The following is a 56562-nucleotide window of genomic DNA, read 5'->3' as shown; positions in this document are numbered from 1 at the left end:
CAGGTTCGACGCGAGAAGTTCCGCGTAGTGCCCGATGGCGATGTCTAGATCCTGCTCTGTTTCGCTCATGTCTGTCCCGATCCGTGGGCGCGTTTTTTATGTGAACGCGCGTTATTTTTCGAGACTATTGCCCGACCAACCAGATTCGTGCAAGCACTTTCTAGATTTAGTGGCAATCGGTTAGGCCAACACAAGCGCCGTCTTCAAAGGAGCCCCAGCTTTTCAGCCCGCTCCAGCAACATTCTGACTGAGGAAGGCTGCCAGCTGGTGCGACCGCGAGGGGTGCGCTCACGCATGGATTCCAGTCGGTCACAGATTGCCTGCAAGGTGATCTCGGGGTCAGCACCTTTGATTGCTGCGACAATCGCAGGCAGGCGATCTTCTGTTTCGCGACGTCCAGCGCGTCCAAGCACTTCAGCGGGCAGGAACCCGTCCCGCACATATGCTTTCACCGCGCGGAGTAAACGGCTTTGGGTCCAGTGGCGGTCGTGGGGCAGGGGGGCATTGATGATCCGCAGCACGTCTTCCCAAGCCATATCGGGGCGCAGGCGGCGCACATGGGGGACCCAATCCTGCGCGGTCTCATTGAGGCGCTCCATGTAGCCATCCTGCCGGGCAAGCCTTACCTTTCGAAGCGCGGCGGGGTCCTTGGTGCGAAGCCCAGGATTGCCACCAACGCGCCCTTTGGCGCGTGCAGAGGCAAGACCCGCCTTGGTACGCTCGCGGATCAGAGCGCGTTCAAACTCGGCCGCGGCGCCCAGAACCTGCAGAGTGAACTTGCCCTGCGGCGAGGACGTGTCGATCGGGTCCTGCAGCGAGCGGAAGAAGGCACCCTTGGCCTCCAGCCGCTCTATCACCTCGAGCAAGTGCGACAGGGACCGCGCAAGCCGATCGATCCGAACGACAACCAGCGTGTCGCCCTTGCTGATGCGCTCCAACACGCGCGCAAGCACCGGCCGCGCACGATTGCCGCCTGAGGCGTGCTCTTCAAAGATCTCTACGCAACCCGCAGATTGAAGGGCTTCCGATTGGGGCAGGGGGGTCTGATCCTCTGTGGATACGCGCGCATAGCCTATCAGGGGCATGGAAAAGGGCCGTTTGCAATTTCATGTAATACTAATAAACGACCGTTTGAAAACGAATGCAAGCAAGTGCTCTCTCGTCGTGTTCGTCCAAAATCCCTTGGTTTCTTAGCGCTGAGCGCGATCTGAGAGGTTCCACCGGCAGTCGCGCGCGCATACTATATAAAGAGCGTCTGCTCCCTCCACAAAATCACTTGGGTAATGTGCAAAAGATTAGTATTTTGCACATATGAAGCTCCAAGTATCCGCTTTGACTGATGATTTCGACGACCCCCTCATCACAATCGAGGAGGATGAAGAGGCTCACGAAGAGGATCTCTGGTTTCTGCCTGGGCCACTCGAGGAAGAATCGGATGATTTGCCTCCAGGGCCGCGGGCGGAACCGCCCGACACCGCTGTCGTCGACGACTGGGCAAAGGCAGAGGGGGTTCACGCTGCGCAACTGGCAAGAGTGGCTGGACGCCTGGGAGCTCTGGATGACCGGCTGCTGCGTGGCCCCGAAGGCTGGCGGCACCGCCTCGCTTTGATCGAGGCAGCGAACCTCAGCTGGTTCGCAGGGGATCGAGTGAGTTCTGATCGTCTGGCGCTTTGGGTATCGATGCGGCTCTCGGGCGCACAAGATGACACAAATGCCCTAGCAAGAGTTGGATGGGCTGTTCGGCGCCTGACAGGCGGCCCCGGACCAAAAGCTGATTTGGCCGCCTTCCTAGATCGCCGCGATCCCGAAAACATTGAAGACAGCGCTGAGCGTTTCGAGGATCGCGCGGGCGGATGGCTGGATGTCATGGCAGCCGCCGGCGACTTGCATCCAATCACGCGGGCTTGCATGGGCTTTCATCTTTGGAACTTGGCGGGTCTCGGACAGCACGGCCAGCAGATAGAAGCCGCCGTCACCGCGTCCAGGATCGCGGCCAGCGACGGAAGCGGCGCCATCTTCGCACCGCTCGCCATGGGCGGGGCAGGGGGGCTGCGTGTTTCGGGCTTGCCACCCGAACGCTTGGACCGCTGGTTGGATGGAATGAACAGCGCAATTCTAACGGCGATGCGTCATCTAGATGATACCCAGACATGGAGTGCTCGGGCGGAAAGAGCCATGTCTCAGCTTTCGGGGCGAACTCCGGCCGCTCTTCGCTCGGCATTGACAGAGTGGCCTTTGGTGTCGGCCCCGATGGTCGAGGTCATAACAGGCGCAAGTCGCGCGGCTGTTCAAAGGAACCTCGCCTGGATGGAAGAGAGAGGCCTGATCCGAGAAGTGACGCAACAAGGACGCTTCAGGATGTGGCGGATCAAGGACTAGACCGTTGTGACCAGATCCAGCGACAAGGGCCTTATCAGTTCATTGAGGGTGGGGCGCTTGGCGTCGATGCCTACGCTCATCGATGCCGCCAAAGTATCCTGGTTTGAATATCGATCTGAATGTTTCGGTCAGAATCGCTTTGTGTGATCCCGCAACGAGCTATGGCAGCATTTCGAAAAGATCCGGCGTGTCTTCGTCCCGCCGCCTGCCCATGCCGTCGCCGAGATGCAAACATGGGTGTTTAATGCGTGTCAGACCTTTTCCGCCCTCGAAATGGACCCATCCACCTCTGGGCATCCCTACACTTACAATCAGCGCCCCGCATATTGGACAAGTCCGCCGGAAGGATGCGCTCTTCTTGCTTTCACGATCTCCCCGAACTGCCCAACCGCCGCGGACGGATACCGTGCGCCCCGTCGACAGGTGGCGGGTGTGCGCCTTGCGGTAATACCAACGGTTCGTCATCCCAGCCCCCTCCTTTCCTCGACCCGGCTGCCGCTTGGGGTCGATCGCACGTAGAAGCCTTGTGGAATAGCCTCCTGCACCAGCCCGACATGCGAGATCAGACCCACAGCTCGGCTGCCCTCTGTCAGCGCAGCAAGAACCTGGATCACTTGATCCAGCGTGCCCGCCCCATTCTCGGTATCGAGGCTGCCAAAACCCTCGTCGATAAAGATCGTGTCCATCCGGATTTTACCCGACAGGCTTTCGACTACATCGGCGAGGCCAAGTGCCAGTGCCAGTGCCGCGATGAAGGTCTCGCCCCCGGACAGCGTGACTGTCGGACGCGCCTTGCCGGTGTTGATGTCGAAGACCTCGATTTCGAGCCCACGTTTGCCGCGACCGCCAGATGCCTCTAGCCCACGCGTCAGCCGGTAGCGACCACGTGTCATAGGTTCGAGCCGCATATTCGCCGCCTCGAGAACCTGGTCGAACATTGCACCGATCGCGAAGGTCTCGAGTGTCATCTTGAAATCGTTCTTGCCGTTGGCCAGATCGGCCAGCCCCCGGAGCGGCCCGGTTTCGGACTCAAGCCTCTCGGTTTTGGCCAAGGCCTCAGCCAGCGATTCCGTGAACTTGGTTAGGGACGATACATCCGTTCTTGCCGTTGAAAGCGCATCGTTGGCGGCGTTCAACTCTTGGGTAGCGTTGTCGAGTGCCAACTGAAGCGGGGCAAGGTCCGGGCGTTCACGATCTGCGCAAGCGGCTGTGGCGTTCTGCAATGTCGTGCGAGCAGCGATCAAGCCATCGCGGTGATCGGTCACCTTCTTGCGGTCGGCGTCGAGCGTCGGGAAATGCGCCTTGCAAGCATCATATCCAGCTTTGTCCAGCCCGACCTCGGCAAGCCGAGCGCCAAAATCACCTTGCGCCTTTAGCACGCGCTGCTGCTGCGCGTCGCGTGCCCGCTTCGCTGCTTCAAGCTGCTCTTGCGCACGGGTGAGCGCTTCGCTGGCGGCTCGGTCCTGTTGCGTCGCCACTGCCACCGCCTCGGAGAGTTGCCTCTGCTCTCTCTGCAAAGCCTCCCGCCGAGCGACAACCGCCTCGGGCGTGCGCAGACCTTCCGGCAGGGCCTCGATCACTGTGTCCAGCTTGGCGCGCGCGCCGGCAAGAGCGGTCTCGGCCTTTCCCGCAGCGGTTCGCGCCGTAGCCTCGGCAGTTTCTGCCTCGGTCACCTTCCGCTTGAGTTTGGCCAACTGCTCCGCCATCGCGTCTAGATCGACCGCTTTTCCAAGCGTGGCGACGTCGCCTTCAAGCCGTGCGATTTCAGCCTCGAGTTCCGCCAATGTGCGCTCAGGGCGTTCCTGTTCCTCCAGCGCCCGCTTCATTTCGTCGAGCCGCGTTCGGAAATTGCCGAGTTCACTTTCGGCCCGAACCTTGGCTTCGGCTGTATTTCTCGCCTGAACCTGCGCGATCCGAAACGCTTCGGTCAAACCAGATTGTTCGGGTGTACCATGGGCCGGCGTAGGATGATCTTGAGAACCACAGACAGGGCACGGCGTCCCTTCGATCAACTTCTCCGCCAGAATAATCGCTTGCGTGCGAGAAAGCCGTGCCTCCGCATCAACCAGGGCCGCGTCGGCGACTTTCGCCGCTTCGGCTTTTGTCGCCAGTTCGTCAGATGCCGCTTCGACTTTTCGTTCGGCCTCCGCGACAGCCTTTTGCGCCTTAGCATGCGCCACTGCCTTGATCCGCTCCCGACTAACATCGGCCAGTTCTCCAGTCAGCTTGCCTCGCGACGCCTCGGTCTTTCGCGCCTGCTCTAGCGCTAGATCGGTCGCATCGCGCTGAGACTTGAGGTTTTCGCGGGTATCTGCGGCCTCGGCCAGAGCCTTCTTCGCCGAAGCTTCGTCCTTCGCAGCGTCGTCGAACGCGCTTCGAAGATCGGCTGCCTGCCCGACCTGGTTCTCGATCGCCTCCAATCTTGTCAGGTCAGCCTGAACTTGCTGCCGCCGCTCCTCGCCCAACTGTGCCTCGACCAGTTTTTGCGCCGTTTGCTTCTTTGCCCCATTGGCGATGTTGAGTTCCGCCTCGGCCATCGTGACAGCCTCTACCCCATTCCGGCTTTCCTGCTCCGCATCGCGCCAAGCCGCCTCAAGATCACGGGCCTGCAAGGCATTCCCGACGGCCTCAATCCGCTTGGCCAGTTCTTCGAGCTCGCCCGTTTTCGCTTCTAGATTGTCAAGTGCCTTCCGCGCCGTATCAACGGCAACAAAGGCCCTTTCGATCTGCTCTCCTTCGGTCAGAGCTATGCGCGCAGTTTCGGCTTTCGTCTCCGCCCCCTGCTGAATGCCCTGCTTTTCTTCGACTTTGGCTTCGGCTGCGGCAATTCCGAGTTCCAGCGCCTCGGCGCTCTCGAAGCCACGTTCCTCGAGTCGAGCCACGTAGAGAGCGCGCTGGTCGCGCAACGCTCGTTCTGCCTCTGAGGCTTCTTCCTTCAGCCGTGCGGCGAGATCGCGATAGATCTTCACGTCGAAGAGATCCCGCAATATCTCGACACGCGCATCCGTTTTTGCAGCCAGGAACGTCTCGAACTTGCCTTGTGGCAAGAGCACGATCTGTCGAAACTGATCTGCCCCATATCCCAACAGCTGCTCGATATGTTGCCCGACTAGCGAGACCTTCTTTTCAGCAATGACACGGCCAGACTGGCTCGGACCAAGTGTGTCCACCGGAATCCCGGTGACATCGAACAGCGAGGCTTCCGCCGCGTCCTCAGTGGTCCCTTCACCGCGCGCCTTCGGACGCTCCTGCGCCGGACGACGACGGATCAAGTAGGTCTTGGCACCCAGCTCAAAAACAAATTCGACTTCGGTGGGCAGATCCGGCGCCGAGTGATCCGAACGGAGCGAACGTGGTTCCTGATCGGTCTTGGTTGGTGCCCCGAAAAGCGCGAAAGACATCGCCGAAAACAACCTCGACTTCCCAGCTCCTGTCTGGCCGTAGATTCCGAACAGCCCTGTTTCCAGCGCAGAGCGGAAATCCACTATTTCAGTTGTTGCGAACGGCCCAAAGGCCTGAAGCGATAGGCGAATGGGTCTCATGACTGCTCCTCCCCGGAGGCTGCTGCGTGGAGCTTGTCCGCTACGATCGCGACTTCGTGGGATTTCAGTTCCCGGCCGCTCACAACCTTCATGAAGTCGCCGACCATCTCGATCGGCGTGACCGCGGCCCGCCCGGCACCAAGCGCCTCGGCTTCCGTCGCGCGCGCCTGCCGGGCGTAGGCCAGATGGCAAGCATTGGGATAGGTCGCGCGTAACCGCTTCATCGGATCGATAAGAGGGTTCTCATCTGTCAGGATAGCCTGGATGAAATCGTCAGACGGCGTTCCTTCCAGAAGATCCGAGAATGCCCCGGTAAGCGAGCGAACCTGCCGGATCGGTCGGAACGGTACGGTGCGGATCTCGGCCCCTTCGGCGTGCAGATCGACGACAGTCATGGATTTTTCGTTTCCTGCCTCGTCGAAACCGAAAGCGAGCGGTGCGCCGGAGTAACGAATATGGCTCGCGCCCACTTCCTGCGGCTTGTGCAAATGCCCCAGTGCCACATAATCCGCTCCGTCGAAGACATCGGAGGGAACAGTTTCAATACCCCCGACTCGCGTCAGGGCGCGCTCGGTCTCGCCGACCGCACCCCCCGCGACGAAAGCATGGGCCACGACGACCCAACGCGCCCCATCAGGCACCTGCCCCCTCGCAGCAGCGATCTGGGCGGCCACTACCTCCGCCGGCGCACTAATGCTTTCATCTCTGAACACCTCGCGTGCGGCATATTCATAGGAAAAGGGCAGTGCGGAAAAAGCGACCTCGCCATGCGCGTCACGTAGCACCAGCGGCGCTTCCACCGCATCGGAAATCCCGCGCACCAGCACACGAGACGCGGTGGAAAAGACAGACATTGCCTCGATCCGGTCGCCAGAATCGTGGTTCCCAGAGATCATCACCACAGCGGCTTCGGTCTCCTCTGCCACGCGCTTGAGGAAGCGATTGAACTGCCGGATCGACGAATTGGGCGGCGAGGCACGGTCAAAAACGTCCCCGGCGATAACAAGAACATCGGCCCGTTCGACCACAAGCGTTTCAAGAATCTGACCGAGGATGACCTCATGATCCTCCTCGAGGCTCAACCCCATGAACTGCCGCCCCAGGTGCAGATCTGCCGTATGAAGTATTCGCATCCGAGCAATCCATTTTCTATACGTATAGTAAATGTATGGACTTTGAGAGCGGAGTCAAGTATTGCTCGGCGTATGAGCCTGAAAGCCCTCAAGCACGCGCAACGTGAGCGAATTTTGTTCCTCGACCAATGTCTGACCTGGAGAGGTCAGGCGAACCGCCGCGACTTGATAGAACGCTTCAATATCTCGATGGCACAGGCTGCCGTTGACTTTCGAACCTATCTTTCTCTGACGAATACGCCGCCAGTCTACGATGCCGCAGAGAAGGCCTATTTTTCGACCGGCGACCACTGCACATTGACTGAGGTTGGCCCGGAACAAGTTTTCGAATTGCTTGATGGCAAGGCGACATCGCTTGGCGCGAGCATCCCGCTTCCCACTCGCGTGATGGATTCGACCGTCGTCGCACAGCTCTACCGCGCCATGAAGGGCGAACGAGACATCCAGATTACCTACACCTCGATGAGAAGCGGCCTCTCCGACCCGCAGTGGATCAGCCCAGTTCAGTTTCATTTTGACGGAGAGGCAATTTATCTCCGCGCCTGGAGCTATAATCACGAGGCGTACCGCGATTATCTCCCAATACGAATAACGAAACAAACCGAGATGAAAACGCGGAAGAGGCCTGCTCCCCTGCCTTTTGACACGGACTGGAACAGCTTGGTGCGCTTGTGGATACGCCCGCGTTCAGATCTATCCGATGCACAAGCGCGAGCCGTCCGGCTGGAGTACGGCTTTGACGACAAGACGCATTTACTAATCGAAACGCGCAAGGCGCTCGTGTTTTATGTCGTTAGACGATGGCGACTGAGTCAGGAAACTGCGCGGCTCGAGTTGGAAATGACGGAACAGTTGGATACCTGAACCAGCGTTTAAGAACCAACTCAGAAAGCCCCCCGGGAACGGCCCGCAAGCTGTTCACGCAGTCCCCTACATTTTTTAGCCCGGGCCCGAATTTGCCTACATGCGGGTTCGCAAGCGCATTGAGGTTTCCTTGATACAATCGCGCACTGCCGCCTGCGGGTCATCTGGAAATTTCTCCCGCCAACACCGCTCGTCCGTGCACCGCCAACGTCGCTGAAAACCTCTGGCACCCAAACTTGCGGATTACATCGAGCACACGCGCTTCGTAGGCAGCGTGTCCGATCAAACGACATAGGTCGGACGCGTGGAAGTGGCGGTTCGCAGTTGGCGCGGCTTGCATCTGTCTCAGCAATTCGCGCTCTTTGGGGTCCGTTATTGGTCTCGCTGGTCGCTTGGCCGCGGGACGAGGTGGAGTTCCCGACGAATTCCGCCATCGGCGCATGAAGCCAAGCAGGAAGCCGGCCGGCACCTTACCGTTGCCTCGGGACCGGTTGAAGGCGAGGAAGCGATCCCAGATAACTTGGGTGTCGATGTTCCAGCAGGGCAGCGTGGCCTTCGCTGCTTTGATGAGCTCCGCCCAATTGGTCTGAAAAACGTTCGAACTCGCTGTGATGTCGATCAGTCCTGAGAAGATAGTTTTGTTATTATTATCTCTAGATAGTGATGTGTCGCCTTCACCTGACACGAGATCATGAGTTTCACTCTCCTCGTCGAAGGCTGAGAACCGAAAGACCCAGGGCGCGAATTTGCCATTTGGCTTCGCCCGCTCGAGCCGCAACTCCGACGTCTCAAGTTCGCTCAGAAGAACCGAAAGATATTGTCGTGAGACACCCATCTTTTCCGCCAGGGCCGAGAGGGTGAAGGCTGCCGTTCCGCGCGACAAACCGTTGTAGCCATCCTTCCAGGCGATGGCATCGAGGATCAGGGTGGCAAGCTTGTGCGCTGCAACAGAGAGACTTGTCTGAGTGATCCGTCGCAGTATCAGGCCGGTCGTAGGTTCCATGGTCGGGGTCTCCTTGGAGATCCGACGCCATGTTGTGAGGCAACAACATTCTTGCCAGCAAAACAACTTTGCTGGTTGCAGGTGTTTTAGCCGTGCGCTAGGAAACTCTTGTTCACGGAGTTTTCTTGCACGGCGTCAGGCTTCACGGTCTGGCGTCGTCTCCTTTTCGGGGGGGGGAGTGTACAGCCTCCCGTGCGGGGTTGTGAGGACGCGCGCGGCGGAACCGCGCACAGATTTTGTCAGTAGCGAACTTCTTCAGACCCGTAGTTCCCAGTGTGATCACGCCAGTCGACGAAGACGGAGCGGTAGAAGTAGCTGCCACATCCATTCGGGATGCTCAGGCCGGATGCGGCTGGCACCTGGCCCACGGTGGATCTTGTCCATCGGTAGTCGCCCTGCACGCCGTAGGACCCCAATCGCGTCGAGTCGCTGCGATTGCAGTCGCCATCTCGGTTTTCGTGCTGGCGGTACTGGATGTGATAAACGCGAATGCTGCGCACGAAATCAAAGGCGTCGCCCGAGATGTCGATGTCGGCTTGTTCATCCACCTGGACGCGAACAAGGGGTATCGGAGTCGATACCTGCGGTTCGGGCGGATCGCGGAACGTGATGTCATAAAGGCGTTCCATAGGCGACAACGGACTTGGTTCGTTGAACGACACCCCCATCGGACACCGCCAGATTTGTAAGGGCGGCTCGATCGGCCATGGCGTGATCCGCCGAATGAAGACCGCTCTGGCATGGGCGCAGGGCGCGGAGGCTGGCCAGCCGCCCGCAAGGCAGAGGAGGATCGCGCAGTCCACCTGGTAGGCCTGAGCCGGTGCTGACGAGGCCATTAGTCCGGATATGCTTATTGCCGTGGCTGTGGCCACGCCGTGGATCACGTGCTTCATGATGCCGACTCCATCTATAATAGTGCAGCGATACGAAACCACATTAATGATAGCAAGACGATTTGATTGATGGTGGCCTGCGATTGTTCGCTTGTGTCGCGTGACGGCTTCCAAGATCTGATGACGGTTTGGGCTCTTGTGGCGTCTTGAAAGCGGCCGCAATTGCGGCGTCCTTTCAAGTCCACTGCCAAACAAACGCTTGTTACCAAATGCAAATGTAGCGTTCTAATGCGGCCACGAAAGCGGTCACGGAAGAACAGACCGCATGAACCCGTCAAACGGCGTGTCGCAGCGCTCATGGTCCCGGGAAGGGCAGGGTCGGAAAACTGTCGGGCCCGGTTCTCCGGCTGGAATCCGGGGCAGAAGGACGGGGAGGGGGCAGCGAACCTATTTTGGGGACTAAGTTGGGATCAAGCATGAGCTTGAATATCTATGTCAGTATCTGATACGATTGAACATGGATAGGAGAGTCTGATGCCAAACGTCCACCTGACCGAACCGATGCAGAAATATGTGCAGGCGCAGATCGAGTCCGGCGCCTACGCCAATCTGAGCGAAGTCGTTCGCGCCGGCGTAAGGATGCTGATGGAGAAGGATGGCGCACGGCAGTTCTACGCCCTCAAGGCCGATCTCGAGATGGCAGCCACCCTGGCCGAAAATGGGGACTTCGCCGAGTTCGATGCCCAAGCCTTCGAACCGGATGCGTTTGATCGCTGACCCGCATGACTATTCGGCTTTCCGGACAGGCCAAGTCCGACCTCGAAGAGATACGCACCTACACCGTCGAGACATGGGGCAGGGACCAATGGCTCGTCTATTACCGCCAGTTGGTCACCGCCTTCGAGCGGATCACTGGGGATCCCGACGCGGGCCGGGACAGGAGTCTCTTTGTCCCGGGGATGCGGTCCGTCAATTGCCAGCGTCACGTGATCTTCTACAAGCGGCTCGATGCGGCGGATGGCGCGGCCGTCATCCTGCGCATCGTGCATCAGCGCCGCAACATGCCCGCGCTCGTCTACTACGAGGATCTCGACGGCGGTTAAGCCCATGCGTTTGCTCAGTCCAATAGCTCGACCAGTCTTCCATAGTCTTCACTGACCTCGCGCGCCTCCTGAAACGCGCGGGCGCGCTCGGCATCAAGACAGCGGAAGTACTCCTGGATGTCGGCGATGTAGCCCTCGAAATCAGAACGCAGCAGATCGGCGTAGGCACGCATGTCTTCTTGCGACTGAGGCAAGAACGGTCGTTCGGGAGGTACGCAATCCGCAGCCGCAGCTACCGGCATGCTTCCAAGCAGGAGCGCGAACAGCAACGGTGCGTTGCGCGCAATAAACAACCGCAGGGCAAAACTCCTTTGCCGCCTTTAAGATTATCATTCTGTCGGCTATCACCGTTATCGGAGCAAGGCGAACTTCGTCAACACGTTATTATTGTCTTGCTATCATTAATGTTGTTTTGTATCGCTCACGGTGTTGCGACCCCGTGGGCCTGATACTGCACCCAGGCAGAACAAGGACCCAAGGGAAGGCCATGATAGAAGAAGCCCCGAATGTGGTTACAGAAGACGGACTGCGCGGCTTGCTCGCAGAGGGCTACCTCATTGAGGTGGTCTGCAAGGAGAGAGCGGAGAAGCGCCATAACAGCTGGTACGGCTCGTGGGTCATCCGCGCCGTCGCCACTGATGGGCGTGACGACAAAATGCTCGTCACCAGCCGAAGCGTCCTCAAGCTGCGTGACTTCAAAACCATCGTTGGTCTTGTCAGCTTCCTGGCTGACATGGGCTGTACGACCGCTAGCATCCCACTTGAAGAAGGTGGCCGCGAGCGCCACGCCGCGCCTCTGGTCGAAGGCAGCTGACCGCGCAACTGCGCTCGTCGTTGCTTTGGGTACAGGCGTTTGTTCCGCGCCCCCGGCCCTGGCCGACGGTTTCATCTTCCAGGTCCGCCCCGACGGCCGATTGATTTCCACTTCTCAAGAGGCAAACGGGCGTCTTTTTCTCTTCGCAGAACCTCGCGTTCCTGACGCAACGAGCGAGACAGCGATCCCGGCTCGATCTGCCGCCCGCGCCACCCCAGAAATCCTCCAGGCGATCGAGACCACGGCTCTACGGTATGCCGGGCATGGTGCGCTGCGTCGCGCAGGGATTTCCGTCACGGATTGGGCGCTCCTTTACCGAGCCAACATCGAAGTCGAGAGCGCGTACAATCCCGCAGCGCGTAGCCCTGTTGGCGCCATTGGCCTTGGGCAGCTCATGCCGGACACGGCCCGCGACCTCGGTGTGGACCCACACGACATTGCGCAGAACCTCGACGGATCAGCCCGCTACCTGCTGATGATGCTCGACCAGTTCGGCGAGGGCTCTCTGGCCCTTGCGGCCTACAACGCTGGTCCGGAGGCGGTCACACGTCACGGCGGCATCCCCCCTTTTCGCGAAACCCAAGGGCATGTGGCCCGTGTGACCGCCGTATTTGAGCGGCTCAGAGGAGATCTTTCATGACACCGAGACCTTCGACCGTTGCGCTCGGCGCGATGGCCCTTATCGTGCTGGCGGGTCCAGCGCTCGCGCAGAGCATCGACCTCTCGCCCGTGCAGACCCTGCTTCAAGGCATTGTCGATGCAATTACCGGTCCCTTGGGGATCGTGATTGGCACGCTCGCACTGATCGGGGTGTTCCTTTCCTGGCTCTTCGGCATCCTCGACTTCCGTCAGGCGCTCTGGGTCGTGGTTGCAATCGCGGGCATCGCCGCAGCACCCACCATCGTCGCCGCCATCTGGACCACCTGAGCAAGAGATCTCGGAGTTCTTGGCCATGTCCGACCAGTCCCGCGTGTTCATCGGCCTTCTCAGGCCACCCAAGCTGATGGGCTTGCCGATCATGTACGCCATGGTCTGGCTCTTCGGCTCGACGCTTCTGTTCCTCTGGGTGCAGAGCTGGGTGGTGGCCGTCTTCGCGGGGCTGGCCTGGCCAGCGCTTTGGAAGGCCGCGGACTGGGATCCGAACTTTCTCGATGTCCTTGTGATCACCTTGCAGGAAACCCCGCCCACGGCGAACCGCAAGCTGCACTGGGGCGACAGCTATGCCCCGTGATGGAATTGCCGATGACGTGCCAGAAGTGACAGACGCGCTCGATCCGCTGACCGCGCTGCCCGCATGGGTCAAGGGCGAGAAGCGGCTCTCGTCCATGCTGCCCTATGTGAGCCTTGTCACCGACCGGACGATCCGGACCCGTGGCAATGAGCTGATGCAATGCATCCGGCTCGAAGGGGTGAACAGCACCACGAGCGAGGATGCCCATCTCGACCGGATCGGCGGGCTTCTCGCGGGCATCGTCGCGCAGGTCGGAACCGAGTTCTCCTTCTACCTGCACAAGGTCTCGAAAGCGGTCGACGCAACCCTGCCGCCCATCCCGGGCGAGGGCTTCGCGGCGGCCGTCGACCAGCGCTGGCGTGCGCATCTGGGCCGGTCGGGCCTGCGCGACAAGACGCTGACCCTGACGGTCCTGAAGCGCCCCGAGGCGAGCAGCCGCCTGCCCTTCGGTCTGGGGGCGTCCCGCGCGCGACACGCGGCGGACACCACCCGCCGCTTGCGCAAGCTCGATGAGGTCGTGGGATTTCTGCTGTCGTCCTTCGATGAGTTGAAGCCCCGCCTGCTTGCCGCCAGCACTGGAGAGCTTCTGGGCTTCCTCGGCTCCCTCAACACTGGCGAGGAGCACCCGCTCTTCCCCCGGTCGCGCTTCGGTGTGATCGCCGAGGACGTGGCCAATACCCGCGTCACCTTCCGCGGCACGACCATCGCGCTCTCGGACGGTGCCGTTGGCGACAAGCTCGGGGCGATCTTCGCGGTGAAGAACTACCCCGCCAAGACCGATAGCCTGATGCTCGACGAGTTGAATCTGCCCGTCGACATGGTCGTCACGCACTCTTTTGTGCCGATCAACGCCAACATCATGGCGGGCCGGATCAAGCGGCAGCTGCGCCTGATGCAGGCCGCCAATGACGGAGCCGTCAGCCTCGCACAGGAGCTAGAACTCGCGCAGGACGATCTGGAATCCAAGCGCCTGATCTTCGGCGAGCATCACATGACTGTGGCCGTCTATGCGCTCAGCCAGGCTGCCCTTGACGATATCGCGGCAGAGATTCGCAACATCTCCGCCACCTCCGGCATTAACCTGATCTCGGAAGCCTTCGGGGCGCGGGCGCATTTCATGGCGCAGCATCCAGGGAATACCGGGGCGCGAAGCCGCAAGGCCGCCATCACGAACCACAACTTCGCCGATCTCGCTACCTTCCACCGCACGCCGCTTGGCAAGACCGGCAGGGAAGTCCCCTGGGGCGTGCCAATCACGCTTTTCCCAACGCCCGAGCGCAGCGGGTTCCGCTTCAACTTCCACGAACAGGGCGCGCCGGATCGTGAGCCGACAGGTGGCCACACGCTGATCCTGGGCCGTCCCGGCTCCGGCAAATCCGTACTGGCGGCCTTCCTGATGACCATGGCACGGCGGGCAGGTGCGCGGGTCTTCGTATTCGACTATCGCGCGGGCATAGAGATGGCCGTCCGCGCGCTCGGCGGCAGCTATTCGACCGTGCGGGCGGGACGCCCCACGGGCCTCAATCCGCTCCAGACCGAGATCGACGTGCGGGGCCAGGCATGGCTTGCTGATTGGCTCGCGAGCCTCTTGGAGCGGCGCGATCGACCGCTAACCCCGGTTCAGACCAACCGATTGCAGGAAGTCGTGCGCCAGAACGCGAGCGCAGGACATGCGGGCCTACGGAACTGGTCCGACTTCGCCTCGCTCCTCGTCTCAACCGATGACGAGGGCGATCTCTTCGAGCGGATGCAGGAATGGACGGTCGACGGTCGCTACGGCTGGATCTTCGGGGCGAATGCAGACGATACGTTCCAAATCGGGGGCAGCACCGACGCTGATGTCGCGGGCTTTGACCTCACCGGCATCCTCGATTCCGAGAGTGAGCGGGAACGCATGGCGGTCCTCTCCTACCTCTTCCGCCGAATCGAGCGGGTGATCGAGGACCGCAAGCCCACCATCATCGTCATCGACGAGGCATGGAAAGCCCTCGACAACGCCTACTTCGCGGAGCGGCTCTCGAACTGGCTGGTGACCGCCCGCAAGCAGAACGCCGTCGTCGTGATGATGACGCAATATGCCAGCCAGCTCGAGCGCACGCGCACCGGCAAGACCATCGTGGAAGCGGTGCCGACCCAGGTGCTTCTGCCCAACATCCGCGCCTCGGCTGCGGATTACGCGATACTCGGTCTCAGCGAGAAAGAACTCGACGTGCTTTTGGGCGTCGGCTCGACCTCGCGGCTCGCGCTCGTGCGCGATGACCGAGGTTCGGTGGTGATCGATGCCGATCTCAGCGCCCTCGGCCCCCTCGTGACCATCCTTGGCGGCATGGAGAAAGGCGAGGCCCTTGTCGGCCCCGACTACCGTGACCGCCCCGATTTCTGGAGAGTGACATGACCCGTACCATCATCCGCAGCGCCGTGCTGCTCGGGCTCGGCCTGACCCTGACAGCCTGTGCACAGCATACCCCCCCGCAAGCCAACTGCTTCAATTTTCGCGAGGCTCCTGCGCAGGCAGGAACCGCCACCGCCACGATCTCGACCATGGGGGCGGAAGTCACGCGCCGCGACACGGCCTGCGATTTCGTCCTCTTGGGGGCGGGCGGCTGAGCCAATGCGGACCTGGCTTCCTCTCTCGATGATCGGCTTTGCACTGGCGGGTCCCACGGCGGGGCCAGCGGTCGCCCAGGGCGTGCCGACCTTCGACCTGCGCCTCTTCGCAGAGCGGCAGGCCATCCTTGAGCAGACCGATCGGGACCTGGCACTGCAACAGGACAGGCTAAGCCGCGAGGAGGAACTGGCCGAGATCGAGCGTCAGCAACTCGCCTCCTTTGAGTCGCTGATGGATGCCATGTCCCTCGGCTCCGGCGATGTCGCAGGCACCGTGGCCGGGCTCGAGGCGGGGCAGGGGGCGGTTGACGACGTCGAAAGCGCAGCCGCAAGCCTTTATGCACCCGAGGACAACAACCCAGCGGCCGCGCGGATGTTCGGCGATGCCCGGGAGGGGATCGAGGAGCTGATCATCCGCGCAGCACGCGACACCCATAGTCTGTCCGGGGTCGGCCGTGCAGGTCTTTCGCTCGTGCAATGGCGCTGTCTCTTGCAGGCGCTGATCTGGCAGGAAAGTCGTTTCCAGATTGGGGCACGCTCACCCGTGGGGGCCTTCGGACTTACCCAGATCATGCCCGGCACCGCGGGCGATCTCGGGATCTACCCGGCGTATTACGACGATCCCTATCTGCAGGTCACCGGTGGCGCGCGTTACCTCGCCCAGATGCTGAACATGTTCGATGGCAACATTATCCATGCGCTCGCCGCCTATAACGCCGGTCCGGGCAATGTGCAGGATTATGGCGGTGTGCCGCCCTTCGCGGAAACCCAAGCCTATGTCGTGGTGATCCCGCAGCAGTACAACAGCTACCTCGCCGCCGTGGGCGGCATCGACGCGCTCGGCACCATCGACCCCGTGCTCCTTGCGAACGCGAGTTTCAGCCTCTCGGCCCATGGCGCAGGGGTCTATGGCGACTATTCGCTGGTCTCGGTCCGTGCCGCCGCCCTGCGGGTTCAGGACATCATCACCCGCATTGGTGAGACCGAGGATCTCCACGAGGCCATCGCGCTCAACACCTATGCCCGGGCCGAACTGGCCCGGCTGGTCGCAATCCGGACCCGGATCAAGGCCGCCCGAACCGAGCCACTCAGTGCCGAGCAGATCGCCTTGGCGGCGGCCCAGGCTGCCGAGCGGCAATTCATGGATTTCAGTCAGGAGGATTTGCGTTGAACCTGCGCCTGCCCCGTTCCCTTTTCGCCGGTAGCATCGCTCTCGCGCTTGCCCTCAATGTCACCGGACCTGCCGGGGCACAGGGTGTGCCCACGGTGGACACCCAGAACATTGCCCAGGAAATCCGCCAGCTTCAGCAGATGCTGCAGGATTTCGGGATCCAGACGGATCTTCTGGACAATGCGTTGGAGCAACTGGACATGCTGCAAAGCCAACTCGATCAGCTGAACGAGATGTATGCCTCGCTCACCGGGCCGCGCAGCATCCTCGGGCTTGCCATGGGCGGGGACCTCGACTCCTTGCTTGAGGCCAACTTCGAAGACATCCCCGGCCTAATCCGCGGCATCCAGGCGGGCGATTGGAGCGCTCTCATCGGGCCCAATGCTGGTCCCATGCGCACGCAGATGGAACAGGCGCTGGCAAGTGCAGGGTTCGACGAGGATTCACTCCGCGAAATCGCCACCAGCGGCAATCCGGGAGCTGAAGGCGTGGCCACCCGGGCAACCACAGGTGCTGTGATGTCGGCGGCGGCGCAGAACAGCCACGCAGAGGCGGAACAGTCTCTCGAACGAGTGGAACGTCTGGTCGAGATGATCCCGGACATGGAGGATGTCAAAGCCTCGATGGACCACAACACCCGCGTCACGGCGGAACTCGCCATCGCCATGACCCGGATGTGGGAGCTGGAAGCGATCCAAACCCTCGGCGCAGGCAATGCAGGCGTGGTTGACGCCGCCACCGTTGCCGAAGAGCGCCGCTACATGGACTTCACCTTGCCGGATCTTGAGCCGTGAGTGGGGCAGGGGTGATGAGCGCGCGCGAACTCGTGGAAGAGGAACTTGTCTACGGTGCCCTGCGCCGGGAACAGCTTTGGCGGGTGATCGGCCTTTCCGGGGCAGGTTTTGGCGTATTCGGCTGTTTGACGGCTGCGGCTGTCGCGCTGATGGTCGAAACACCGCCTCCCGTGGTTGTCCCCTACGATCCCGCGACCGGGATGGCGCTCCCCAATGCCACGGTTGAAACCGTTTCGCTTGCCGAACGACCTGCCGTGATCGAAGCGCAAATCTACCGCTACATTCTCGACCGCGAGACTTACAACCAGCTCGACAACGATCTTCGTGTTCGCCGTGTCCTGTCACAGTCTTCCGGGGCAGCCGAGGCCAGCATGCGCGCGATGTGGACCTCAGGGCAGGAGAGCTATCCGCCGACGCGTTACGGGGCTGCGGCCGAGATGGCCGTTGAGATCGCATCGATCACCCTTATTGGCGAAAACCGCGCCCAGGTCCGGCTCAGAAAGCGCCTGACAAGCCCGCAAGGGGTACAGGATGGATCGTTCACTGCCACGTTGATGTTCGATTTCCGGCCCGAACGAACCCGCGCGATCGACGAGGTCTGGCAAAACCCTTTCGGTTTCACCGTCACCCAATATGCCATCCGATCGGACCGTTCTGAATGACTCGCACTGCAATCTCTACGCTGTTGGCCGCCAGCATTCTCGCGCTCGCGGGAACGACCGCCATGGCCGAAACCACGCCCCGCCCAGGTTCTCATGACAATCGCGTGCGCGTGGCGACCTGGACTGAAGGCCAGGTTTACCGTGTCGTCACGACTCTGACCCGCGTCACCACAGTCGAATTCGGTGAGGGTGAAACCATCCGCTCGATCATCGCCGGTGACACGGTCGGTTTTCAATTCGACGGTGTCCCGGGTGGCCGTGCCTTCGCCATCAAGCCGACAGCATCTGGCGTCGCCACCAACATCACCGTCTACACCAACCGCCGCTCCTACTACTTCCATGTCGTCGAAGCCCGGGAGACGCCGCATTATGTCGTGCAGTTCCGCTATCCTGAAAACCGCGTGCAACCCACCAGGGCGGTTGCGGCCGATGCGCCGAATGCGAACTATGCGGTAAGTGCCCGAGAGGAGTTCACGCCGACGGCCATCTGGGATGATGGTACCTTCACGTATTTCCGGTTTGCACGGAACGCGCCGGTGCCCGCCATCTTCCGATATTCGAACGGCAGGGAACGCGCGGTGAACAGCCAGGCACTGAGTGACGGCGTCATCCGCGTGTCTGGCGTCAACCGACAATGGGTTCTTCGCCTTGGCGAAGAGGTGGTTTGCGTCCAGGACGCGAGGCAGGCCACATCATGACCGAAGGAACGGAAGACCTCGCCGCGCGCCTCGCGGCTCTCGAAGGGTCAACAGGCAAAGCGAAGGCAAACAAGCGGCCTGCACCGCTTGCCGCGATCCTTGGGGTCGTCGGCATCGCGGCAGCAGGTGGACTGGCGTGGGCTGCCCTACAGCCGTCGGCAGAAGCACCAATGGCGACCGCCGCGCCGGAGGAGTTCCAGAGCAGCGGACCCGGCTTCGGAGATCTGGCGCCGATTTCTGCCCCGGAGCCCAGCCAAGGCCCGCCTGCGGACACAGGTCCGAGCGAGTCGGAACTCGCGCTGATGGAAAGCCTTGCGACATTGAGAGCGGAACTCGAGGACCTGCGCGCAAGGCCGACCGAGGTCGCGGACAGTGGTGCGGAGCAGGCGATTGCGGACCTGACGGCGCAGATTGCCACCCTACAGGAAGCATCCGCCGAAGCGCAGCGTGCCCTCGAGCGGCAGCTGACCGAGCGGGATCGCGAATTGGATCAGCTCCGCATGGACCTGGAACTTGCACGGCTTGCACCACCAGAGCCGACCTCATTGGGACCAACTGAAGAAGAATTGCGGCTGGCCGAACTCGAAAGGCGGCGCGCTGCTGAAGCTGAGGCCCGCGCAGAGCGTATCGCGTCTCCAATGATCGCCTTCTCCGGGATGGGCGCGGGTGCGGATGGGGAGAATACGCTGGAAGCCGCGCGTCTGAATGTAGATGAAGCCTTTGTTCGTTCGGGTGCACAGCCAGCACAGGTGACACGTGCCGAAGTGATCGCGAACCCATCGAACACGGTTGTTCAGGGCACCATGATTCAGGCTGTGACAGAGACGGCTCTCGACAGCACACTGCCCGGCGCGATCCGCGCCATCGTCTCGGAAGACGTTCATTCTTTCGATGGAACGCGCATCCTGATTCCGCGCGGCGCGCGGTTGATCGGGCGCTACCGCTCCGATGTCGCACTTGCCCAATCGCGCGTCATGGTGGCATGGGACCGGATCATCTTGCCCGACAATCAGACCGTGCAGATCAGCGCCTTCGGTGGAGACGAACTCGGCCGCACTGGCACCACCGGGTTTGTCGACACCCGTTTCGCGCAACGCTTCGGTTCCGCCGCGCTGATCTCCTTGATCGGCGCCCTGCCTGCGGCTGCAGCGGGTCAAATCGACAGCGAGGCGGCGGCCGATGTTGCGAGCGATGTCGGCACGGACCTGCGCGATAGTACGCAAAGCGTGATGCAGGACTATCTGGCGATCCGGCCCGTGATCCATGTCGATCAGGGCACCCGGATCACGGTCATGGTCGACCGCGACCTGGAGATCTTTTGACATGGCTGCAAGTTACCTGGAAGCGTCGCTCGACCGTTTCGGCTCCGAGGTCCTGCGCGACAACACGATCGAGATCTGCATCAATCCAGACGGACAAGTCTGGGGAGAGTTTCAGGGCGATCACTTCATGCGTGCCTTGGGCAGCCCGCTGAGCCAGACCGAGATCAAGGACCTCGGCAACCAGATCGCCTCGGCCGCCTCGACGACGCTCAGCACGAAGAAGCCCATCGTCTCGGTCTCGATCCTATATCGTGATCGCCCGATCCGCGCGCAGGTGATCCAGCCGCCGGCAGTCGAGGGCGGTTTCTCAATTTCTCTTAGGTTCTTCTCCTCCCTGCCGCTGGAGGCGATCAAGCTTGGCTTCCTCTATGGCAAGGAGCGCAGCCTCGAAAGCCTGCGCCGGGAACGCAACGCCGCGCTGCGCAACGTGGTGGCCTCTGGCGACATCGGCGCCGCGCTGCAGTTTTGCGTCGAGAACAAGCTCAACATGATCGTCTCGGGCGGCACATCGACCGGCAAGACAGTCGCAGCGCGCAAGATCCTTTCGCTGATCCCGCCCGAAGAGCGGATCATCACCATCGAGGAGGCGGCCGAGCTGCGCCCCGAGCAGCCCAATGTCGTGACGTTGATCGCGGACCGGGACACGGATGCCCGCAGTGCCGATGTGCTCTTGGCCTCAACGCTTCGCATGCGACCTGACCGGATCGTCCTGGGCGAAGTCCGCGGTCGCGAGGCGATGACGTTTCTCGAGGCAATCAACACCGGCCACGGTGGATCGCTGACCACGCTGCATGCCGAGACCCCACAACTTGCTGTTCGTCGTCTCGCCATCGCCGCCCTGAAAACGGATGTGCCGATGACCTATGCCGACATGATCGATTATATTGAGGGCTCGATCGACGTGATCATTCAGGCAGGCCGCCATGAAGGCGCGCGCGGAATCACCGAGTTCTTCCTCCCGGGGCAAACCACAGATTTGAACCTCGACACGGTCGACGGCAGAGGCAACAAGAGCCCCTCCGTTGCCGCTGAGTAAAAAAAGGACCCCCCAGATGCGAAAACTAATTCTCGCACTCATGCTTGCCGCCTTGGCGGGCCCCCTTGTGGCGCAGACTTCGCCGCAGGTCTCAAACGATCTCACAGTCGATATGTCGCCACAACAATACCGGATCTGCAACGAACGTCCGGCGCGCCCGACCTGGATGGACGAAATCAATCCGCGTGAAGCTTACAAGGCAGCAGCTTTGATGGAGTTGTACGAAATTCGTGCCTGGGAGGAGATTGCAGAATCTGGCGACTGCGGTTGTGAAACCCGCTTTCCTGCTTGGGAAAGCGCCGATGGCGAATACCATGAAAAGTATGCGGGCCTTAGCCAAGCCGAGCATTCTTCGCTTCGCCGCGACTGGATTGAAGTAAGGAAGCAACTCGAGCCGAGAGTGCGTGCAATCTGCGAAGCCCAAGGCAACTGGTAATGGGCGTCGTCAGCTGGATGGTCGGAACGGCAGACGCGTTCCTTGTCGACGCGGCCGAGTCCCAGTTTGGGGCTGTGGCAAATAATACCGGCACGATCGTCTTGCTGATGGTCACGCTTTCGCTAATCGGCGTCTGCATCAACATGGCATTCCAGTTCCGCAGCATGGATGGGGCCAGCTTCTTCTGGTACCTGATCAAGCTGACCCTTATCGGTCTGTTCGCCTTCAACTGGGCAAACTTCAATGCAGTAGCAAACGCAGTCATTGGAGGCTTGGACTACGTCGCTGGCGCACTGGTGTCTTCGGTTGGCGGCGGAGGAGCCGGAGCCACACACTTTGCCGGCGAATTCGACATCCTGATCGAAAAATTCAGCCAGTACCTGAATGCCATCGGCAGCAACCTGAACTGGATGACGGGCGCGATCCTGGGCGGCATCGGGCTTGTTCTTTTGAGCCTCCTTGGCTTCATGACCGGCATCGTCCTCATCTTCGCCAAGATGATGCTGACCCTGATGCTCGGCCTCGCTCCGATCATGATCGCCCTGTCGCTCTTCGACGCGACCAAGGATTTCTTCCACAGATGGGTCTCGACGACGATCAGCTACGCCTTCTACCCGATCGTCATCGCCGCCATGTTCTCGACTGTTGTCGGCATGGCGAATTCGCTTCTCGCGCAGCTCGGTGATCCGAACTCGGCAGCTAACATCGGCTCGCTCGTACCGTTCTTCGTGATGGTCTTCCTGGCCAAGGGCTTCGTCGCGGCAACGCCCCTGATCGTGCGAGGCATCTCGGGGAACCTCATGGTAGCGGCGGCGCCCGCGGTTGTTGCAGGATCGACCGGGGTCATGCGCGGGCTCTTCAACACCGCGGGCGTCAAGAACAGATCCCGGATCGGCGCTCTGACCACTGGAGAGACGATCGGGCGTGGTGTGGTTCTGGCGCCGGCCGCTGTTCGTATGGCCGCGACTACTGCCAGTGCAAAGGTGGTCAGGATGGCGGAGCGGGCGAAACGGTTGGGAGAATAGGACGCGTAGGCTGCTCTACTAATACCCCAAGCTAAGGGTCGCGATGCGCCGGAAGCGCGCTCTGCAAAGTCGCGGAGCATCGTAGACACTGAAGGTTTTGCTCGGCCGAGGCTCTCATCTAATCGCATGTCATACTGCAAGACCTTTCTGCTTGGTGGGGGACATCGTGTGCCGGGAGCACTGTCATCTTCGCGGTCAGCATGTGCCGCCGCATGGTGGGGCTTCGCGGCTACAAGCCTCGCTTGGGCGACATGCATCCGGCCAAACCCGTAAGACTATCTTACATGTAAAATAAGAATTAGTTCCTTTTTGTTAGCCATATCATCGACTAGCCTGACCAGACGCAAACGTCCAAGACAGGTGAGCCGTGAGTAATTCAGAGAAGACCCTTCACGTATCGGTCTGGCGCGGAGAGGGGCCCCAGGGGAGGTTTCAAACCTTCGAGGTGCCGCGGCAGGACAACCAGACCGTGCTGGATGTCGTCAGCTGGATCCAGCAGAATTCCGACCCTTCGCTCAGCTATCGCTACGCCTGCCGGGTCGGTATGTGCGGGTCCTGCGCGATGATGGTGAATGGCCAGCCGCGCTGGACCTGCCGCACCCATGTCAGCCGTGTCACCGAGGGGAACCGGCTGCAGATCGGCCCATTGCGCAATCTGCCGGTGATCAAGGATCTCGCGGTCGACATGGATCCGTTCTTTGAGAAATGGGTCAAGGCTGGCGGTGCCCACCGCCCCAGCCGCTCGCGCGCCGAGCCGATCATGCCGGTTTCCCCGCAGGATCCGGGTCGGGTCGAAGCGAACAAGGCCATCGAATGCATCAACTGTGCGGTCTGCTATGCCGCCTGCGACACGGTGGCCGGGAACCCCGAGTACCTCGGGCCCGCCGCGCTGCAACGCGCCTGGACGCTCTACAACGACGTCAAGATCGACGACCGGCAAGGCGTGCTCGGTCGCGCGACCGCGGCTGGCGGATGCCAGAACTGCCATTCGCAGGGCAGCTGCACCCGGTTCTGTCCGAACGAGCTCGACCCGCTTTCGGCCATCGCCGGGCTCAAGCGCGCCGCCGCCACATCCTATTTCAAACGGAGGGCCGAATGATGCAGGGCATGGGGTTCTACATGGCGCAGCGGCTCAGCGCGTTGGTAATGGCGCCGCTGGTTCTGGGCCATATCGCGGTGATGATCTATGCGATCCAGGGCGGGCTGAGCACGGCCGAGATTCTGGAGCGCACCCGTGACAGCCTCGCGTGGTTCGCCTTCTACGGCAGCTTCGTGATCGCGGTTTCGATCCACGCCGCGGTCGGGCTGCGGGTGATTGTGACCGAAACGCTGAAGCTGCGCGGCGTGCTGCTTGATCTGTTCACATGGGGCGTGATGATCGTCCTTCTGGTCATGGGGGCGCGCGCCGTTTCGGCCGTGACGATGCTATGATCCGCCCGCACCGCAAACACCCGCTCTGGCTCGCTTATGCCGCGCATCGCGTCTCGGGGCTTGGCCTCGCGCTGTTCCTGCCCGCGCATTTCCATGTGCTATCGCTGGCGATCACCCGCCCGAAGGATCTCGACACCTTCTTGAGTTTCGCCGAGGCGCCGCTGGTGAAGCTGGCGGAATTCGGGCTGGTCTTCCTGCTGGCGATCCATTTCTTCGGCGGGCTGCGCCTGTTGGCCCTCGAATTTCTCCCGTGGTCGGGACGCCAGAAGAACCTGGCCGCCGCCACCGTTGCCGGCGCCTTTCTGGTGTCAGGCCTGTTTTTCCTGAGGGCGATCTGACCATGCCGTCGAAATTCGACATCGAGAGAGAAGACACGGACATCCTGATCCTGGGCTCGGGCGGCGCGGGGCTGTTCGCGGCGCTGCACGCCCAGCAAAGTGCCCCCGCAGGCACCCGGATCACCCTTGCGGTAAAGGGGCTGATCGGGAAATGCGGCTGCACGCGCATGGTGCAGGGCGGCTATAACGTCGCGCTTGGCGGCGGCGACACGGTCGAGCGGCATTTCATGGACACGATCAAGGGCGGCAAGTGGCTGCCCAATCAGGACATGGCCTGGCGGCTGTGCGAACAGGCGGTGGTGCGCATCCGCGAACTGGAGAACGAGATCGGCTGCTTCTTCGACCGCAATCTCGACGGCAGCCTGCATCAGAAGGCCTTCGCCGGCCAGACCGCGGACCGGACCGTCCACAAGGGTGATCTGACCGGGATCGAGATCATCAGCCGGCTGATGGAACAGGTGCTGAGCCGCCCGATCCAGAAGCTGCAGGAACATCGCGCCATTGGCCTGATCCCGACGCCCGACGGCGCGGCGCTCTCGGGGGTGCTGTTCATCGACATGCGCACCGGGCGCTTCCGCTTCGTGCGGGCGAAATGCGTGATGATGGGCACCGGCGGCGGGCCGACGATGTACAAGTATCACACCCCCTCGGGAGACAAGACGATGGACGGGCTCGCGATGGCGCTCCGCCGCGGCCTCGCATTGCGCGATATGGAGATGGTGCAGTTCCATCCCACCGGCCTGCTGGCGGGCAACCACACGCGAATGACCGGCACGGTTCTCGAGGAAGGGCTGCGCGGTGCGGGCGGGCAGCTGCTCAATGCCCGCGGCGAGCGGTTCATGTTCGACTACGATACCCGCGGCGAACGGGCGACCCGCGACGTGGTCAGCCGCGGCATCTATGCCGAGATGCGCAAGAACAACGACCCGGAGCAGGTCGGGATGTTCATTTCGATGGGCCATCTCGGCTCCGACAATGTGCGGGCCAAGTTCGCGGGCATGGTTAAACGCTGCGCCGATTCCGGCTTCGATCTCGCCGCGGGTAAGGTCGAGGTGGTGCCGACCGCGCATTATTTCATGGGCGGCGTCGTGGTCGATCCCGATACCCGCACCGCCCTGCCAGGCCTTTACGTCGCGGGCGAGGACGCCGGCGGTGCGCATGGATCGAACCGGCTCGGCGGCAATGGCGTTGCCAATTCGACTGTCTATGGCGGGGTTGCGGGCGATACGATGGGCATGGACATCCGCACGATGCGCAGCCTGCGCGACCCCGACGAGGAGATCCTTGCACAGGAGGTCGAGCGCGCGGTGCATCCGCTCTCGAAACGCCCGGGCAACATCCAGGCGCTGCGCGCCAAGTTGCAGGAAATCATGTGGGAAGACGTCGGCGTCATGCGCACGGGCGCCGGGATGGAACGCGGGTTGCGGCGCATTGCCGAGATCCGCGCCGAGTTGTGGGAAACCGGGGTCGATCCCGCGAACCTCGCCTTCAACCTGACCTGGCATGACTGGCTCAATATGGCCTCTCTGGTCGAGATTTCCGAGGTGATCGCACGCGCGGGACTTCTGCGCGAGAACTCGCGCGGAGCGCATTACCGCGAGGATTTCCCCGAGGAGGGCGATCTCGACACTTCCTATTTCACCGTCGCGCGCGCGGATACGGACGCGGCGCTCGGTCTGCATCGCGAGCCGGTGAGCTTCACCATCGTGCGCCCGGGCGAAACCATCCTGCCCGAAGGCGAACCCGAAACACTGGTCGCATCCGAGTGACGCACAGAACCGAAGGACGACACCGATGATCCCCGTATCGCTGATCGAAAGCACCGCCGATGCCCTGATGGCCAAGGCCGCAATCGAGATCCCCGACGACTATCTGATCGGGCTGAAGCAGGCGGCCAGCACCGAGGACGGCGACCTGTCGAGCTTCGTGCTGCAGGCGATGCTCGAGAATTACGAAGCTGCCAAACAGGACCGCCGCGCGATGTGCGGCGATACCGGTGTGCCGCGCTGGTTCGTCAAGATGGGCAACGAGGCCCGGATCGAGGGGGGGCCTGTCGCGCTCGAGGCCGCGCTGCGACGCGCGACGGCCTCGGCCACATCGGCGGTGCCCTTGCGCCCGAACCGGGTGCATCCGCTCTGGCGCACCGATCACAACAACAATGTCGGCATCGGCGCCCCCGAGATCGAATACGGCTTTGAGCCCGATGGCGACTGGATCGACCTGATCACCGTCCACAAGGGCGGCCTCTTCGGGACGGATTATCGGATGCTGTTCCCCTCGGACGGGATTCAGGGGATCAAGCGGTTCTATCTCGACAGCCTGATGGCCTTCGGCAAGCGTGGGCTCGCCTGTCAGCCCGCAATCATCGGCATTGGCCTCGGCGGCAGCAAGGATACCTGCATGGTGCTGGGCAAGCGCGCCGCCTGTCTGCGCACCGTCGGCAGCCGCAACCCCGATCCGAAGATCGCCGCGCTCGAGGAGGAATTCAAGGACCTGGGCAATTCGATCGGCATGGGCGCAATGGGCTTCGTCGGCAAGAACATGGTGATCGATACCCATATCGAGGTCGGCTATTGCCACACCGGCGGCATGCAGATGTCGGTCCATGCCTTCTGTCTGTCCTCACGGCGCGCTGTGGCTCGCATCCATTCCGACGGCCGTGTCGACCATCGCACCGATCCGGACTGGTTCACCCCCTATCAGCGCCGCGAGACGGTCGAATGGGAACCCCTGCGGGAGGCTACGGAATGAAACTGCGTGAAGTGATGCTGAGCACCACCCCCAGCCCCGAGGAGATCGCCGATCTGCAACTGGGCGATGTCGTCTACCTCAACGGGCTGATGTACACCGCGCGCGAGGGCGTCTATATGCGCGCGCTCGAGGAAAAGGCGAATATCCCGATGGAACTGCCCCGGGACAGCGCTGCGAATTTCCATTGCTCTCCCGCCGCGACGATCCGCTCGGATGGCAGCTTCGACATGGGCGCGGTTACCGCCACAGCGAGTTTTCGCTTTGCCAAATGGTTGCCCGAATGGATGGCCAAGACCGGCGCCAAGCTGATCATCGGCAAGGGCGGAATGACCTCAAAGGACTACAAGAGTTATTTCGTTCCCAATGGCGCGATCTATCTCTCGACCGTGGGCTATGGCACGGGCGCGCTGCTCGGTCGCGGCGTCGAGAATGTCGAAGCCGTGCATTGGAGCGACGAGCTGGGCCTGGCCCAGGCGATGTGGGTGATCCGCTGTAACCGCATGGGGCCCTTCCTCGTCGCCTCGGACCTCGAGGGGAACTGTCTCTTCGAGCGCGAGAACGCCAAGATCGTCCAGAACCTCGACCATATCTACGAAGGCACGAAGCCCGCCGTCCTGAAGCGTTTCGGCGAAACCGACGACCGCAGCCAAGAGTTGATCGGATGAGCGCCGGTAACGGAATGATGCAGAAGCGCGGGGCATCAGTCGGGCTCGATCGCGTTCGGCCGCTGATGCCGGGGCTGATCGCCGCCATGACGGTCGGGCTGGCGGCGCGCTTTCTGTCGGAGCATTACGGCGCACCGGTCATGCTGATGGCGCTCCTGCTGGGTATGGCATTGGCGTTCCTGTCCGACGCAGGCAGCCGGACCGCGCCGGGGATCGAGTTCACCGCCAAGTCGGTGCTGCGCTTCGGGGTCGGGTTGCTTGGGCTCGGGATCACCGCGCAGCAAATCGCGGGCGCGGGCCTCGGGGTTCTGGCACTGACCTTTTCCGGGGTCGCGCTCACCTTGGGGCTCGGCATTCTGGGTGCGCGGCTGCTGGGCAAGTCGGTGGCCTTCGGGGTTCTGACCGGTGGCGCGGTGGCGATCTGCGGGGCATCCGCGGCGCTCGCGATTGCCTCGGTGCTGCCCAAGGACAACAAGGATCTAGAGCGCGACACCGTCTTTACCGTGATCGCTGTGACGGCACTCTCGACGCTCGCGATGATCCTCTATCCGATCGTCGGCTCGGCGCTTGGCCTGTCGGATTACAGGATGGGGGTGTTCTTCGGCGCGACCATCCATGATGTCGCGCAGGTCGTCGGGGCGGGCTATTCCGTCTCGGATCTCGCGGGCTCGACGGCGACCTTCGTCAAGCTGCTGAGGGTGGCGCTACTGGTGCCGCTGGTGGTCGTGCTCTCGCTCGTCTTCGCCCGCCCGGGGCGCACCGATGGCGGGCCCGCCCCGCGCCTGCCGATCCCGTTCTTCGTGCTGGGCTTTGCCGCGCTCGTGCTGATCGGCAGCACGGACGTCCTGCCCCCCGAACTGGTCGCCGCGCTGCTCGATCTGTCGCGTTGGTGTCTCGTCACGGCCATCGCCGCTCTGGGGATGAAGACGTCGTTGCGCAAGCTCGGCGACGTCGGTCCGCGCTCGATCATCCTTGTCTGCGCGCTGACCCTGACGCTGGCGGCCTTTGCGCTCGCCGGCATCCAGCTGCTCCTGCCCTGAACCGACCCAATTCACACCCGAGCCGAGCCGAGGAGGGCTCCGATGTTTGTCGACATGAGAACCTACACGCTGAAGAACGGTAACGTCTCCAAGTTCCTCGCCCTCTACGAAGCCGAAGGACTTGCGGTGCAGACCCGCATCCTCGGGCGCATGGTCGGCTATTACTTCACCGACATTGGACCGCTGAACCAGATCGTGCACATGTGGGGTTATGACAGCATGGATGACCGATGGGAGCGTCGCAAGGCCTTGCAGGCCTCCCCCGAATGGCAGGCCTATGCCGTGCAGATGCGACCGCTCGTCGATCACATCGAGAACAAGATCCTGATTCCCGCCCCATTCTTTTCGCCCCGCTAGGGCGGTGCCGCACCATGGCTTTCAACGCCCCCGGCCGCGGTGACGGGTCCGTCCCCGGCGTGCGACCCGGTGCCGTGCCCCGTCCCGCGCCGCGCGCGCAAGGGCGCGTCCACCCGCGCCGCCGCTCCGGGGGAGGCAATCCCGCAGCGCGCCCCGAACCGAAAGTATTGATTTACATATCGGCGAATGAAATATTTCATCTGAAATATTTTGTTTCGAAAGAGATGCAAATGTCTATCAGAATGCTTCGAACCCTAATCGCGGTTGCGGACCGCGGTACATTCAGCGCGGCGGCAGAGACCGTTTTTGTTACCCATGCCGCCGTAAGCCAGCAGATGAAGACGCTGGAAGAAACCTGGCAAATCCAGTTGTTCGACCGCTCGACCCGAACCCCCGAGCTGACGCCAATCGGGCGGGCCGTTCTTGCCAAAGCGCGCGAGGTGGTACGCGCCTATGATGATATCGTGCCCTCGGTTCTCGGCGATGACGGGTTGCGCGGCGAATTCATTCTGGGCGCCGTGCCGACCACATTGACCGGACTTGTCCCGCTGAGCATGGCGCTGCTGAAGGCGCGCTATGCCGATCTGCATGTCGGCCTGTCGCCGGCGCTGTCGGCCTCGCTGGTGTTGCAGGTCGAGCGCGGCACGCAGGATGCCGCGATCATTTCCAAGCCCGATGTGCTGGCCAGCGGCCTTGAATGGCATCCCATTGTCGAGGAGCCCCTCGTCCTGATCACCTCGCCCCAGGTGACCGGCGAAGACCCGATCACGATCCTGCGCGCCAATCCGTTCATCCGCTTTTCCCGTGACGCCGTAGTCGGGCGCATCGTGGAAAGCTGGCTTCAGGCCAACCGGATCACCGTCAACGACTCGATGGAGCTTCTGGGCCTGGATGCCATTTCAAGCATGGTGATGGCGAACCTTGGCGTCTCGATTGTCCCGGCCGCGAGCGTCCAATCGGCCAGCGCGCTGCCGTTGCGGCAGGTGGCCCTGGCCGACGCGCCGCCAACCCGCGCCCTGGGCCTGGTCCATCGCCGCAACACCGCCAAGATCCGCGTCATTCAGGAGATCGTCCGCGCCCTGCTCAATGCCGTCGAGATCGGCGAGTTTTCTCCCGATGCGATCCGCGAGGCGATCTGATGCTGGACTGGCTGCCGGATCCGGGCGCGGGGCCCTTTCTGGCGCTGCTGGCGGGCGGGGCCCTTGTGGGGGGCTTTGTCAACGGGCTGGCGGGCTTCGGGACGGCGCTGTTTGCCTTGGGCATCTGGCTGGAGATCATGCCGGCGCAACAGGCGGTGGCGATCGCGATCGTCATGTCGGTGTCCAGCGGGTCACAGGCCGCCTGGGTGATCCGCCGGTCCATTCGCGCGCAGACCCGGCGGCTGATGGTCTTTCTGCTGCCCGCGCTGATCGGGGTGCCGATCGGGGTGCAGCTGCTGTCGCTTGTCTCGGCGGATCAGCTGAAGTTCGGGATTGCCAGCTTCATGCTCCTGTTCGGGGGGTTCTTCCTGCTGCGGCGTTCGCTGCCCAGGATCACACGCCCGCTGCCCTTGATCGATGCCCTTGTGGGGTTCCTCGGCGGGGTTCTCGGGGGGGCGGCCTCGCTGTCGGGGGCCCTACCCACCATGTGGTGCGCGATGCGCCCCTGGACCAAGCAAGAGACCCGGGCGGTGCTGCAACCGTTCAACCTGATCATCCTTGGCCTAACGCTGGTGGTGCTGGCACTGCGCGGCGTTCTGGATCGCGAGACCCTGATCCTCATCGTGCTCTGTCTGCCGATGACCTTCGTGGCGACGCGGGTCGGGCTTGCGGTCTTTCACCGGTTGAACGACGACATCTTCCGACGGTTGCTGATCGGGCTGATGTTCCTGTCGGGCGCCCTCATGCTGTTGCGCGAATTGCTGTGACAGAGCCGGGCGCGCCGCCCCGCGGGGCTGCGTGCGTCCCTGCGTTGACGCCCGAAACATTCCCCCGAAATCCCCATCCGGACGCCTCCTTGGCGGGTCGCGTCCGGATGGGGATTTCGGGGGCCTGCCCCAACCCGTTATTGTAACTTTATCTAACAGATTTATTCACAATTATCATATTGGCGTTTGACCAAGTTAACGATAGCGTGCCCAAGGAGGTCATTCACACGCGGAAGGAGCGATAAATACCAAACGGATTTATCCGCGGAATGATCCTGTTCGATCAAAACCTGGGAGGAGGTTTGTGGTGCAAAAACAAGTGAACTCAGGGCTTAAACTGAGCCGCAGAGAAATTCTCCGCGCCGGTCTGGGCGGCTGCACGGTGGCAAGCATCGGCTTCGGCTTCACGCTGGCCGGTGGCCAGAAGGCCCTGGCCGAAGTCCTCGCCGACGAGGCCGCCAAGAAAGCCGCGGCGAAACATATCCTGACGATGGGGCTTGATGCCACCCTCAACCAGTTTCCCGGCCGCGTTGGCACGCCGCATGTCGTCTGGGTTCATGGCGCGCCCGAGTTCAAGGCCGCGGTCGAGCGCCAGAGCCAGGGACAGATCTATGTCGAGGTTCATGACGGCGGCGCCCTAGGCGGGCAGGCCGAGCTGCTAAAAAAGGTTCAGCAGGGCGCGGTGCAGGCGGGCAGTTGCAGCATGCAGAACGCCGCGCAGCTGGTCCCGGTGCTCAATGTGCTGGATGTCCCCTATGCGATCGGTCGCGACGACAATTTCTGGCGCCTGCTGTTCAGCAAGGAATTCAACGACATCTTCCGCAAGGGCACCGAGGATCGCCGGCTGGTGGTCGCCTTTGCACATCCCTGGCGGCGCAAGGTCATGCTGTCGCACAACGTGACCACCCAAGTCCGCCGCCCTGAAGATCTGGCCGGCATGAAGATCCGGGTGACCGCTTCAAAACTGGAACAGATGGCGTTCCAGATTCTGCCGGCCAGCGCCACGCCCATTGCCTGGGCCGAGACCTTCTCGGCGCTGAAGGATGGCGTGATGGAGGGCCTGCATCTGGCGCCGGGATCGGGTTATGATGTCGGAATGGCGCCGGTGATCGGGCAGATCATCGACACCGACTGGATGTATAACACAGACTCGATCTGGCTGAACAAGACCTGGCTCGACGCGCTCGACCCCGATCTGAAAGAGGCCGTGATGGAAGGCGCCTTCGAGGCCCAGACCCATGTCTTCGACACCTACAAGGAGATCCTGCGCGACACGTTCGGCATCATGCCAGATTCCCCTGCGGATGCAGGCTTCCGCGCGGCGGGCACCGAGATGACGTTCCTGACCGAGAGCGAGCGCGCGATCTGGGAAAAGACGTTGTCGGTGGCGGACAACCCGTCTCTCCAAGAGGCGATCGACACCTACGGACGCGAGGCCTACGACACCGCCGTCAAGGTCGCCCGGTCCGATGCTGATACCGCGCCCGTGCGCTGGTGGAAGCTGTAACAACAGCAGCATGTGAAGCAAACACTGGCGGCCTGCCACGGCGTGGCAGGCCTTTACGGGAGGAACAAGATTTGCGGCACTATCTCAGGCTGTTGGACCAGTATCTCGAAGACGCTTTCAGCGCGATCCTCTACATCTACATCATTGCGATCATCTTCGCGGAGGTCGTCGGTCGGTATGTGTTCAAGTCATCGATGCTGTTCGCCTATGAAACGGCGATCTACGCCTTCATCTGGCTGAGCTATCTGTCGATGGCCGCCATGGCGCGAAATCGCGCACATCTTGCGGTGACATTCCTGCGGGATATGATGCCGCGCAGTATCCAGCTGGTCCTGTTGCTGCTGTCGGATGTCCTGCTGATCGTGCTGGCCAGCGTGGTGGTGGTGTTCATCCGCCAGCCCTTAGCCGATGCGATCGACTTCGAACAGATGATGGTGGGGATCGACCTGCCGTTCTGGATTGCGCTGCTGTCCGTCCCGGTGGGCTGGAGCCTTGTGGTCCTGCGCACGATCCAGCGGTCCATCGCGACGATCTCTGACTATCGAAACGGGCGGGCTCTGGCGCTTACGACCGCCGCAGCGGCTGCAAACTGAGCCTTCGGGAGGGGAGGAACTCAAGATGGAATCCACTACACTGGTATTCGGCGCGCTCGTGGTGCTGCTGCTGCTCGGGGTCGAGATCCTGACCGTTATCGGGCTGGGCGCCGTTCTTCTGACGCTGATCACGGACCAGTTCCCTCTGCTCAACGTCAGCCTGACGATGTTCGATTCACTCAACCTGTTCCCGCTGCTCGCGCTGCCGCTGTTCGTGGTGACCGGCGATCTGATCGCCGCCGGCGGGATCGCGGCCCAGATCATGCGGTTTTCGCAAAGCCTGGTGGGATGGGTGCGTGGCGGGCTGGCGCTGACGACCATCGTCGCCTCGGGCATCTTTGCGGCGATCAGCGGCTCGAACGCCGCGACTGTGGCGACCGTGGGCAAGGTCGTACTGCCCGAGATGTCCAAACAAGCCTATGACCGCAATTTCGCCGCCGCGACTGTGGCCGCAGGGGGCGTGGTCGGGATCATCATTCCGCCCAGCGTGGCCTTCGTCCTCTATGGCGTTGCGACCGGGCTGAGCGTCACCGACCTGTTCATCGCGGGCATCATCCCGGGGCTGCTAATGGTGGGCGTCATGTGTGTGGTGGCGTATGTCATCTCGCGCAAGCGCAAGTTCGGGGACCGGACCCAGTTCAGCGTGAAGGGGGTGCTCTCTTCGGCCATCGAGACGCGCTATGCGCTGGGGGCCATCGCGATCATTCTGGTCGGCATCTATTCGGGCATGTTCACCCCAACCGAGGCCGGGGCGGTCGCGGCGGTCTATTGCCTATTCGTCGCGGTGGCCGTCACTCGCAAGCTGAAGCTGCGCGACGTGCCCGCCGTGCTGGTCAGCAGTTCGCGGATCTGCGGGCTGGTGGTTCCGATCATCGCCGTCGCGATGGTGCTGTCGCAGAACCTGACCATGCTGCGGATCCCCGATGCGGTGGTTTCCGGGATGCTCGGGTGGTCGGACGACCCGACTGTCGTGCTGATCATGATCGTGGCCCTGCTGCTTGTTGCGGGCAGCGTGATGGAGGCTGCGCCCAACATCCTGATCTTCGCGCCGATGCTGGCGCCGATCGCGCGGCAGCTGGGGATTGATCCGGTGCATTTCGGCGTGATCGTGGTCTCGACGCTTGCGGTGGGCTTCATCACACCGCCGGTCGGGCTCAACCTGTTCGTCGCCAGTGCGACCTCGGGCGCCGGATTTGCCAGCGTGACACGCGCCGCCATCCCCTATGTCGTGGCGCTTCTGCTGTGCTGCCTCGTCATCGCCTTCATCCCCTGGCTGTCGCTCGCCTTCGTCTAGACCCACACTCCCCCTCAGCATCATACCTATCCAAGAACGGAGTAAGAAAATGGCTCAAATCGGCTTCATTGGCCTTGGGCGCATGGGCTTCGCCATGTCGCGAAACCTGATCGAAGCATCGCATTCGGTTTGGGTCTATGACATCAACCCTAGCGCGGTGGAGCGCATCGTGGCTCTGGGCGGACATGCCGCCGCAAGCGCCGCCGAGGCGGCCGCCAACCGCGACTTCGTTGTGACGATGCTGCCCAACGGCCCCGACGTGGAAGAGACCCTCTTCGGTGCGGGCGGTGTCGCCACGGCCCTGGCGAAAGACACGCTGTTCATCGACATGAGCACGATCGCCCCCGACATGACGGACAAGATCGCGCGGGGCCTGTCGGCGATGAACATCCGCATGGTCGACGCGCCGGTAGGTGGCACCTCCGAGGTGGCCGAACGTGGGGATCTGCTGATCCTCGCCGGTGGCGACGCCAGCGACGTGGCGCGCGCGCACGCGGTCTTTGACGCGGTCGGGCGCCAGACAATCCATTGCGGCGAGAACGGCACCGGCACGCGCACCAAGATCGTCAACAACTTCATGTCCACGGCGCTCAACATCCTGACTGCCGAAACTCTGGCCTTTGCCGAAGGGGCCGGGCTAGATGTGGCACGCACGGTCGATGTGCTGGCCGGGACGACGGCGGGGCGGGGCTTCGTGTCGGGGGCCTATCAGCGCAAGGTGCTGAACCACGACATCTCGCCCGAATTCGGCCTGGCGCTGGCCGCCAAGGATCTGAATCTGGCCCTGAACTATGCGGCGGGGCTGAGTATCCCGCTACCGGTCGGGGCCGCGGCCTCTCAGATCTATGCCATCGCGAAGGCCGAGGGTTTCGGCGTCAACGACTGGTCGGCCGCGCTGGAAACCATGCGCCGGACCGCGGCGCTGCCGCGCATGTCCTTTGATGGCCAATAAGCACCGCTGACCGGCGCCGCCACGGCCGCGGCGCCGGCACCAGACCCGGACACCGGCGCTCCTTGCCCTCCGGTGTCCCCCCGATCAACCGCATCCCGCTGTCGCCGATGGCGCCCCCGTCCCGCAGGACGGGAGGACCCGGTGCACGCCCTACACGAAAAGAGAACGACCATGCTGTCACTGCGAGACAAGAGCCTACTCACCGCCAATGCCTATCTCGACGGGACCTGGATTTGCGCGGACGATCAGGGGATCGACGTCACCAATCCCGCCGATGGCTCGCTTGTCGGGCGGGTTCCGTCGCTGTCCCGCGAGATGGTCCAGCGCGCGATTGATGCGGCCGAGGCCGCACGCGAGGACTGGGCCGCGCGTCCTGCCCGGCAACGCGCTGTGTTGCTGCGGCGATGGTATGATCTGATCATCGAGAACGCCGATGATCTGGCGCAGATCCTGACCGCCGAACAGGGCAAGCCGCTGAGCGAGGCCAAGGCGGAAATCGTGTCCAATGCCGCCTATCTGGAATGGTTCGGCGAAGAGGCCAAGCGCGTTTATGGCGAGGTCATTCCTGCCCCCGCCGCCGACCGCCGCTTCATTGTGCTGAAACAACCGATCGGGGTCTGCGCGGCGGTCACGCCCTGGAATTTCCCGAACGGGATGATCACCCGCAAGGCCGGCCCGGCGCTGGCCGCCGGGTGCCCGATCATCGTCAAGCCCGCCTCGCAGACGCCGCTCTCGGCGCTGGCGCTGGCGGTCCTGGCCGAACGCGCGGGCATTCCGAAGGGCGTCTTTCAGGTCGTCACCGGCAAGGCGCAGATGATCGGCACCCTCTTCTGCAAAAATCCGACGGTCGCCAAGATCAGCTTCACCGGCTCGACCGAGGTCGGCCGCTGGCTGATTGCGGAAAGCGCGGATGGCATCAAACGCCTATCGTTGGAACTTGGCGGCAACGCGCCCTTCATCGTCTTCGAGGATGCCGATCTTGATGCCGCGGTGCAGGGCGCGATGATGGCCAAGTTCCGCAACTCGGGGCAGACCTGCGTCTGCGCCAACCGCATCTATGTGCATGAGAGCGTCGCCGACAAATTCGCCTACAGGCTGGCTCAGGCGGCCGAAAAGCTGGTCGTCGGTGTCGGCAGCGATCCGGCAACCGAACAGGGGCCACTCATCGACCGGGCCGCGGTCGAGAAGGTCACCCGGCATCTGCAAGACGCCCTTGATCGCGGCGCCAGAGTGGTCACCGGCGGGGGCCCCCATGCGCTTGGCGGAACTTGGTTCCAACCGACCGTCATCACCGGCGTCAGCCCCGATGCGCTCGTTGCCCGCGAAGAGACCTTTGCGCCACTGGCCGCGATCATCTCCTTCTCAAGCGATGACGAGGCCATCGCGCTGGCGAATGCAACTGAGTTTGGCTTGGCTGCCTATTTCTACAGCCGCGATCTGGCGCGCGTCTTCCGTGTTGCCGAGAAGCTCGAGGCCGGGATGGTCGGCGTCAACACCGGCGCGCTGGCCAGCGAGGCGGCACCGTTCGGGGGCGTCAAGCAATCCGGCATCGGCCGCGAAGGATCGCGCCACGGGATCGATGAATATCTCGAGATGAAATATCTCTGTCTGGCGGGGCTTTGATAGCGATCCGGTCCTGACACCGGTCCGGGCGCTCGCAGCGGCCCCGATCGCCGCAAGCGCCCCGATCGTCGCAAAGGCCGATACCCTCTTTTACGAGGGCGGATTCGAGGCGACCTCTTTTGCCGATATCGCCGCCGCGGTCGGTATCTCGCGGGGCGGTTGTGTCGCAAACTTTGCATTTAGCCGAGTCAGGCTGACCGGCGGACACACTTATGCTGCCAGCGCCGCGAAGGTCTCGAAAGCGTTGGCGCCATTGGCGGGGATTTGACCCTTGCGGATCATGTGAGCCGCCTCAATGCCAGCGATAGTCGCTTCAGCCGAATGGAAAGCCTTGAAGCCCATCATCGGGCCTGTGATCCGTTTGACGAAACGGTGGTCCTGTTCAAGGATGTTGTTCAAATATTTGACCTGCCGGACCTCGATCGTTCGTCCGCTGCCGGTGAATTTCAGGATCGCATTCACCGCCTGAAGCCCGGCCAGATTGGCACCACTCTTGTCTATTACGACGCGCTCGGGCACGCCATTTCCGCTGATCGCCCGCCTGAAGAAGCGCCGCGCGACGGCCAGATCGCGCCGCTCGGAGAGCATGAAGTCAAGGGTTTGGCCATCGCGATCTACAGCGCGGTAGAGATAGGTCCAACGGCCTTTGACCTTGATGTAAGTCTCATCCATCCGCCACGAACTGGCCGTCGGTTGCTTTTTCGCCTGGGCTCGCACTGCTATCTGCGGAGCGAACTTCACGACCCAGCGGTTCAGGGTAGCGTGGTCGACCGTAACCCCGCGCTCGGCCAGGATCTCCTCCAAGTCACGATAGGAGACGGCGTAGCGCAGGTAGAAGAACACCGCGTGCAAGATCACCGACTTCGGAAAGTGCGCACCCTTGAACTCGATCACGCCGCATATCCCCTGCCAACCGACTGGCATGACTGGCAGATCAAGCCCCGCAGGTGAACCAAAAAGTTTGCGACACATCCACTTCCGGGGATTGCGGTGGAACTGCATGAAGCGCTTCATCTCGTCGCGTCCACATGTGATCCCGAAGAAGAACCGCAGCGAGATGATGCGCACGTTGAAGGTGCTGGCGGTCACCCCCTCTACGGTCATCCTGAGTTGATATGACCGCAGATCTTCCGGCGTGGCGGTGTCTGGCGGCCGCCCCAGAAATGATGCGAAATGCTTCAGATTCCGGGTGTGCGCCTTCTGGGTCTTCTCGCACAACCCGCGGATGTTCATGTCCTCGATCATCCGCTGGCGCAGCGGGGTGGTGTTCTTCTCCTCCATGGGAACCTCCTGTCTGACGGTGGGAAGACCCCAATCGTCAGCCCAGAAAGCCCGGCCACATAGAAAAACGGTGAAATGACGAACCAACGCCAGCCACGGGCTCCTTTGCCGCGGAGCGGCTTAGTCCTTCAGCCCGAACCAGTCATTCGTCGCTCGAACAGCCAGCCCCGCTTCGCACATTTCCGGGACAGCGACGCCACTTCATCGTAGCCGAGCGTTCCCGAGGAAGCGGACAGTGAACAAGCCAAGATCTGCTGCCTGCCGGCCTCCAAGCACGAGGACACCGAAACGCCTTACCGATCAGACGCACGGAGTACGGCCATCGGCCCCACTGCATCCAAACCTCTGCTGTCGCAAACCTCACCCATGCTCGGCAATTATCGCTCGCGTCGTCTGAACGGCCGAGGCCAACGCCATCCGGTCTGCGCTCTTGATCCCGAGCCCTTCGATATCGAGCGACAACTGGCCTTGGCCGCCACCATTGGCGGCAGCGCGCGCCGCGCGACCACGTGCGCGTGCCGAGGCAACCACTTCGGTCCTGGACCTGTCGCCTGACGACACCGGGACACTCGGGCTGCCCCCTTGTGCTGTGTTTGCCGCCCGAACCTCCTGCAACTCCAACCTGAGCTTCTCCACCGTCTCCCGCGTTTCCGACATCTGCCGATCTCTCCGCAAGCGATCCTCGTCCGGATAGGGGAAGCTGCCTCCCTGCCCCGCGTGCAGCACCTTGAGCGCCGGATCCTCGAAGTACTTGATCCGTCGCGCCCGGATCGGCATCTGCGCGTCGATCACAAGGATGACCTCGTCGAGGTCCATGCGGCGGGCCTCATCCTCGGTCAGGAGCGGCGTGTCCTCGGTGCGCTCCGAGATGCTGCGCCCTTCGAAGGGGTTGCGCGCAACGGCGCGAGAGCGGGTCACCACCCGCTTCGTGGTCTTGCCCGCGGCTTGGCTCAGCTCCTCGATGGTCTTTTGCTCGGACGGGGTGAGGTAAAGTTTCACGCCCGCGCCGCCCTGGAGCGACCGGCGCGTGTTCTCACCATAGATCTCGTCGAGCGCGGGGATCGTCTGGGTCACGATGGCGAGGTTGCCGCCGAAGGAGCGCAGTGTCTTGATGCTCTCGGCGACGATCGGCATCTTCCCGAGCCGGTCGAACTCGTCGAGCATGATCATGACCGGCCAAGGCTCGTCATCAGCGGGTTCCTGTGCTTGCAACGAGGCAATCAGGTCCGAAAAGAAGAGACGGATCAGCGGAGCCAGCGGTCGGATCATCTCGGATTCAACCACAAGATAGATCGCATGTGGGCGGCGGCGGATATCCCGGAATGAGAAGTCAGAGGTCGCGGTGGCCGCGTCGATCGCGCGGTTGTCCCAGGTATCGAGACCCGATGTCATCAGGAGGGAGAGGTAGGAAGTGAGGGTGTCGTTGTTGGTCGATGCCATGCGCTCGAAGATCAACCTGGCCGACCTGTTCTTCACCTCCTGCGAACGCTTCAAATATTCTTTCTGCTTGTCGCCCCCCGAGGCTGTGATGCGATAGACCTCGCCGATGGTCGGCACGCCGCGCTCGAAGGCCAGAAGTCCGGCCGCCACGAAGAGGTCGATACCCCCGGCCAAAAGCCCGCTCAGCTTTTCGTTGTCGGTCTGCAGGAAAAGTTTGGCGGTGAGTTTCAGCTCCATTTGCTGTCGGTCGGGGTTGGTCATGGCCGCGATGCGCGCGAGCGGGTTGTAGCGATGCGTCGGTCGGTCCCAGTCGGTCGGCGCGAAGCGGAAGACCTTGTCCCCCATGCTGGCGCGGAAGCGCGAGGTCTCGCGGAAGTTCTCGCCTTTCACGTCGAGCACCACGGCGGAGCCCTTGTAGGTCAGCAGGTTCGGGATCACGAACCCCACGCCCTTGCCCCGGCCTGTAGGCGCCACAATCAGCGCGTGGGGGAAGGTTTTTGAGACAAGGAACGGGCGCCTGGATTTCGGGGAGCCGAGCTTGCCCAGAAGGAAGCCACCGCCGGGCTTGGCAAAGAAACCGTTCTTCTTCATCTCGCCACGGGTCTGCCAATGCGTCGTCCCGAAGCGGGTCAATGCATCCCCCAGAAGCGTGACGCTCAGCATCAGCGATGCCAGGCCGAAGCCGCCAAGGATGAGGTTCACCCAAAGGAAGTCCTTCGGCGCAGACTGAGACAGACTCCGATATTCGCGGGCAAGCAGTGTGACGTCGAAATGCGTGGGTGAAAGCCCATAGCGGAACATGACAAACCCAGTCGCCACGACATAACCCATGGCGAGACCGACCAGCACGAGGCTCAGCACACCGAGGGCGATCTTGGTTTTATCCATGGGTGATCCCCTTCTCGCCATCTGACGCAGCGTGGCGTGCGCGCTGCGCCTCGATCTGTTCTTCCGCCAATGCATCGAGAACGCGCTCCATCGCCGGGCCATGCGCAGTGACCTCGCTGCTTTGGAGATAGGTCTTGGCGAGCTCCAGCTGCCGAAGCGGATCCTCGGTGAACTTGTCCAGGACTTCTGCGTTGCCGGCCCGGAGCCCGTCGATTGCGTCGGGGCTTAGTCGCTCGTTTATCTGCCGGACGATGTCCTGCTGCTCTGCATCGGAGACCGGGGTCCCGACGTCGGCGTTTCGCACAAAGGCCATGACGGTTGGCGCTGTCTCTTCCAGATACCGGCGCTCGGCGTAGTCTTGTCGCGCTTGGTCCTCAATCTCGAAACTGCGCTCGCTGATATAGGCACGCGACGCACCGAGCGAACGAAGGTGGTTGATCTCGTCCTGGACGGCCCGCCCGAATTCGTCATCCGGCATCTCCGTGCGATAGCGGGCGAGGGTGCGGAGCTCTTCGGTGATCGGACCGAGATGATCCGAGGGATCCCGTAAGGCGAGGTCCATGTCGCCGGCATGAAGCGTGCGGTCCTGCTCCGATACCGCGTATTGCGGCGGCTTTCGACTGTCAGTCCTCTGGTCCCAGGCCATCGAGGCCAATTCGGCATGTTGCGGCGATTTCTGCGCGTAGGCGTCGAACGCGGCGCGCGCCTCTTCAACCTCCACGGCGCCCGCCCGCCACACCGAGGGGTCGTCGGAGAAAGGATGATCGAAATCCGTCCGGCGGAACTGCGCCACCAGCGCCCTGAACGCCTGCCGCTCCGATGGGGCAAAAATGTCGGACCCGTCTTGCGCAAGATCACTCCCAGGTGTCGTCAGCCGCTCGCCGAGCACTGCCTCAGCGTCATCCACCTCGTCGACCTCGGTTGGCGCGCGCAGGACGCGTACATCGATCAGAACATCGCCCAACCGAAGATGCACGGCTTCCAGCCGGTCGAGCGCTTCTTCCCGGTCCTGAGGTTTCTCAAGATCGAGGTCACCCTCTTTGGCAATCGCCTGCAGATCCTGTGCCAGCCACTGGCGTTCCAGCGCGGCATTGCCTGCCCCTTCCCGCAGGCGCGCAGCCACAGCCTCGGCATCGATGCCCGTGCCTTGCAACGCCTCGGCCAGCTTTGGTGCCACCTCTCCATCGTCAAGACGCGCGAGGTGATCTTCACTTAAGTTCGGTCTTGCATAGATGCCGTCCCGGGACGGGGCATCGACCAGGGCGCCGGAGCGATCCCCGAGCGGGTTCAAATGCGCGACCGAGGCCAGCACGTCGGTCAGCTTGCGCTCGATCACCGGCCTCTCGGCCGCCGGCGCCCTGTCAATCGCCGCCTCGATCTGGCGAATGTTCTGAGAAAACTCGGTGATCAGCGTGTCGAACGCTGGCTCAACTTGGGACATGTAGATGGCTCCGTCAGATTGAATCTGACCGCCATTGGCAAGGATGGTGCTGGCCCTCTCGAGCGCCTCGGCCACGTCGTCGAAATTCGAACGTGACGCCTCCGCCGCGAGCCCGCGGTAGATCAACGCGTTGTGCCGGACGGTTTCCAGAGCGGCCGCCAGGTCAGCGCCGGTTCTCTGGCGCTCGACAGGGGGACGGCCCTCGTCGCGAGCCTTGTAGATTTCATCGATCTCGGCGCGGTAGGTCGTGACGCCGCGATCCAGACGACGCGTCGCCTCAAGGCGGATCCCATGAACTTGGGCCGCCTCGACCATCGCCTCGCGAAAGGCGTCGTAGTTGAAGTGATGATCCTTCCCGAGAAAGAACATTTCGCCATCCTTGCTGCGGCGGTTCAGAACGATATGCGCATGTGGATGCGCGCGATCTTGGTGTATTGCAGCAATATAGTCGAATTGCGACCCCTCACCTTGAAAGAACCTCTCGCAGACCGCCTGGGTGATATCGCGCACTTCCTCACCTCTGGTCCCAACCGGGAATGCCATCAGCAGATGCGACGTATGGCCAAGCTTGGGGCTGTAGCGCTCGTTCCACTGGTTCTCGAACCGCCGCGCCACTCGGTTGATCTCGGCTTCCGAGAGCTGCTTCTTCCCGTCATGGGTGCCGCGACTGTCGAGGATATGGGTCGACTTTGTCGTGAGATATGTGAGCTGCGCCCGTAGCTGCGCCCCGGTGTGGCAGCCCCCTTTCGAGATAGCCTTGAAGATCGCTGGCGAATAGCCGCGCGCGGCCCGAACCATCTGCGCGCCCTTGGAAAGCCCCTGCCAGGATCCCGAAACTCGGCTCCAGCCGCGGTCAAATAGCGCCGGGTCGATGCCACGGACCCGGTCACTCCGCGCCATTCTCATCCCTCTCGGCGAGGCCCGCCAGGGTAGAGCTGATCTCAAGGTCCAGCACGCTGCGCCGCGCACGCGACATCTCCTGGACCCGGTCGGCCAGATCGAAGACCAGACCCGCAAGGGCGCGGACGTCACGGTGACTTGAGGCCGGGTAGGACAGTCTCTCGCCCCGCACCTTGGCCTCGTTCAGACGTCGCGCGATCTGGTTCACGTTGTTGCCGACCCGGTTGAGCGCGGCGCCGAGGCTGCGCAGCTCGTCGCACATCTCGTCGTCGGGCAGGAAGACACCTTCGGCCGCCAGCATCAGGCGGCGCATTGCATCCGAGCGGTGCGCAATCCCGCGCCGCGACAGCGCCGCGTCGAACCGGCGCAGGTCGTCGTCCGAGACTCGGATCCCCACAACCCGCGATCGGCTGCCGTTCGCTGTCTGACGCTCACCCCAGTGGTTCACCACGTTGTAGATCGTCTTCAGGCTGACATCGTAGTGGGCTGCCAACGACGCCGCGGAGACGCCGTTCCGGCGGTCCTGGGCGATGGTCGATCGCTCGATCTCTGACAGTCTACGACGACGGGGCATTTTGAAGTTAACGTTCCTATTTCTTGCCAACTTCGTACAAGCCCGCCGACTCCCAACGCAAGTGGAGTCGGCCATAAGGGCTTGTACTCAATGTAGAAAATCGCCCTTCAGGGGCGATTTCCCGTCCCTTGTCAAATGGATCGCGCTTCGCGCTCATTGCACCACGCGATGCGGCCTCCGCATCGCGCATCGCGTCTTTTGCGCCCCGTCTTTTGCACCCCGCAAGACGGGTTTTGCCGCATGCTAACCGTCTCGCGTCACCCGCAGAACGACATACGCGAGACTGCCTCCGGTCGACTGGAGCGCGCTATCCGTCACCTGCATTCCGTCCGCAGCACATCGCCAAGCGCATCCCGACATTTGGAGGGTGTCTGGTGCCCCGCGACGAATGCTGAAGGCGCCACGGCAGACGTCGCACGGTCATCGCACAACGCCGCCCGCTGCATGCCAAACGCATCCCGACTTCTGCTTGACCCCTCCGCCTCATGCGTTTAGCGACACTTTAGCATTATCGTTGCGTTTCACTATTTTTGCGGAGGATCAGAATGCCGAACGAAAATCTTGTGGTGATCGCAACGATGGCCCGGAAAGGGGGCAGTGGAAAAACGACGCTTTCGCGCGCCTTGATCAGCGCCGCGATCGCCGCCGGACGCAGAGTGATGTTGATCGACACGGACAGCACGAGAGTACTCGGGGCCTGGCATGCTCGGGCGGAAGCCGGTGGTCTGAGTTCGCCGCTTCTCTGCTCGGCCACCGTCGAAACCGTGGCGGGTGTCGAGGATCAGATCGATCAGGTCTACATGGCAGGCACGGCAGACTTCATCTTCATCGATACCGCAGGAGTCGGAGCCGAATGGTCAGACGGCATCGCGGTGCTTGCGGACCACATCGTGACGCCCGTCATGCTGTCGACGTCTGATTTCGATGTCGGCGCGCAGACGGCTGATTGGTTTGAGAAGCTGAAATCCCGTGTTGACGACCCCTCTAGCCTTCCGCGCCACCACGTCGTCCTTAACATGGTCGACCCGAAAACGACCCGTGCTGACGCCGCCCTGATTGAAGAAGCGCTCACCCGTTTTCCGGTGATTGAGACCGTCATGATGCGACGGAACACTTACAAGGAGATGGACCAGAAGGGGCTTCTCCACGCCTTGGCGCTGGAAAAGCAGTCCGACCCAAACCCTCTGATGCGTCCACATGTACGTCATGTCATCGAGGCGCTCGAGGAGGCGACGGACATCCTCAATAACATCCTTGCTGCGTGAGGACAGTCGATTGCGCAAGAAGATCCCGACCATCACCAGGCCCGACCCAGCCTACGCCGCCACCCTGCAACGGGGTGACCGAGAGGTTCCCGGGAAGGAAGAAGAGGAACAGGTCACAGCAACAAAGACAGGCACCCCAGCCGCTGACGTTGACGCTGATCGGCACGAGTCAGAGCGTGTGCCGGAGGGTGCCGTGGCGCCTCACCAATTCGCGGCGGAAAGCTCTGCCCCGCATACCAGCCTGAGAGCTCCCGCCTCGGCGCGAACTTTGATCCCGACCCGTAAGATCGACATCAGGGTCAACGCACTCGAACGACAGGAAGCAGCGCTGGAAGCTTGTGGTGTCGAACCTGCCCATGTGGTGCGTGCCGCCCTGCGCCGTGCAGTCAAAGGTTGGCAACTGTCACCGGTCTTCGCGCCAGTTGCAGAGGAGCGACGCACTCGAAACACGCAGTGGCAGGCTAGAACATCGCTGGCTGTAAACACGGCAACCCTGGATGTCCTCCTCCGTGAACACGACCCTCTCGACGTCTTGAGTAAATGGGCCCTGATCCGCGGTCAGGTGGAAGCGCTCATCTGGGGCGAGATCGATGCGATCTTGGAAGAAATCGCGGCGCGCACCGCATCGCCGCATGATCAGCCCGGACCTTAAGGAACCTATCTGAAACAACACTTTCACTTCGCCGGTGGATTTTTGCCCATATGCGGCCATTCGCCTTGCGGTTGCATAATGCCGCCATTAACACCGCCGAACAGATTTTTTTTATGACCTCATTGTTAAAGAGTTACGAGGTCCATTTTGGAGGAACGCATTATGAACACGAAGCCCCGCCTGACTGGTGAACCGATCATGCGCATCCTCTGCAAGACATCCGAAAATCTGGTTGGCTACCTGTATCAATGGAACAATGGCGACGTGCAGCCAGCATGGTTTGATGGCGCTTTTGCAGACGTTCGTTACGAACCGTTCGCTCAAGCGCCGAAAGAAAACTCCGCCAATCCAGAGATCCCCAGACCGCGTCAGCAAGATCTGACGCACCTTGAAAGGGCCTAGTTCAAGGCCTCGCGTCGGTTTGTGGGTCATCCCATTGAACCGCGCCGGGTTTGCCGGAGGCTCCATGTGTGGATGCCCCGGTTCATGCAAGGGTAAATTCGTGCCGCTGAGCATGTGATCGGGTGCGGTCATGTGTCAGGCCTGTCGATGCGGCAATGTGGTTACCGCGGGCCGTCATGGAGATACGCGGAACAGGCGCAAATCAACTCAGTGAGCTTTTCGCTCTTGGAGCCTCGGTGCTTTTCCTGGTCCCGATCAGTCCGATCATTTGCCCTTGGCGTTCACGACCTCCTCACATGCCCACCTCTCCTGATCCCGCGGCGACCGAGCGTTTGCTCAAGCGGCTGCGAGGTCGGGATCCCGATAGTCCTCCTTCTTGGTCTGCATGGCCCAGATCGCGCGGGCCATCTTGTTTGCCAAGGCCACAGCGACCAACATCAGCGGCTTGCGCTCCATCATACGGCTGAGCCACGAGCCAGGCCGCGCGCCGCGGCGCGACGCCCATCGTATCACCGCCATGGCTCCGATTATGAGAAGCCTACGTATGTCGCGTTGACCCATCTTCGAGGTGCGCCCGAGCCGCTGTTTGCCTCCAGTCGAGTGCTGGACCGGCGCGAGTCCAAGCCAGGCGGCAAAGTCGCGCCCCCGCTTGAAGGTCTGCATAGGCGGGGCGAACGCCTCCACCGCCATGGCTGTGATAGGACCAATGCCGGGCGTCGTCTGCAAGCGGCGTGTTTCTTCGCCGAATTGGGCTTCGCGACGAAGCGTTTTCTCGAGGCCGGCGATATTGGAGTTCAGGTGCTCGATTTGTTCGAGATAGGTCCGGCCGATATCGCGCACCAGCTGCGGCATTGCGACATCAGTCGCGTCCAGTGCTTTGGCCGAGGTCTTCAGGTGAGCAGGACCTTGCGGAACAACCAGACCATGTTCTGCGAGGTGGCCGCGCAGGGCATTGATCAGTTGCGTCCTTTGGCGCACGAGCAGATCGCGCGTCCGGAAAACCATGCAGCGCGCCTGCTGTTCTTCAGTCTTCACCGCGACGAAGCGCATTGTCGGCCGAGACCCAGCTTCGGCAATCGCCTCGGCGTCCGCCGTATCGTTCTTCTGCCGCTTCACATATGGCTTGACGTAGCTGGGAGGGATGAGCCGCACGTCGTGGCCGAGTTGCTGGATCGCGCGGCCCCATCCATGAGCGCTGGCGCATGCCCACGTATCGACCATGCAACGCGGCTGCGCGGACAGAAACGGAAGCATTTGAGCACGGGTCAATCGCTTTCTGAACGCTACGCTGCCGTCTATGTGTGCTCCGTGCGCGTGGAAGACGCGCTTCGCCAGATCAATGCCGATGATAGTGACGTTGTTCATGTTCTTCCTCCTTTTCACCGCATTTCATCCTGCTGCTGCCACTGTGCCACGCCTCAGCACGGACGGGAGGGGCATCCACTCCATCAACTCCTGAGTAGCAACTGTGTTTCAAACGATGGCGTCTCGGTAGGCCTTTCCAGTTTTGATCATTGCGTTGAGAACGGTCAGGAGCTTGCGCGCGCAAGCGACGATGACGGGCTTTTTGGCCTTTCCAGCCGCAAGCAGGCGCTCCTTGAAGGCCCTGAACCTCGGGTCGAACCTGCTGGCGGTGAGTGCTGCCAGATAGAGGGTGCGCCTGATCGTGCCGCGTCCACCCCATATGCTGCGTTTGCCGCGTCGATGTCCGGAGTCATTCGCATGTGGTGCGAGTCCGGCGAGAGCCGCGATCCTTCGGCGGTCAAGCTGACCAAGTTCAGGGAGCTGCGCGATCAAGGTTGCTGAGACGACGGGCCCGATCCCTTTGACTTGGCGTAGGCGCGCGGCTTGCTCGCGCAAATCGCACTGTTCTTGGATTACGGCTTCCATCTCTGCCTCGGCTTTCGCGAGACTGGCTTGCAGGGTCTTGATGTGCTGAGAGATGTTACGCCGAATCCATGGATCCTGCGCTGTCCTCAAGCGGTTTTTCTCCGCAACGATCATGGTGGTGATGCCCGCCCGGTAGGCGGTAAGTTCAGATAAGCGCTGCCGTTCGGCAGAACGCGGGCTCGCCGGAGCCAGCTGTAGAGCGCGTCCCATCTCGGCCAGGACCAGCGCATCGACGCGGTCACTCTTGGCCAAGCGCCCGGTTGCGCGGGCAAACTCGCGGGCCTGCCGAGGGTTCACACATGTCGCGAGCCGCCCAGCTTCGGAGAGAGCCGACATTACGGGTCGCTCGTAGCCACCGGATGCTTCGAGGACTACGATGGATGAGCCAACTGTCGCTGCAAAACTACGGAGCCATCTCGGCGGTCGGTTGGTATCCTCTCCTGCCGGGAAGAGGCGGGGTCACACACGTCGATCCAGTCTTTCGCAACATCCACGCCGATGTAGGTTTGGGGCAAAGTCACAGTCCTGTCCTTGATATTCGGGGTCGGCACTACGGGCGCCCCTTGCACTGTTCAGGTTCAAATGGCGACGGCGCAAATGGGCCCCTTGCTACTCAGCGGGATCTACCTCCCCGGGATGGAACGGGGTCCCACCTGCGTTCCCAGTATGCCCGACCTTGAACACACAAGGATGGAGCACCATGAGCAAGACCACGAACAAATTTTCCCCTGAAGCCCGCGAGCGCGCGGTGCGGATGGTTCTCGGCAACGAGGGCGAGCATGGCTCTCGCTGGCAGGCGATCACTTCGATCGCAGCGAAGATCCGGTGTTCGGCGAACACGCTGAACGACTGGGTCGAGAAGGCCGAGGTCGATGGCGGCAAGCGGGCCGGAGTTCCCAACGATATGGCCGAGAAGATGAAGGCGCTCGAACGGGAGAACCGGGAGCTGCGCCAAGCCAACGAGATCCTGCGCAAGGCGTCGGCTTGTTTTGCGCTGGCGGAGCTCGACCGCCGGTCGAAGTGATGGCGGGGTTCATTGAGGCGAAGCGGGCTGATCCGGCGCGCCTGTCTGATCGTGCCCGTCGTGATGCCACCCTGCGGCCCGAGATCGAACGCGTCTGGGAGGAGAACTACAAGGTCTACGGCGTCCGCAAGCTATGGCGCCAGCTTGTCCGGGAAGGTTTCTCTGTCGCGCGTTGCACGGTGGCACGCCTCATGCGGGACATGGACATCCGGGGCGCTCGCCACTGTCCTCGGACCATGTATGGATGGCGCCCGCGGGGCAAGGGCGAAACGATCAAGTCTGGCATTTGGTTGGGTGCGGCCATGTATACGGCGTCCGATATGCAGCGATGCTGCGCGCCCTGATGAATTCCGCGGTCGTTTTGGTCCCAATCAATGGCACGCGCTTGAAGGCGCTCCGGTCCGAACAGGGTATCCGCTACGATTTTTCCACCTTTTGCCATCATCTCACGATGCACTTGCCTTTCATTCAGGGTTTGTGGCCCCGATGTCGTTCAGTTGGCGTAGTCTGCCTGGTATTCCGTTCCGTGTTTCAAGAGTGCATAGATCCTGCGGGTCATGCGGTTGGCCAAGGCGATCGCGGCCTGCTTTGGCTTCGTCCGCTGCATGATCTTCCACAGCCAATCGTCGCCGGGTCCACCTCGACGCCGTGCACTGACCTGAGCCATAGCCCCAAGGTAGAGCAGGCGCCGTAGATACTTGTTCCCCATCTTTGAAATCCGTCCCAAGCGTTCCTTTCCACCGGTCGAGTGGGGTTTCGGCGTAAGCCCCAACCATGCGGACAGATCGCGTGCAGATTTGAAAACCGCGATGTCGGGCAACGTTGCGACGAAAGCGCTGGCGGTAATGGGGCCAACGCCGGGGATCGTCTGGAGGCGTTGCGCAGCCGTGCTCGATGTTGAATCTGTTCGAATATCGGCGGTCAGTTCGGCGATTTTCTTTTGCGTGTCGACCAACTGATCAGCCAGCAAGTTCAGCGCCTTGCGTGCGGTTATCGGCAATTTCGCACTGTCGCATGCTGCGATCACCCGACCGACGTTTTGAATGCCCTTCGCAATGATGATCCCGAATTCACCAAGATGGGCGCGGATCGCATTCACGATCTGGGTCTGCTGGCGCACGAGGAATTCGCGGGCCTTGTGGGTGACAAGCTGGCCTTGCGTTTCCTCAGATTTCACCGAGACAAACCGCATTGAAGGTCGAGATACCGCTTCACAGATTGCCTCGGCATCAGCCGCGTCCGTCTTGCCGCGTTTGACGTAGCCCTGCACATATCGTGGCTGCATTAAACGCACATCATGCCCAAATTTACCGAGCTCGCGCGCCCAATAATGCGCACTGGCGCAGGCTTCCATGCCGACCAGACTGCCAGGCTGTTTTTGAAAGAATTCCAGCATCTGATTACGTCGCAGCTGCCGTCGGAGAACCAGCTTCCCGCTTTGATCAACACCGTGCAGCTGAAAAACAGATTTGGCCAAATCGACCCCGATTGTGATAGCTTCGTTCATGGATGGCTCCCGTCTATTGGTGACTTGCTACAGCACCCAATATGGCACATTGCGATGCCGGAAGCGGGCGCCATCCACTCCATCAATGGCGGACAAAGGCTCGCTCCGCGGCAAGCCGCACCGGACGACGATCCCCGACAAGAAAGCACCATGCCCCTTGGACAAGGTGAACCGTGAGTTCCGGGTTCCCGCGCCCAACATGCTGTGGGTGAGCGATTTCACCTACGTCGCCACCTGGACGGGCTTCGTGTATGTCGCCTGCGTCATTGATGCCTATGCGCGCAAGATCGTCGGCTGGCGGGTCAGCGCCTCAGCACAGGTCGGCTTCGTGCTAGATGCCCTCGAGCAGGCGGTCCATGACCGACGGCCGGCGAAAGCGATGAGGCTGGTCCATCACAGCGATCGCGGGTCGCAATACCTGTCCATTCGCTACACGGAAAGACTGGGCGAGGCCGGCATCGAACCTTTAGCCGACAGTGTTGGCGACAGCTATGACATTGCCTTGGCAGAGACCATCAACGGCCTCTACAAGGCTGAAGTCATCCATCGACGCGGCCCGTGGCGCCGCTTCGAGGCCGTCGAATACGACACGCTGGAATGGGTCGACTGGTTCAACAACCGCCGCTTGCTCGATCCCATCGGGAACATCCCGCCAGCCGAAGCAGAAGCCAACTTCTACGCAGCTCTGGAAACTGAAAACATGGCCGCGTAACTAACGACAATCAGCCTCCGGCAAACCCGGCGCGGTTCAATGCATTGCGTGAAGCTGCTGGGACAGAGCCTCATGGCGCGCGATTTCGATCGCCAGGTCGCCGAAATCCACATCCGCGCCACTGCGCTCAACCGCCACACCACGCTCGGCATACTTGTCACCGAGCCCGTCGGATAACTGCGTCTGGGGAAAGGAGAGGTCCGCGCTTCACGCCCTTTGCGCAACAAAGCCAATAACACCTTTTACTTGAACTGTTTACCTTTTATAGATATAGAGCTATATAGCTCTATTAGTGCCGGATGTCGCTGAGACTACGTTCGGTCTGAGTGATGAACATCGCATGTGATCGGCCAACTTTCACCAACGAAGCCTTTGACGCAGGAGAGAACATTGAGACTTACGGATGAAGAGCAAGCGATGCTTGCTGGGGAATTCGGGCCGGTGAAGCGATGGGCGATCGACCACATTGTACAGGTCGGACGCATGTTCGATGCCACCGACCTGGTCCCTGTCAGCCAGGCCCATATCATGGGCGACCCCGAAGCCGTGGGCGAAGCCGGGGCCGATCTGCTCGAAACGCTGCGCCGTGATCAGGCCCGCGTCACCATCCCGACCATCACCGATCCGCGCGGCGTCGATCTGTCCTGGTATGCGCCTCTGGGCCAGACCGAAGAAATGGCCACGCTGGAGCGTCGCATCGTCGAGGCCATGACCGGCATCGGCATTATGATGACCAATACCTGCATCAACTACCAGACCGTCATGCCGCCGGTGCTAGGCGATCACGTCGCCTTTGGTGATACCGGCGTCGTGATCTATTCCAACTCTATCTGCGGCGCGCGCTCGAACTTCGAGGGCGGTCCCTCGGCACTGGCCGCCGGTCTCACCGGCCGCACGCCGCGCTATGGCCTACATTTGGAAGAAAAGCGGCAGGCTACGCGGCGTTTCCGCGTCACCGAGCAGCCGAAGAACCTGACCGATTGGGGCCTGCTGGGGGCTGCCGTCGGTAAGTTGGCCGGGTCCTATTGGGCCGTGCCGGTGATCGAAGGGCTGGGAGCCGTGCCCACCTCGGACGAGGCCAAGCATATGGGCGCGGCCATGCCCAGCTATGGCTCGACCCCGCTGTTCCACATGGTCGGTATCACCCCCGAGGCGCCGACGCTGGCCGCGGTTGGCGGCGACAAGCTGCCCGTCGAGATGGTGGGCGAGGATCTGCTGGGGGCATTGCGCTCGCGCTTTGGTGGCCGGGGCGACAAGGTCGATGTCGTGGTCTTTGCCGCGCCGCAACTGTCGCTGGCCGAAATGCAGATGGTCGCCGAGCTGTCGCGCGGCCGCGAGTTCCAGGTGCCGATCTTCGCCTGCGCCGCACCGCAGGTCTATCCCGACGCGCAGCGCATGGGCTTTGTCGATGCCTTCGAACAGGCGGGCGGCAAGGTGCTGGTCGGCACCTGCTTTTATAACGGCTTCGCGCGCGAGGTTGGCGAGGCCAATGGCTGGACTCGCATCCTCAGCAATTCCGCGAAGATCGTGAACATCTTGGGCGGCTATGGCTATCAGCCCGCGCTGGCCGACATGGCGGCCTGCATCGACGCCGCTGAAACCGGAGTGATCCAATGACGACGATCCTGAAATGCCATGTCGGCATCGGCCAGACGGTCGAAGGCGAAGCGCTGGTGGCCAAGGACGATTTCTCGGCTCGCTATGACCTTGACCGTATCAAGGGCGTCTTCAGTCGCCCCGACCACGCGCTGGCGGGTCAAAGCTATCACGACAAGATCCTAGTGCTGAACACCGCCAAGGGCGGCGTCGCCTCGGCCTGGATGCTGCACGAGATGAAGGCCCGCGGCATCGTCCCGAAAGCGATTCTGTTCAACTCGGCCAACACTATCCTGGCGCAGGGCGCGGCCTTGGCCGGCCTGACCATGTGCGACCGCTTCGAGGATGGCGACGTCACGGACCTGATCCGAACCGGAGACCAGATCCAAGTCGATCCAGAAACCGGAAACGTCACTATCAAAAATCGATGAACGCCCCGCAATATAGACGAAAGAACCATCATGTCTGAGTATCCCAATACACAGCTGCTGATCGCGGGCGATTGGTGTGACGGCAGCGGCAATCGCGAGATGCCCGTCCACAATCCTGCCTCTGGCATGGAAATCGGCCGGGTCGCCTTGGCAGAACCAGCCGATCTGGACCGCGCGCTGGCGGCTGCCGATCAGGGCTTCCGGGTGTGGCGCGCCACCTCTCCGCTGACGCGGGCTAAAGTCATGCGCCGCGCGGCCGACCTTCTGCGCGAACGCGCCGAAGCGATCGCGCGCGTCATCACGCTGGAACAAGGCAAGCCCATCGCCCAGTCGCGAATCGAGGTCGCGGTCGCAGCCGATACGATCGACTGGTTCGCGGATGAAGGTCGGCGCGCTTATGGCCAGATCATTCCGCCACGCCTGCCCGGCGTGATCCAGATGACGATGAAACTGCCCATCGGGCCGGTCGCCGCATTCACGCCATGGAATTTTCCGGTCACCCAGTCGGTGCGCAAGATCGCAATCGCCTTGGGTGCCGGTTGCTCGATGGTCGTCAAAGCCCCCGAGGAAACGCCCGCATCGCCCGCCGCACTGGTCACCGCATTCGTCGATGCTGGCCTGCCTGCGGGGGTTTTGAACCTTATTTATGGCGTTCCGGCACAGATTTCGGACTACCTGATAAAAAGTCCGATCATCCGCAAGATCTCGTTTACCGGTTCGGTCGAGGTGGGCAAACATCTTGCATCCCTGGCCGGTCAGCAGATGAAACGCTGCACAATGGAGCTGGGCGGTCACGCCCCGGTCATCGTCACGGCTGACGCGGATATCGAAAAGGCTGCGCAGACCATGGTGATGCATAAGTTTCGCAATGCCGGACAGGTTTGCGTGTCACCAACCCGCTTCATGATCGAAGAGGCAGCCTATGATCAGTTCACTGACCGTTTTGTCGAGATCAGCTCGGGCTTGCGCATTGGGGCGGGCATCGAAGAAGATACCCAGCTAGGGCCCTTGTCGAATTCGCGACGTCTAGACGCCATTGACGAATTGATCGCTGATGCTGTAGCTCAAGGAGCCACGCTTCGCTGCGGTGGTCGCCGCGTCGGCAACGAGGGCTGGTTCTTTGCGCCGACGGTTCTTTCCGAAGTTCCGCTGAGTGCCCGGATCATGAATGAGGAACCCTTTGGCCCGGTCGCGATCTTGAACCGCTTCACCTCGCTAGACGATGCCATTACTGAGGCGAACCGCCTGCCCTTCGGACTTGCCGCCTATGGTTGGACCGGATCCGATCAGGCCGCTTATCGCATGGGTGCCGAGGTCGAAACTGGGATGATGTCGATCAACCATCTGGGGTTGGCGCTGCCGGAAACGCCCTTCGGCGGCGTCAAGAATTCGGGCTATGGCAGCGAAGGCGGTTCAGAGGCAATGGAGGCCTATCTGGATACGCGCTTCGTCACGCGGACCTTTGCCTAAGTATGAGACGAAAAAGACTCGCCTCAGGCGGGTCTTTCTGCTCAGCCGGACTTGGTCGAAATCATCTCGTTCAGCCGTTCGCACGCCACGACGATATCTTGCATGGCGTCGACGGCGCCAAAAATCCCCGCCCGGTCGTATTGTTGGACCAGCGATGCGGTTTCAGCATGGTATGCGCTTGGCCGCTGGCGCACGGTGTCCGTAATGTCACCGGCCCGACGCTTGAAACCGTTGCTACCGCATTTGTCACACCTGCCCTGAACTGACGGCTGCTAGAAGCTGTCGTGATTCCCTTCGCTGCAACCGGCGCAGGTGAGCCTGCCCGAGACGCGTTCGATTATCGCCTCATCATCGACCATCAGGTTGATTGCCGCCGACAGACGCCGCCTTTCAGAGGCGAGCATGCCATCTAACGCCCCGGCCTGCACAGCAGTGGGGGGAAGTCATCCAAAATGACGCTCGCCGCAGTATCCAGTTGCGCCATGCGATCGTTCAGGATGCCAAACACGATATCGTCCGACACAAGTTTCTCGCTGTCCAAAGCCAGCTTCGCGGCCTGCCAGGCCGGGGTCCCTGCCGCAACTGCCGCGCGCAGCATGTCCCTGGTCGATAGCTGGACTGAGCCGAACTGCTCTTTAACAGGCCGCTGAAAAACTCCTGCCTCGACGCCTGTCGCGGAACATGATTCACCGTCGCCACTACGATGGCGACGGAGTATGGGATGCGTGGATCAGATCAGGTGACGGGCTCGCTGTTCAGCTACGTCGATCTCGAGGAGCGTATTCCGGCGCGACACTCGCTTCGCAAGATCAGGGCCGTCGTCAACGATGCGCTGCGCTCCTTGGATGCCGAGTTCGACCGGCTCTACGCGCGGGAAGGCCGCCCCTCCATCGCGCCGGAACGATTGATCCGGGCCAGCCTGCTGCAGATCCTCTACTCGATCCGGTCCGAGCGGCAACTCATGGAGCAGATGGATTGCAACCTGCTGTTCCGCTGGTTCGTGGGCCTCGGGATCGACGATGCCGTCTGGGTCCCGGCCGTGTTCACGAAGAACCGCGACCGGCTGCTGACCACGGACATGTTGCGCCGGATCATGGCCGCCATCCTGGCGCATCGCGAGGTGGCACCGCTGCTGTCGGAAGATCATTTCTCGGTCGACGGCACCCTGGTGAAGGCCTGGGCGTCGATGAAGAGTTTCCAGCCGAAGGAAAGGGCTGCGTCCGACGGGGACGAGGGTCCCGGCGATCCGCCAGATTCCAGTGTGCCGCCCGCATCCTCCTCTGACCAGTCCACCGCCGAGCCCGATCCAATGACCCGCCCCACACGCCGCAACCGCAACGCCGAAGTCGACTTCCGTGGCGAACGCCGGTCGAACGCGACCCATGCTTCGATGACCGATCCGGAGGCACGGCTGTTCAAGAAGTCCCCCGGCGCCGGCGCTATGCTGTGCTTCATGGGGCATAGCCTGATGGAGAACCGCTCCGGGCTGATCGTGCAGGCCGACCTGACGCGGGCGGACGGCCACGCCGAGCGGCGTGCTGCCATCGACATGCTTCACCGCCACTCGCCCGGTTCGACGCGGCGCCTGACCCTGGCCGCAGACCGCGGTTACGACAGCGCGGACTTCGTCGCCGAACTGCGCCAGATGGTGGTCACGCCGCATGTCGCCCAGAAGTCTCGACACTCCGCCATCGACGGCAGAACCACCCGGCACCCTGGCTACGCCAAGTCACAGCGGCGCCGGAAGAAGATCGAGGAACCTTTCGGCTGGGTCAAAACCGTCGGCGGCATGACGCAGACCCTGTATCGCGGCATCGAGCGCGTGCGGGCCCGCTTCACGCTGGCGATGGCGGCGTGCAACCTCGCGAGGCTCCCGAAACTGCTCGCCGCCTGAGCCGGAAAGCAGGATACTCGGACTGCCTGCCCATGATCCAGCCACACCCAGCATCCGCGTAGAGAGAAACCGTTCCTCACAGCAG

At 62.0% G+C, this 56562-nt stretch carries 54 protein-coding genes, 6 pseudogenes and 1 other annotated feature (1 of these 61 running past the window's edge); of the genes and pseudogenes, 44 read left to right on the top strand and 16 right to left on the bottom strand.

The window, feature by feature from the left end; translation table 11 throughout:
• Both repA and NT26_RS21860 read right to left on the bottom strand, forming a co-directional pair.
• A protein-coding gene (gene repA, locus NT26_RS21865) for a plasmid partitioning protein RepA (RefSeq protein WP_052642433.1) crosses the window boundary here: on the bottom strand, positions 1–69 show its beginning. 1125 nt of this gene lie to the left of the window's left edge; only the first 69 of its 1194 coding nucleotides appear in the window; its start codon is at positions 67–69; its stop codon lies beyond the left edge, outside the window.
• A 134-nt stretch (positions 70–203) separates the two neighbouring features.
• The gene (locus tag NT26_RS21860; protein WP_052642431.1) at positions 204–1085 is read right to left on the bottom strand and encodes a recombinase family protein; all 882 of its coding nucleotides are present in this window, start codon (positions 1083–1085) and stop codon (positions 204–206) included.
• A gap of 226 nt (positions 1086–1311) precedes the next feature.
• On the opposite strand from NT26_RS21860, the gene NT26_RS21855 reads away from it, so the two are divergent.
• Positions 1312–2379 (top strand): hypothetical protein, encoded by a 1068-nt coding sequence (locus NT26_RS21855; RefSeq protein WP_052642429.1) that lies wholly within the window; start codon positions 1312–1314, stop codon positions 2377–2379.
• 461 nt (positions 2380–2840) lie between these two features.
• Here the strand turns inward: NT26_RS21855 and NT26_RS21850 are convergent, their stop codons facing one another.
• Entirely contained in the window at positions 2841–5921 is a 3081-nt protein-coding gene (locus tag NT26_RS21850) for an AAA family ATPase (protein WP_052642882.1), read from the bottom strand.
• Positions 5918–7054: an exonuclease SbcCD subunit D gene (locus NT26_RS21845; protein WP_052642880.1), complete on the bottom strand. Its 1137-nt coding sequence runs from the start codon at positions 7052–7054 to the stop codon at positions 5918–5920. The genes NT26_RS21850 and NT26_RS21845 overlap by 4 nt, the downstream gene beginning before the upstream one ends.
• Before the next feature lie 72 nt (positions 7055–7126).
• Between NT26_RS21845 and NT26_RS21840 the strand changes: the two genes are divergently transcribed.
• Positions 7127–7918, top strand: coding sequence for a BrxR family transcriptional regulator (locus tag NT26_RS21840; protein WP_052642879.1), 792 nt, complete (start codon positions 7127–7129; stop codon positions 7916–7918).
• A gap of 160 nt (positions 7919–8078) precedes the next feature.
• On the opposite strand, the gene NT26_RS21835 is transcribed toward NT26_RS21840, so the two are convergent.
• Both NT26_RS21835 and NT26_RS21830 read right to left on the bottom strand, forming a co-directional pair.
• Entirely contained in the window at positions 8079–8921 is an 843-nt protein-coding gene (locus NT26_RS21835; protein WP_052642877.1) for a hypothetical protein, read from the bottom strand.
• Between the two features lie 239 nt (positions 8922–9160).
• Complete coding sequence (locus NT26_RS21830) at positions 9161–9757, bottom strand: hypothetical protein (RefSeq protein WP_425287752.1); 597 nt, start codon at positions 9755–9757, stop codon at positions 9161–9163.
• A 531-nt stretch (positions 9758–10288) separates the two neighbouring features.
• On the opposite strand from NT26_RS21830, the gene NT26_RS21825 reads away from it, so the two are divergent.
• Positions 10289–10531 carry a type II toxin-antitoxin system ParD family antitoxin gene (locus tag NT26_RS21825; RefSeq protein WP_008336111.1) on the top strand — a complete coding sequence of 81 codons (243 nt, stop codon included), beginning with the start codon at positions 10289–10291 and terminating at the stop codon, positions 10529–10531.
• A 5-nt stretch (positions 10532–10536) separates the two neighbouring features.
• Positions 10537–10857, top strand: a complete 321-nt coding sequence (locus tag NT26_RS21820; protein ID WP_017468227.1) for a type II toxin-antitoxin system RelE/ParE family toxin — start codon at positions 10537–10539, stop codon at positions 10855–10857.
• Between the two features lie 14 nt (positions 10858–10871).
• Here the strand turns inward: NT26_RS21820 and NT26_RS21815 are convergent, their stop codons facing one another.
• Positions 10872–11099: a hypothetical protein gene (locus NT26_RS21815; RefSeq protein WP_052642988.1), complete on the bottom strand. Its 228-nt coding sequence runs from the start codon at positions 11097–11099 to the stop codon at positions 10872–10874.
• A gap of 245 nt (positions 11100–11344) precedes the next feature.
• Between NT26_RS21815 and NT26_RS21810 the strand changes: the two genes are divergently transcribed.
• The 30 genes and pseudogenes from NT26_RS21810 to NT26_RS22570 all read left to right on the top strand — a co-directional run.
• Entirely contained in the window at positions 11345–11671 is a 327-nt protein-coding gene (locus NT26_RS21810) for a hypothetical protein (protein WP_052642873.1), read from the top strand.
• Entirely contained in the window at positions 11628–12311 is a 684-nt protein-coding gene (locus NT26_RS21805) for a lytic transglycosylase domain-containing protein (RefSeq protein WP_052642871.1), read from the top strand. The genes NT26_RS21810 and NT26_RS21805 overlap by 44 nt, the downstream gene beginning before the upstream one ends.
• The gene (locus NT26_RS21800) at positions 12308–12598 is read left to right on the top strand and encodes a TrbC/VirB2 family protein (protein ID WP_052642869.1); all 291 of its coding nucleotides are present in this window, start codon (positions 12308–12310) and stop codon (positions 12596–12598) included. Before NT26_RS21805 ends, NT26_RS21800 begins: the two co-directional genes overlap by 4 nt.
• A gap of 25 nt (positions 12599–12623) precedes the next feature.
• The gene (locus NT26_RS21795) at positions 12624–12902 is read left to right on the top strand and encodes a VirB3 family type IV secretion system protein (protein WP_052642867.1); all 279 of its coding nucleotides are present in this window, start codon (positions 12624–12626) and stop codon (positions 12900–12902) included.
• Positions 12892–15297 (top strand): VirB4 family type IV secretion/conjugal transfer ATPase, encoded by a 2406-nt coding sequence (locus tag NT26_RS21790; RefSeq protein WP_052642865.1) that lies wholly within the window; start codon positions 12892–12894, stop codon positions 15295–15297. The genes NT26_RS21795 and NT26_RS21790 overlap by 11 nt, the downstream gene beginning before the upstream one ends.
• Positions 15294–15509 carry a hypothetical protein gene (locus NT26_RS21785; protein WP_052642863.1) on the top strand — a complete coding sequence of 72 codons (216 nt, stop codon included), beginning with the start codon at positions 15294–15296 and terminating at the stop codon, positions 15507–15509. Before NT26_RS21790 ends, NT26_RS21785 begins: the two co-directional genes overlap by 4 nt.
• 4 nt (positions 15510–15513) lie before the next feature.
• A complete protein-coding gene (locus NT26_RS21780; protein WP_052642861.1) occupies positions 15514–16680 on the top strand; it encodes a lytic transglycosylase domain-containing protein in 1167 nt (388 codons plus the stop codon).
• Entirely contained in the window at positions 16677–17474 is a 798-nt protein-coding gene (locus NT26_RS21775; protein ID WP_052642858.1) for a type IV secretion system protein, read from the top strand. Before NT26_RS21780 ends, NT26_RS21775 begins: the two co-directional genes overlap by 4 nt.
• A gap of 14 nt (positions 17475–17488) precedes the next feature.
• Positions 17489–18136, top strand: coding sequence for a VirB8 family type IV secretion system protein (locus NT26_RS21770; RefSeq protein ID WP_052642856.1), 648 nt, complete (start codon positions 17489–17491; stop codon positions 18134–18136).
• On the top strand, positions 18133–18834 hold the full coding sequence (locus NT26_RS21765) for a TrbG/VirB9 family P-type conjugative transfer protein (protein WP_152338688.1): 702 nt from the start codon (positions 18133–18135) through the stop codon (positions 18832–18834). The genes NT26_RS21770 and NT26_RS21765 overlap by 4 nt, the downstream gene beginning before the upstream one ends.
• Positions 18831–20156 (top strand): TraB/TrbI/VirB10 family type IV secretion system protein, encoded by a 1326-nt coding sequence (locus tag NT26_RS21760; protein ID WP_052642854.1) that lies wholly within the window; start codon positions 18831–18833, stop codon positions 20154–20156. The genes NT26_RS21765 and NT26_RS21760 overlap by 4 nt, the downstream gene beginning before the upstream one ends.
• 1 nt (position 20157) lies before the next feature.
• A complete protein-coding gene (locus NT26_RS21755) occupies positions 20158–21192 on the top strand; it encodes an ATPase, T2SS/T4P/T4SS family (RefSeq protein WP_052642852.1) in 1035 nt (344 codons plus the stop codon).
• A 16-nt stretch (positions 21193–21208) separates the two neighbouring features.
• Positions 21209–21628 (top strand): hypothetical protein, encoded by a 420-nt coding sequence (locus NT26_RS21750; RefSeq protein ID WP_052642849.1) that lies wholly within the window; start codon positions 21209–21211, stop codon positions 21626–21628.
• Positions 21628–22653, top strand: a complete 1026-nt coding sequence (locus NT26_RS21745) for a TrbL/VirB6 family protein (protein ID WP_052642847.1) — start codon at positions 21628–21630, stop codon at positions 22651–22653. The genes NT26_RS21750 and NT26_RS21745 overlap by 1 nt, the downstream gene beginning before the upstream one ends.
• A 367-nt stretch (positions 22654–23020) precedes the next feature.
• The gene (locus NT26_RS21740) at positions 23021–23752 is read left to right on the top strand and encodes a succinate dehydrogenase/fumarate reductase iron-sulfur subunit (protein ID WP_052642846.1); all 732 of its coding nucleotides are present in this window, start codon (positions 23021–23023) and stop codon (positions 23750–23752) included.
• Positions 23752–24084 carry a succinate dehydrogenase gene (locus NT26_RS21735; RefSeq protein WP_052642982.1) on the top strand — a complete coding sequence of 111 codons (333 nt, stop codon included), beginning with the start codon at positions 23752–23754 and terminating at the stop codon, positions 24082–24084. Before NT26_RS21740 ends, NT26_RS21735 begins: the two co-directional genes overlap by 1 nt.
• The gene (sdhC, locus tag NT26_RS21730) at positions 24081–24422 is read left to right on the top strand and encodes a succinate dehydrogenase, cytochrome b556 subunit (RefSeq protein ID WP_052642844.1); all 342 of its coding nucleotides are present in this window, start codon (positions 24081–24083) and stop codon (positions 24420–24422) included. The genes NT26_RS21735 and sdhC overlap by 4 nt, the downstream gene beginning before the upstream one ends.
• A gap of 2 nt (positions 24423–24424) precedes the next feature.
• Complete coding sequence (locus NT26_RS21725; protein WP_052642842.1) at positions 24425–26191, top strand: L-aspartate oxidase; 1767 nt, start codon at positions 24425–24427, stop codon at positions 26189–26191.
• A gap of 25 nt (positions 26192–26216) precedes the next feature.
• Entirely contained in the window at positions 26217–27173 is a 957-nt protein-coding gene (locus NT26_RS21720; protein ID WP_052642840.1) for a fumarate hydratase, read from the top strand.
• Positions 27170–27838, top strand: coding sequence for a fumarate hydratase C-terminal domain-containing protein (locus tag NT26_RS21715; RefSeq protein WP_052642838.1), 669 nt, complete (start codon positions 27170–27172; stop codon positions 27836–27838). Before NT26_RS21720 ends, NT26_RS21715 begins: the two co-directional genes overlap by 4 nt.
• Positions 27839–27855: 17 nt before the next feature.
• Positions 27856–28878, top strand: coding sequence for a YeiH family protein (locus tag NT26_RS21710; RefSeq protein ID WP_052642979.1), 1023 nt, complete (start codon positions 27856–27858; stop codon positions 28876–28878).
• 42 nt (positions 28879–28920) lie between these two features.
• On the top strand, positions 28921–29235 hold the full coding sequence (locus NT26_RS21705; RefSeq protein WP_052642836.1) for an NIPSNAP family protein: 315 nt from the start codon (positions 28921–28923) through the stop codon (positions 29233–29235).
• Between the two features lie 14 nt (positions 29236–29249).
• Positions 29250–30374, top strand: coding sequence for a LysR family transcriptional regulator (locus NT26_RS21700; RefSeq protein ID WP_342025662.1), 1125 nt, complete (start codon positions 29250–29252; stop codon positions 30372–30374).
• A complete protein-coding gene (locus NT26_RS21695) occupies positions 30374–31141 on the top strand; it encodes a sulfite exporter TauE/SafE family protein (protein ID WP_052642832.1) in 768 nt (255 codons plus the stop codon). The genes NT26_RS21700 and NT26_RS21695 overlap by 1 nt, the downstream gene beginning before the upstream one ends.
• 307 nt (positions 31142–31448) lie before the next feature.
• The gene (locus NT26_RS21690; protein WP_152338687.1) at positions 31449–32648 is read left to right on the top strand and encodes a TRAP transporter substrate-binding protein; all 1200 of its coding nucleotides are present in this window, start codon (positions 31449–31451) and stop codon (positions 32646–32648) included.
• 71 nt (positions 32649–32719) lie between these two features.
• Positions 32720–33241, top strand: coding sequence for a TRAP transporter small permease (locus NT26_RS21685; RefSeq protein ID WP_052642828.1), 522 nt, complete (start codon positions 32720–32722; stop codon positions 33239–33241).
• Between the two features lie 25 nt (positions 33242–33266).
• Entirely contained in the window at positions 33267–34535 is a 1269-nt protein-coding gene (locus NT26_RS21680) for a TRAP transporter large permease (RefSeq protein WP_052642826.1), read from the top strand.
• A gap of 49 nt (positions 34536–34584) precedes the next feature.
• The gene (locus NT26_RS21675; RefSeq protein ID WP_052642824.1) at positions 34585–35487 is read left to right on the top strand and encodes an NAD(P)-binding domain-containing protein; all 903 of its coding nucleotides are present in this window, start codon (positions 34585–34587) and stop codon (positions 35485–35487) included.
• Positions 35488–35658: 171 nt separating this feature from the next.
• Positions 35659–37110, top strand: coding sequence for an NAD-dependent succinate-semialdehyde dehydrogenase (locus tag NT26_RS21670; RefSeq protein ID WP_052642822.1), 1452 nt, complete (start codon positions 35659–35661; stop codon positions 37108–37110).
• A gap of 46 nt (positions 37111–37156) precedes the next feature.
• Positions 37157–37285, top strand: a pseudogene (locus tag NT26_RS22570) (TetR family transcriptional regulator); the annotation flags it as partial.
• Between the two features lie 35 nt (positions 37286–37320).
• On the opposite strand, the gene NT26_RS23215 reads toward NT26_RS22570, so the two are convergent.
• From NT26_RS23215 to mobC, 5 genes and pseudogenes are all read right to left on the bottom strand, one after another.
• The gene (locus tag NT26_RS23215) at positions 37321–38004 is read right to left on the bottom strand and encodes an IS6 family transposase (RefSeq protein WP_052642976.1); all 684 of its coding nucleotides are present in this window, start codon (positions 38002–38004) and stop codon (positions 37321–37323) included.
• 135 nt (positions 38005–38139) lie between these two features.
• A pseudogene (locus NT26_RS23210) lies at positions 38140–38355 on the bottom strand (phage integrase N-terminal SAM-like domain-containing protein); the annotation flags it as partial.
• Positions 38356–38751: 396 nt separating this feature from the next.
• Positions 38752–40719 carry a type IV secretory system conjugative DNA transfer family protein gene (locus NT26_RS21660; RefSeq protein WP_052642820.1) on the bottom strand — a complete coding sequence of 656 codons (1968 nt, stop codon included), beginning with the start codon at positions 40717–40719 and terminating at the stop codon, positions 38752–38754.
• Entirely contained in the window at positions 40712–43060 is a 2349-nt protein-coding gene (locus NT26_RS21655) for a relaxase/mobilization nuclease domain-containing protein (protein ID WP_052642818.1), read from the bottom strand. The genes NT26_RS21660 and NT26_RS21655 overlap by 8 nt, the downstream gene beginning before the upstream one ends.
• Positions 43047–43634 (bottom strand): plasmid mobilization relaxosome protein MobC, encoded by a 588-nt coding sequence (gene mobC, locus NT26_RS21650; RefSeq protein WP_052642816.1) that lies wholly within the window; start codon positions 43632–43634, stop codon positions 43047–43049. Before mobC ends, NT26_RS21655 begins: the two co-directional genes overlap by 14 nt.
• A 545-nt stretch (positions 43635–44179) precedes the next feature.
• On the opposite strand from mobC, the gene NT26_RS21645 reads away from it, so the two are divergent.
• The 3 genes from NT26_RS21645 to NT26_RS21635 all read left to right on the top strand — a co-directional run bounded on the left by NT26_RS21645 (position 44180) and on the right by NT26_RS21635 (position 45953).
• Positions 44180–44899, top strand: coding sequence for a ParA family protein (locus NT26_RS21645; protein ID WP_052642814.1), 720 nt, complete (start codon positions 44180–44182; stop codon positions 44897–44899).
• 10 nt (positions 44900–44909) lie between these two features.
• On the top strand, positions 44910–45551 hold the full coding sequence (locus tag NT26_RS21640; protein WP_052642973.1) for a hypothetical protein: 642 nt from the start codon (positions 44910–44912) through the stop codon (positions 45549–45551).
• 162 nt (positions 45552–45713) lie between these two features.
• The gene (locus NT26_RS21635) at positions 45714–45953 is read left to right on the top strand and encodes a hypothetical protein (RefSeq protein ID WP_052642812.1); all 240 of its coding nucleotides are present in this window, start codon (positions 45714–45716) and stop codon (positions 45951–45953) included.
• Between the two features lie 336 nt (positions 45954–46289).
• On the opposite strand, the gene NT26_RS21630 is transcribed toward NT26_RS21635, so the two are convergent.
• Together NT26_RS21630 and NT26_RS21625 are read right to left on the bottom strand one after the other, a co-directional pair.
• Positions 46290–47318: an IS110 family RNA-guided transposase gene (locus NT26_RS21630; RefSeq protein ID WP_052642810.1), complete on the bottom strand. Its 1029-nt coding sequence runs from the start codon at positions 47316–47318 to the stop codon at positions 46290–46292.
• Between the two features lie 108 nt (positions 47319–47426).
• Positions 47427–48221 carry an IS110 family RNA-guided transposase gene (locus NT26_RS21625; RefSeq protein ID WP_244467757.1) on the bottom strand — a complete coding sequence of 265 codons (795 nt, stop codon included), beginning with the start codon at positions 48219–48221 and terminating at the stop codon, positions 47427–47429.
• A 322-nt stretch (positions 48222–48543) separates the two neighbouring features.
• Here NT26_RS21625 and NT26_RS22560 point away from each other — a divergent pair.
• Positions 48544–49082, top strand: a pseudogene (locus tag NT26_RS22560) (IS3 family transposase); the annotation flags it as partial.
• Positions 48825–48919, top strand: a sequence feature (AL1L pseudoknot). Its footprint overlaps the pseudogene before it by 95 nt.
• A gap of 278 nt (positions 49083–49360) precedes the next feature.
• Here the strand turns inward: NT26_RS22560 and NT26_RS21610 are convergent.
• On the bottom strand, positions 49361–50374 hold the full coding sequence (locus NT26_RS21610; RefSeq protein ID WP_052642802.1) for an IS110 family RNA-guided transposase: 1014 nt from the start codon (positions 50372–50374) through the stop codon (positions 49361–49363).
• Between the two features lie 82 nt (positions 50375–50456).
• On the opposite strand from NT26_RS21610, the pseudogene NT26_RS21605 reads away from it, so the two are divergent.
• The 5 genes and pseudogenes from NT26_RS21605 to NT26_RS21585 all read left to right on the top strand — a co-directional run.
• Positions 50457–51086: pseudogene (locus NT26_RS21605) on the top strand (IS3 family transposase); the annotation flags it as partial.
• Between the two features lie 39 nt (positions 51087–51125).
• Positions 51126–51263 (top strand): annotated as a pseudogene (locus tag NT26_RS22915) (IS5/IS1182 family transposase); the annotation flags it as partial.
• A gap of 213 nt (positions 51264–51476) precedes the next feature.
• A complete protein-coding gene (locus tag NT26_RS21595) occupies positions 51477–52703 on the top strand; it encodes an aconitase X (RefSeq protein WP_052642798.1) in 1227 nt (408 codons plus the stop codon).
• On the top strand, positions 52700–53113 hold the full coding sequence (locus tag NT26_RS21590; RefSeq protein WP_052642780.1) for an aconitase X swivel domain-containing protein: 414 nt from the start codon (positions 52700–52702) through the stop codon (positions 53111–53113). Before NT26_RS21595 ends, NT26_RS21590 begins: the two co-directional genes overlap by 4 nt.
• A 30-nt stretch (positions 53114–53143) precedes the next feature.
• Positions 53144–54583, top strand: a complete 1440-nt coding sequence (locus NT26_RS21585) for an NAD-dependent succinate-semialdehyde dehydrogenase (protein ID WP_052642796.1) — start codon at positions 53144–53146, stop codon at positions 54581–54583.
• A gap of 41 nt (positions 54584–54624) precedes the next feature.
• Here NT26_RS21585 and NT26_RS23445 read toward each other — a convergent pair.
• Positions 54625–55301: pseudogene (locus NT26_RS23445) on the bottom strand (adenylate kinase family protein).
• Between the two features lie 3 nt (positions 55302–55304).
• On the opposite strand from NT26_RS23445, the gene NT26_RS21575 reads away from it, so the two are divergent.
• Positions 55305–56477, top strand: a complete 1173-nt coding sequence (locus NT26_RS21575; protein ID WP_052642793.1) for an IS5-like element ISRsp13 family transposase — start codon at positions 55305–55307, stop codon at positions 56475–56477.
• Positions 56478–56562 lie beyond the last annotated feature (85 nt).

This window comes from Pseudorhizobium banfieldiae (genome assembly GCF_000967425.1).
In the GTDB taxonomy this organism is placed as follows: domain Bacteria; phylum Pseudomonadota; class Alphaproteobacteria; order Rhizobiales; family Rhizobiaceae; genus Neorhizobium; species Neorhizobium banfieldiae.
This window is presented reverse-complemented; position numbering and strand designations above follow the sequence as displayed.

What these genes read in the sequence shown, in the direction of transcription:
- NT26_RS21725 (WP_052642842.1), top strand. Translation starts at nt 24,425, where the DNA reads ATGCCGTCGAAATTCGACATCGAGAGAGAAGACACGGACATCCTGATC.
- NT26_RS21710 (WP_052642979.1), top strand. Translation starts at nt 27,856, where the DNA reads ATGCAGAAGCGCGGGGCATCAGTCGGGCTCGATCGCGTTCGGCCGCTG.
- NT26_RS21850 (WP_052642882.1), bottom strand. Translation starts at nt 5,921, where the DNA reads ATGAGACCCATTCGCCTATCGCTTCAGGCCTTTGGGCCGTTCGCAACA.
- NT26_RS21780 (WP_052642861.1), top strand. Translation starts at nt 15,514, where the DNA reads ATGCGGACCTGGCTTCCTCTCTCGATGATCGGCTTTGCACTGGCGGGT.
- NT26_RS21655 (WP_052642818.1), bottom strand. Translation starts at nt 43,060, where the DNA reads ATGGCGCGGAGTGACCGGGTCCGTGGCATCGACCCGGCGCTATTTGAC.
- NT26_RS21675 (WP_052642824.1), top strand. Translation starts at nt 34,585, where the DNA reads ATGGCTCAAATCGGCTTCATTGGCCTTGGGCGCATGGGCTTCGCCATG.
- NT26_RS21750 (WP_052642849.1), top strand. Translation starts at nt 21,209, where the DNA reads ATGCGAAAACTAATTCTCGCACTCATGCTTGCCGCCTTGGCGGGCCCC.
- NT26_RS21715 (WP_052642838.1), top strand. Translation starts at nt 27,170, where the DNA reads ATGAAACTGCGTGAAGTGATGCTGAGCACCACCCCCAGCCCCGAGGAG.
- NT26_RS21860 (WP_052642431.1), bottom strand. Translation starts at nt 1,085, where the DNA reads ATGCCCCTGATAGGCTATGCGCGCGTATCCACAGAGGATCAGACCCCC.
- NT26_RS21645 (WP_052642814.1), top strand. Translation starts at nt 44,180, where the DNA reads ATGCCGAACGAAAATCTTGTGGTGATCGCAACGATGGCCCGGAAAGGG.
- NT26_RS21820 (WP_017468227.1), top strand. Translation starts at nt 10,537, where the DNA reads ATGACTATTCGGCTTTCCGGACAGGCCAAGTCCGACCTCGAAGAGATA.
- NT26_RS21800 (WP_052642869.1), top strand. Translation starts at nt 12,308, where the DNA reads ATGACACCGAGACCTTCGACCGTTGCGCTCGGCGCGATGGCCCTTATC.
- NT26_RS21815 (WP_052642988.1), bottom strand. Translation starts at nt 11,099, where the DNA reads ATGCCGGTAGCTGCGGCTGCGGATTGCGTACCTCCCGAACGACCGTTC.
- NT26_RS21695 (WP_052642832.1), top strand. Translation starts at nt 30,374, where the DNA reads ATGCTGGACTGGCTGCCGGATCCGGGCGCGGGGCCCTTTCTGGCGCTG.
- NT26_RS21635 (WP_052642812.1), top strand. Translation starts at nt 45,714, where the DNA reads ATGAACACGAAGCCCCGCCTGACTGGTGAACCGATCATGCGCATCCTC.
- NT26_RS21630 (WP_052642810.1), bottom strand. Translation starts at nt 47,318, where the DNA reads ATGAACAACGTCACTATCATCGGCATTGATCTGGCGAAGCGCGTCTTC.
- NT26_RS21840 (WP_052642879.1), top strand. Translation starts at nt 7,127, where the DNA reads ATGAGCCTGAAAGCCCTCAAGCACGCGCAACGTGAGCGAATTTTGTTC.
- NT26_RS21670 (WP_052642822.1), top strand. Translation starts at nt 35,659, where the DNA reads ATGCTGTCACTGCGAGACAAGAGCCTACTCACCGCCAATGCCTATCTC.
- NT26_RS21845 (WP_052642880.1), bottom strand. Translation starts at nt 7,054, where the DNA reads ATGCGAATACTTCATACGGCAGATCTGCACCTGGGGCGGCAGTTCATG.
- NT26_RS21735 (WP_052642982.1), top strand. Translation starts at nt 23,752, where the DNA reads ATGCAGGGCATGGGGTTCTACATGGCGCAGCGGCTCAGCGCGTTGGTA.
- NT26_RS21610 (WP_052642802.1), bottom strand. Translation starts at nt 50,374, where the DNA reads ATGAACGAAGCTATCACAATCGGGGTCGATTTGGCCAAATCTGTTTTT.
- NT26_RS21770 (WP_052642856.1), top strand. Translation starts at nt 17,489, where the DNA reads ATGAGCGCGCGCGAACTCGTGGAAGAGGAACTTGTCTACGGTGCCCTG.
- NT26_RS21795 (WP_052642867.1), top strand. Translation starts at nt 12,624, where the DNA reads ATGTCCGACCAGTCCCGCGTGTTCATCGGCCTTCTCAGGCCACCCAAG.
- NT26_RS21700 (WP_342025662.1), top strand. Translation starts at nt 29,250, where the DNA reads ATGGCTTTCAACGCCCCCGGCCGCGGTGACGGGTCCGTCCCCGGCGTG.
- NT26_RS21785 (WP_052642863.1), top strand. Translation starts at nt 15,294, where the DNA reads ATGACCCGTACCATCATCCGCAGCGCCGTGCTGCTCGGGCTCGGCCTG.
- NT26_RS21585 (WP_052642796.1), top strand. Translation starts at nt 53,144, where the DNA reads ATGTCTGAGTATCCCAATACACAGCTGCTGATCGCGGGCGATTGGTGT.
- mobC (WP_052642816.1), bottom strand. Translation starts at nt 43,634, where the DNA reads ATGCCCCGTCGTCGTAGACTGTCAGAGATCGAGCGATCGACCATCGCC.
- NT26_RS21790 (WP_052642865.1), top strand. Translation starts at nt 12,892, where the DNA reads ATGCCCCGTGATGGAATTGCCGATGACGTGCCAGAAGTGACAGACGCG.
- sdhC (WP_052642844.1), top strand. Translation starts at nt 24,081, where the DNA reads ATGATCCGCCCGCACCGCAAACACCCGCTCTGGCTCGCTTATGCCGCG.
- NT26_RS21825 (WP_008336111.1), top strand. Translation starts at nt 10,289, where the DNA reads ATGCCAAACGTCCACCTGACCGAACCGATGCAGAAATATGTGCAGGCG.
- NT26_RS21745 (WP_052642847.1), top strand. Translation starts at nt 21,628, where the DNA reads ATGGGCGTCGTCAGCTGGATGGTCGGAACGGCAGACGCGTTCCTTGTC.
- NT26_RS21590 (WP_052642780.1), top strand. Translation starts at nt 52,700, where the DNA reads ATGACGACGATCCTGAAATGCCATGTCGGCATCGGCCAGACGGTCGAA.
- NT26_RS21660 (WP_052642820.1), bottom strand. Translation starts at nt 40,719, where the DNA reads ATGGATAAAACCAAGATCGCCCTCGGTGTGCTGAGCCTCGTGCTGGTC.
- NT26_RS21765 (WP_152338688.1), top strand. Translation starts at nt 18,133, where the DNA reads ATGACTCGCACTGCAATCTCTACGCTGTTGGCCGCCAGCATTCTCGCG.
- NT26_RS21830 (WP_425287752.1), bottom strand. Translation starts at nt 9,757, where the DNA reads ATGGCCTCGTCAGCACCGGCTCAGGCCTACCAGGTGGACTGCGCGATC.
- NT26_RS21760 (WP_052642854.1), top strand. Translation starts at nt 18,831, where the DNA reads ATGACCGAAGGAACGGAAGACCTCGCCGCGCGCCTCGCGGCTCTCGAA.
- NT26_RS21855 (WP_052642429.1), top strand. Translation starts at nt 1,312, where the DNA reads ATGAAGCTCCAAGTATCCGCTTTGACTGATGATTTCGACGACCCCCTC.
- NT26_RS21575 (WP_052642793.1), top strand. Translation starts at nt 55,305, where the DNA reads ATGCGTGGATCAGATCAGGTGACGGGCTCGCTGTTCAGCTACGTCGAT.
- NT26_RS21705 (WP_052642836.1), top strand. Translation starts at nt 28,921, where the DNA reads ATGTTTGTCGACATGAGAACCTACACGCTGAAGAACGGTAACGTCTCC.
- NT26_RS21810 (WP_052642873.1), top strand. Translation starts at nt 11,345, where the DNA reads ATGATAGAAGAAGCCCCGAATGTGGTTACAGAAGACGGACTGCGCGGC.
- NT26_RS21755 (WP_052642852.1), top strand. Translation starts at nt 20,158, where the DNA reads ATGGCTGCAAGTTACCTGGAAGCGTCGCTCGACCGTTTCGGCTCCGAG.
- NT26_RS21680 (WP_052642826.1), top strand. Translation starts at nt 33,267, where the DNA reads ATGGAATCCACTACACTGGTATTCGGCGCGCTCGTGGTGCTGCTGCTG.
- NT26_RS21720 (WP_052642840.1), top strand. Translation starts at nt 26,217, where the DNA reads ATGATCCCCGTATCGCTGATCGAAAGCACCGCCGATGCCCTGATGGCC.
- NT26_RS21835 (WP_052642877.1), bottom strand. Translation starts at nt 8,921, where the DNA reads ATGGAACCTACGACCGGCCTGATACTGCGACGGATCACTCAGACAAGT.